Annotated in this window: 50 protein-coding genes and 4 tRNA genes (2 of these 54 cut by a window edge); 7 read left to right on the top strand and 47 right to left on the bottom strand. The window is 61.0% G+C overall.

The features are described from left to right. The 3 genes from rplC to adhE form a co-directional block, all read right to left on the bottom strand. Positions 1–489, bottom strand: the 5' portion of a protein-coding gene (gene rplC, locus OU26_RS01570) for a 50S ribosomal protein L3 (RefSeq protein WP_003808016.1). Its footprint begins 153 nt before the window's first position; 489 of the gene's 642 nt are visible here — the first part of the coding sequence; it begins with the start codon at positions 487–489; its stop codon lies beyond the left edge, outside the window. A gap of 17 nt (positions 490–506) precedes the next feature. Next, the gene (gene rpsJ, locus OU26_RS01565; RefSeq protein ID WP_003808013.1) at positions 507–815 is read right to left on the bottom strand and encodes a 30S ribosomal protein S10; all 309 of its coding nucleotides are present in this window, start codon (positions 813–815) and stop codon (positions 507–509) included. A gap of 498 nt (positions 816–1,313) precedes the next feature. Next, positions 1,314–4,046, bottom strand: coding sequence for a bifunctional acetaldehyde-CoA/alcohol dehydrogenase (gene adhE / locus OU26_RS01560; protein WP_026646509.1), 2,733 nt, complete (start codon positions 4,044–4,046; stop codon positions 1,314–1,316). A 399-nt stretch (positions 4,047–4,445) separates the two neighbouring features. Between adhE and OU26_RS01555 the strand changes: the two genes are divergently transcribed. Then, on the top strand, positions 4,446–5,582 hold the full coding sequence (locus OU26_RS01555) for an ROK family transcriptional regulator (protein WP_026646510.1): 1,137 nt from the start codon (positions 4,446–4,448) through the stop codon (positions 5,580–5,582). 84 nt (positions 5,583–5,666) lie between these two features. Here OU26_RS01555 and OU26_RS01550 read toward each other — a convergent pair whose 3' ends face one another. The 3 genes from OU26_RS01550 to OU26_RS01540 form a co-directional block, all read right to left on the bottom strand. Next, positions 5,667–6,065, bottom strand: coding sequence for a VOC family protein (locus OU26_RS01550; protein WP_026646511.1), 399 nt, complete (start codon positions 6,063–6,065; stop codon positions 5,667–5,669). A 57-nt stretch (positions 6,066–6,122) separates the two neighbouring features. Next, complete coding sequence (locus tag OU26_RS01545; protein ID WP_026646512.1) at positions 6,123–7,484, bottom strand: MFS transporter; 1,362 nt, start codon at positions 7,482–7,484, stop codon at positions 6,123–6,125. A 216-nt stretch (positions 7,485–7,700) separates the two neighbouring features. After that, positions 7,701–8,705, bottom strand: coding sequence for a zinc-dependent alcohol dehydrogenase family protein (locus OU26_RS01540; RefSeq protein WP_026646513.1), 1,005 nt, complete (start codon positions 8,703–8,705; stop codon positions 7,701–7,703). A 275-nt stretch (positions 8,706–8,980) separates the two neighbouring features. Here OU26_RS01540 and glgX point away from each other — a divergent pair, with 275 nt between their 5' ends. Continuing rightward, positions 8,981–11,428: a glycogen debranching protein GlgX gene (gene glgX, locus OU26_RS01535; protein ID WP_026646514.1), complete on the top strand. Its 2,448-nt coding sequence runs from the start codon at positions 8,981–8,983 to the stop codon at positions 11,426–11,428. A gap of 117 nt (positions 11,429–11,545) precedes the next feature. Here the strand turns inward: glgX and rpsI are convergent, their stop codons facing one another. The 8 genes from rpsI to dinB all read right to left on the bottom strand — a co-directional run bounded on the left by rpsI (position 11,546) and on the right by dinB (position 20,166). After that, positions 11,546–12,037 (bottom strand): 30S ribosomal protein S9, encoded by a 492-nt coding sequence (gene rpsI / locus OU26_RS01530; RefSeq protein WP_026646515.1) that lies wholly within the window; start codon positions 12,035–12,037, stop codon positions 11,546–11,548. Positions 12,038–12,057: 20 nt separating this feature from the next. Then, positions 12,058–12,507, bottom strand: a complete 450-nt coding sequence (rplM, locus tag OU26_RS01525; protein ID WP_026646516.1) for a 50S ribosomal protein L13 — start codon at positions 12,505–12,507, stop codon at positions 12,058–12,060. Positions 12,508–12,776: 269 nt separating this feature from the next. Then, positions 12,777–14,939 (bottom strand): 4-alpha-glucanotransferase, encoded by a 2,163-nt coding sequence (malQ, locus tag OU26_RS01520; protein WP_026646517.1) that lies wholly within the window; start codon positions 14,937–14,939, stop codon positions 12,777–12,779. A gap of 69 nt (positions 14,940–15,008) precedes the next feature. Then, positions 15,009–15,659: a hypothetical protein gene (locus OU26_RS01515; protein ID WP_026646518.1), complete on the bottom strand. Its 651-nt coding sequence runs from the start codon at positions 15,657–15,659 to the stop codon at positions 15,009–15,011. Between the two features lie 33 nt (positions 15,660–15,692). Then, positions 15,693–16,331 (bottom strand): IMPACT family protein, encoded by a 639-nt coding sequence (locus tag OU26_RS01510; RefSeq protein WP_026646519.1) that lies wholly within the window; start codon positions 16,329–16,331, stop codon positions 15,693–15,695. Between the two features lie 60 nt (positions 16,332–16,391). Beyond that, the gene (locus OU26_RS01505) at positions 16,392–17,384 is read right to left on the bottom strand and encodes a D-2-hydroxyacid dehydrogenase family protein (RefSeq protein ID WP_026646520.1); all 993 of its coding nucleotides are present in this window, start codon (positions 17,382–17,384) and stop codon (positions 16,392–16,394) included. Between the two features lie 73 nt (positions 17,385–17,457). Next, a complete protein-coding gene (locus OU26_RS01500) occupies positions 17,458–18,825 on the bottom strand; it encodes a CapA family protein (RefSeq protein ID WP_026646521.1) in 1,368 nt (455 codons plus the stop codon). 60 nt (positions 18,826–18,885) lie between these two features. Next, positions 18,886–20,166 carry a DNA polymerase IV gene (dinB, locus tag OU26_RS01495; protein WP_026646522.1) on the bottom strand — a complete coding sequence of 427 codons (1,281 nt, stop codon included), beginning with the start codon at positions 20,164–20,166 and terminating at the stop codon, positions 18,886–18,888. A 241-nt stretch (positions 20,167–20,407) separates the two neighbouring features. Between dinB and OU26_RS01490 the strand changes: the two genes are divergently transcribed. Then, positions 20,408–20,498: transfer RNA gene (locus OU26_RS01490), tRNA-Ser, on the top strand. Between the two features lie 61 nt (positions 20,499–20,559). Here the strand turns inward: OU26_RS01490 and dapC are convergent. From dapC to OU26_RS01435, 11 genes are all read right to left on the bottom strand, one after another. After that, positions 20,560–21,681 carry a succinyldiaminopimelate transaminase gene (gene dapC / locus OU26_RS01485; RefSeq protein WP_026646523.1) on the bottom strand — a complete coding sequence of 374 codons (1,122 nt, stop codon included), beginning with the start codon at positions 21,679–21,681 and terminating at the stop codon, positions 20,560–20,562. Positions 21,682–21,888: 207 nt separating this feature from the next. Then, positions 21,889–22,209: a ferredoxin gene (gene fdxA / locus OU26_RS01480; RefSeq protein ID WP_026646524.1), complete on the bottom strand. Its 321-nt coding sequence runs from the start codon at positions 22,207–22,209 to the stop codon at positions 21,889–21,891. Positions 22,210–22,242: 33 nt separating this feature from the next. After that, complete coding sequence (locus tag OU26_RS01475) at positions 22,243–23,742, bottom strand: amino acid permease (protein WP_026646525.1); 1,500 nt, start codon at positions 23,740–23,742, stop codon at positions 22,243–22,245. A gap of 122 nt (positions 23,743–23,864) precedes the next feature. Then, positions 23,865–25,061 carry an FAD-binding protein gene (locus tag OU26_RS01470; RefSeq protein ID WP_026646526.1) on the bottom strand — a complete coding sequence of 399 codons (1,197 nt, stop codon included), beginning with the start codon at positions 25,059–25,061 and terminating at the stop codon, positions 23,865–23,867. A 61-nt stretch (positions 25,062–25,122) separates the two neighbouring features. Continuing rightward, positions 25,123–25,293 carry a 50S ribosomal protein L33 gene (gene rpmG, locus OU26_RS01465; protein ID WP_003807891.1) on the bottom strand — a complete coding sequence of 57 codons (171 nt, stop codon included), beginning with the start codon at positions 25,291–25,293 and terminating at the stop codon, positions 25,123–25,125. Positions 25,294–25,344: 51 nt separating this feature from the next. Next, a tRNA-Met gene (locus OU26_RS01460) sits at positions 25,345–25,418 on the bottom strand. Positions 25,419–25,423: 5 nt separating this feature from the next. Further along, a tRNA-Thr gene (locus OU26_RS01455) sits at positions 25,424–25,495 on the bottom strand. A 1-nt stretch (position 25,496) separates the two neighbouring features. Beyond that, positions 25,497–25,578 (bottom strand) — tRNA-Tyr (locus tag OU26_RS01450). 242 nt (positions 25,579–25,820) lie between these two features. Beyond that, positions 25,821–26,114 carry a co-chaperone GroES gene (gene groES / locus OU26_RS01445; protein WP_011742802.1) on the bottom strand — a complete coding sequence of 98 codons (294 nt, stop codon included), beginning with the start codon at positions 26,112–26,114 and terminating at the stop codon, positions 25,821–25,823. Between the two features lie 224 nt (positions 26,115–26,338). Beyond that, a complete protein-coding gene (locus tag OU26_RS01440) occupies positions 26,339–27,514 on the bottom strand; it encodes a hypothetical protein (RefSeq protein WP_026646527.1) in 1,176 nt (391 codons plus the stop codon). 68 nt (positions 27,515–27,582) lie between these two features. Further along, a complete protein-coding gene (locus OU26_RS01435) occupies positions 27,583–28,188 on the bottom strand; it encodes a GNAT family N-acetyltransferase (protein WP_152571284.1) in 606 nt (201 codons plus the stop codon). Between the two features lie 129 nt (positions 28,189–28,317). On the opposite strand from OU26_RS01435, the gene OU26_RS01430 reads away from it, so the two are divergent. The 3 genes from OU26_RS01430 (at position 28,318) to OU26_RS01420 (ending at position 30,123) form a co-directional block, all read left to right on the top strand. Beyond that, positions 28,318–28,965 (top strand): 5-formyltetrahydrofolate cyclo-ligase, encoded by a 648-nt coding sequence (locus tag OU26_RS01430; protein WP_026646529.1) that lies wholly within the window; start codon positions 28,318–28,320, stop codon positions 28,963–28,965. An 82-nt stretch (positions 28,966–29,047) separates the two neighbouring features. Further along, positions 29,048–29,230, top strand: coding sequence for an FmdB family zinc ribbon protein (locus tag OU26_RS01425; protein WP_026646530.1), 183 nt, complete (start codon positions 29,048–29,050; stop codon positions 29,228–29,230). Positions 29,231–29,346: 116 nt separating this feature from the next. After that, positions 29,347–30,123: a flagella basal body P-ring formation protein FlgA gene (locus tag OU26_RS01420; protein ID WP_026646531.1), complete on the top strand. Its 777-nt coding sequence runs from the start codon at positions 29,347–29,349 to the stop codon at positions 30,121–30,123. A gap of 20 nt (positions 30,124–30,143) precedes the next feature. Here OU26_RS01420 and OU26_RS01415 read toward each other — a convergent pair whose 3' ends face one another. From OU26_RS01415 to rplJ, 5 genes are all read right to left on the bottom strand, one after another. Further along, entirely contained in the window at positions 30,144–30,410 is a 267-nt protein-coding gene (locus tag OU26_RS01415) for a hypothetical protein (protein WP_026646532.1), read from the bottom strand. Beyond that, entirely contained in the window at positions 30,407–34,030 is a 3,624-nt protein-coding gene (locus OU26_RS01410) for a helicase (protein WP_026646533.1), read from the bottom strand. The genes OU26_RS01415 and OU26_RS01410 overlap by 4 nt, the downstream gene beginning before the upstream one ends. Before the next feature lie 7 nt (positions 34,031–34,037). Next, complete coding sequence (locus OU26_RS01405; RefSeq protein ID WP_033498808.1) at positions 34,038–35,474, bottom strand: FHA domain-containing protein; 1,437 nt, start codon at positions 35,472–35,474, stop codon at positions 34,038–34,040. A 195-nt stretch (positions 35,475–35,669) separates the two neighbouring features. Then, the gene (rplL, locus tag OU26_RS01400; protein ID WP_026646535.1) at positions 35,670–36,050 is read right to left on the bottom strand and encodes a 50S ribosomal protein L7/L12; all 381 of its coding nucleotides are present in this window, start codon (positions 36,048–36,050) and stop codon (positions 35,670–35,672) included. Positions 36,051–36,159: 109 nt separating this feature from the next. Then, positions 36,160–36,681 (bottom strand): 50S ribosomal protein L10, encoded by a 522-nt coding sequence (rplJ, locus tag OU26_RS01395; RefSeq protein WP_026646536.1) that lies wholly within the window; start codon positions 36,679–36,681, stop codon positions 36,160–36,162. Between the two features lie 429 nt (positions 36,682–37,110). On the opposite strand from rplJ, the gene OU26_RS01390 reads away from it, so the two are divergent. Continuing rightward, the gene (locus OU26_RS01390) at positions 37,111–38,004 is read left to right on the top strand and encodes a metal ABC transporter solute-binding protein, Zn/Mn family (RefSeq protein WP_051592927.1); all 894 of its coding nucleotides are present in this window, start codon (positions 37,111–37,113) and stop codon (positions 38,002–38,004) included. Between the two features lie 149 nt (positions 38,005–38,153). Here the strand turns inward: OU26_RS01390 and OU26_RS01385 are convergent, their stop codons facing one another. The 17 genes from OU26_RS01385 to OU26_RS01305 form a co-directional block, all read right to left on the bottom strand. Next, on the bottom strand, positions 38,154–39,548 hold the full coding sequence (locus OU26_RS01385; RefSeq protein WP_026646538.1) for an NCS2 family permease: 1,395 nt from the start codon (positions 39,546–39,548) through the stop codon (positions 38,154–38,156). A gap of 593 nt (positions 39,549–40,141) precedes the next feature. Then, entirely contained in the window at positions 40,142–40,921 is a 780-nt protein-coding gene (gene pstB / locus OU26_RS01380) for a phosphate ABC transporter ATP-binding protein PstB (protein WP_026646539.1), read from the bottom strand. Between the two features lie 44 nt (positions 40,922–40,965). Beyond that, positions 40,966–41,964, bottom strand: a complete 999-nt coding sequence (gene pstA / locus OU26_RS01375) for a phosphate ABC transporter permease PstA (RefSeq protein ID WP_026646540.1) — start codon at positions 41,962–41,964, stop codon at positions 40,966–40,968. Beyond that, entirely contained in the window at positions 41,961–42,914 is a 954-nt protein-coding gene (gene pstC / locus OU26_RS01370; RefSeq protein ID WP_026646541.1) for a phosphate ABC transporter permease subunit PstC, read from the bottom strand. The genes pstA and pstC overlap by 4 nt, the downstream gene beginning before the upstream one ends. Before the next feature lie 159 nt (positions 42,915–43,073). Next, entirely contained in the window at positions 43,074–44,201 is a 1,128-nt protein-coding gene (gene pstS, locus OU26_RS01365) for a phosphate ABC transporter substrate-binding protein PstS (protein WP_026646542.1), read from the bottom strand. Positions 44,202–44,384: 183 nt separating this feature from the next. After that, positions 44,385–45,089 (bottom strand): response regulator transcription factor, encoded by a 705-nt coding sequence (locus tag OU26_RS01360; protein ID WP_026646543.1) that lies wholly within the window; start codon positions 45,087–45,089, stop codon positions 44,385–44,387. Beyond that, positions 45,089–46,474: a sensor histidine kinase gene (locus OU26_RS01355; RefSeq protein WP_026646544.1), complete on the bottom strand. Its 1,386-nt coding sequence runs from the start codon at positions 46,472–46,474 to the stop codon at positions 45,089–45,091. Before OU26_RS01355 ends, OU26_RS01360 begins: the two co-directional genes overlap by 1 nt. A 239-nt stretch (positions 46,475–46,713) precedes the next feature. Beyond that, complete coding sequence (mtnN, locus tag OU26_RS01350) at positions 46,714–47,421, bottom strand: 5'-methylthioadenosine/S-adenosylhomocysteine nucleosidase (RefSeq protein ID WP_026646545.1); 708 nt, start codon at positions 47,419–47,421, stop codon at positions 46,714–46,716. A gap of 69 nt (positions 47,422–47,490) precedes the next feature. Beyond that, positions 47,491–48,675: a 3-deoxy-7-phosphoheptulonate synthase gene (locus OU26_RS01345; RefSeq protein WP_051592928.1), complete on the bottom strand. Its 1,185-nt coding sequence runs from the start codon at positions 48,673–48,675 to the stop codon at positions 47,491–47,493. Positions 48,676–48,787: 112 nt separating this feature from the next. Next, positions 48,788–49,924 (bottom strand): 3-deoxy-7-phosphoheptulonate synthase, encoded by a 1,137-nt coding sequence (locus OU26_RS01340; protein ID WP_026646547.1) that lies wholly within the window; start codon positions 49,922–49,924, stop codon positions 48,788–48,790. A 290-nt stretch (positions 49,925–50,214) separates the two neighbouring features. Next, positions 50,215–51,555, bottom strand: a complete 1,341-nt coding sequence (locus tag OU26_RS01335; RefSeq protein WP_026646548.1) for a C1 family peptidase — start codon at positions 51,553–51,555, stop codon at positions 50,215–50,217. Beyond that, the gene (locus OU26_RS01330) at positions 51,548–53,002 is read right to left on the bottom strand and encodes a cell division protein (RefSeq protein WP_026646549.1); all 1,455 of its coding nucleotides are present in this window, start codon (positions 53,000–53,002) and stop codon (positions 51,548–51,550) included. Before OU26_RS01330 ends, OU26_RS01335 begins: the two co-directional genes overlap by 8 nt. Positions 53,003–53,192: 190 nt before the next feature. Next, positions 53,193–53,879: a pyroglutamyl-peptidase I gene (locus OU26_RS01325; RefSeq protein ID WP_026646550.1), complete on the bottom strand. Its 687-nt coding sequence runs from the start codon at positions 53,877–53,879 to the stop codon at positions 53,193–53,195. 92 nt (positions 53,880–53,971) lie between these two features. After that, positions 53,972–54,793, bottom strand: a complete 822-nt coding sequence (locus OU26_RS01320; RefSeq protein WP_033498806.1) for an IspD/TarI family cytidylyltransferase — start codon at positions 54,791–54,793, stop codon at positions 53,972–53,974. A 58-nt stretch (positions 54,794–54,851) separates the two neighbouring features. Then, positions 54,852–55,898 (bottom strand): purine nucleoside phosphorylase YfiH/LACC1 family protein, encoded by a 1,047-nt coding sequence (locus OU26_RS01315; RefSeq protein ID WP_026646552.1) that lies wholly within the window; start codon positions 55,896–55,898, stop codon positions 54,852–54,854. An 81-nt stretch (positions 55,899–55,979) separates the two neighbouring features. Next, positions 55,980–57,539: a peptidase U32 family protein gene (locus OU26_RS01310; RefSeq protein ID WP_026646553.1), complete on the bottom strand. Its 1,560-nt coding sequence runs from the start codon at positions 57,537–57,539 to the stop codon at positions 55,980–55,982. A gap of 79 nt (positions 57,540–57,618) precedes the next feature. Continuing rightward, positions 57,619–57,671: the final stretch of an aminotransferase-like domain-containing protein gene (locus OU26_RS01305; RefSeq protein ID WP_026646554.1), read on the bottom strand. The gene runs 1,468 nt beyond the window's last position; the window shows 53 of its 1,521 coding nt (coding positions 1,469–1,521); its start codon lies off the right edge, out of view; its stop codon occupies positions 57,619–57,621.

The raw sequence follows: 57,671 nt of genomic DNA, 5'->3' as shown, positions 1-57,671 counted from the left end.
ACGCTTGCCCTTGAGGATGCGGCTCGGAGTGGCGCATGCGCCGACAGAGCCAGGACGACGCTCGTTCTTGTGAGAGCCGTGGGTACGACGATAGGACTTGAAGCCCCAACGCTTGATGGTGCCCGCGAAGCCCTTGCCCTTGGTGGTACCGGTCACGTCGACCAGGGTGCCCTCCGGGAACAGCTCAGCGGTCAGCTCCTGACCCGGCTCGAACTCTTCGGCGTTATCGGTGCGAACCTCAGCGAGGTGACGACGCGGGGTGACGCCAGCCTTGGCGAAGTGGCCGGCAAGCGGCTTGGTCACCTTGGTCGGGTCAACCTGGCCGTAGCCAAGCTGAACAGCCTTGTAGCCGTCGGATTCCTCGGACTTGACGGCGGTCACCACGTTGGTGGACACGTCAACGAGGGTCACGGGAACGAAGAAACCGTTCTCGTCCCAGACCTGAGACATGCCGAGCTTCTTGCCCAGCAGTGCAGTGCGATTAGACATAATGGTTTCCTCCTCCCTTACAGCTTGATCTCGATGTTCACGTCTGCGGGCAGATCAATGTGCATGAGGGAGTCCACGGCCTTCGGGGTCGGGTCCACAATGTCGATGAGACGCTTATGAGTACGCATCTCGAAATGCTCGCGAGAATCCTTGTACTTGTGAGGAGAACGGATAACGACGAACACGTTCTTCTCGGTCGGGAGCGGAACCGGGCCAACCACAGTTGCACCCGCGTTCGTCACCGTTTCGACGATCTTCTTCGCCGATTGGTCGATGACCTCATGGTCATAGGACTTAAGCCTGATGCGGATTTTCTGTCCCGCCATTGCCTTCCGCCCTTTCTAGCGATTCGTTAGTTACTGTTTACCAGCCTGCTTCCAAGGGCACCGGCGCAGAAAGACCCCCGGAACCATGGAGTCCCGTGGCCATACCACATCAGTGCGCGGCCATGCAGTTCATCACCGGAGTGATTCGCTGTGCCACGCTCGCTTTTTGAATTACAATTTGCGAGCCCTAAAATCAGGCAACTTCTTTATCTAAGCATCAGGGGTGAACAACTGAAATCCGCGCGTGTCGCGCATTTTCCAACGGTTTCGGCCATGCCCGTCCATATGCGAATCACCCTATCCGCATCCGCCTGATCCGCATCGAAAGAAGCCTGCAAAACGCATGTCAAGAACACCTCGCCGCGCCCTTCATGTCTCGAAAAATCATGCCTCGAAAAAAGAAAGGAGTCCGGCGGTTTCCCGTCGGACTCCTTTTCACGATTCCTTATACATGTCCTATATATAAGGAGTCACACCGATATGGCGATGATATGGCGATCAGACGCGCTCGGAGGCTTCCTCCGTGGCGGCTTCGCCCTGGCGCTGGACGCGCAGCTGGTGGCCTTCCTTCTGGCTGACGCCATAGTAGGCGGCGATGGCGATGTCCTTCATATCCTCGATCTGCGGGATACGCGGGTTCGCCGGAGCGCACTGATCCTCGTAGGCGCGCATGCCGATTTGGTCGATGATGGACCAGTAGTAGTCCTCATCCACACCGCACTCCTGGAAGCTCTTGTTCATACCGAGCTTGTTGTCACGGTAATCCTCGACCGCCTTCGCCAGGTTCTCGACACCTTCCTCGGGAGTCTTGCCCGGGTTGACACCAAGGTTCTTGGCGATCTCCTGGTAGCGCTCCGGAGCGATGTACTTGCTGTACTTCGGCCAGCTGGTCGGCTCCTCCGGAACGGATCCGTTGTAGCGGATCACGTACGGCAGCAGGATGGAGTTGGTACGGCCGTGGGCCACGTGGCACAGAGCGCCGATGGTGTGGGCCATGCCATGGCACATGCCGAGGAAGGCGGAACCGAATGCCATGCCGGCCATGGTGGCGGCGTTGTGCATCTTCTCCTGGGCGCGAGTCTTCTCCTCACCCGGCTCGCCGTTGACGGACTCGGCGAGATTGTCCCAGACCAGCTTGGCCGCGTGCAGAGCCATGGCGTCGGTGAAGTCGTTGGCGTACACGGACACGTAAGCCTCGAAGGCGTGGGTCAGGGCGTCAAAGCCGGCGTCGGAGGCCAGCTTGCGCGGCTGGGTGCGGGCCAGCACCGGATCGACGATGGCGACGGACGGGGTCAACGCGTAATCGGTGATCGGGTACTTGTAGCCGGTCTTGTGGTCGGTGATCACAGCGAACGGCGTGACCTCGGAACCGGTGCCGGAGGAGGTCGGGATGCACACCAGCTTGGCCTTCTTGCCCAGCGGCGGGATCTTGAACGCGCGCTTGCGGATATCGAAGAACTTCTCACGCACATCGGAGAAGGAGATCTCCGGGTGCTCGTACAGCAGCCACATGATCTTGGAGGCGTCCATCGGGGAGCCACCGCCGACGGCGATGATGGTATCCGGCTCGAACTCGTCACGCATCATGGCGGCGCCGCGCTCGACGGTCTCGACGCTCGGCTCCGGCTCGACGTAGTCGATGATGCGGAAGGTCACGCGGTTGGAACGGGCGCGCAGCTGGTCGATGATCTTGTCGACGATGCCGAGCTGCTCCATGACCTTGTCGCACACGATGACGGCCTTTTCGATGCCGTACATGTCGCGCAGGTACTTGATGGCGTTCGGCTCGAAGTAGGTCTTGGCCGGAATCTTGAACCACTGCATGTTGTTGTTCCTCCGAGCAATGCGCTTGATGTTGAGAAGGTTGACCGCCTGGACGTTGCCGGACACGGAGTTGCCGCCGTAGGAGCCGCAGCCCAGGGTCAGGGACGGGGCGATGGCGTTGTAGATGTCACCCACGCCGCCGAGGGAGCTCGGGGAGTTCCAGATGATGCGGCAGGCATGCATGCGCTGGCCGTATTCGCGGACCAGATCCTGGTTGTTGGTGTGGATGGCGGCGGTGTGGCCGGCGCCATGCTTCAGCATGGCCTCGCACATCTCGAAGCCCTGTTCCTTGTTGTCGGACTTCAGCACGGCCTGGACCGGAGCGAGCTTCTCCATGGTCAGCGGCTCGTTCTCGCCGACTTCCTTGCACTCGGCGGCGAGGATGGTGGCGTCTTCCGGAATCTCGAAGCCGGCAGCCTTGGCGATGTACTGCGGGGACTTGCCCGGCACCACGGAGTTGAGCTTCGGGGTCTGTCCGGAATAGGCGGTGCAGCCGAACATGTACTGCTCGAGCTTGGCCTTCTCCTCGTCGTTCACGAAGTAGGCCTTGCGGCGCTTGAGTTCCTTGACGAGCGGATCGTAGATGTCCTTGTCGGCGATGATGGCCTGCTCGGTGGCGCAGATCATGCCGTAATCGAAGTGCTTGGACAGGATCAGGTCGTTGGCGGCGCGCACGACATCGACGTTCTTGTCGACGTACGCCGGAGCGTTGCCAGCGCCGACGCCCAAAGCGGGCTTGCCGGAGGAGTACGCGGCCTTGACCATGCCCGGACCGCCGGTGGCGAGGATGGTGGCAACGCCGTCATGCTTCATCAGCGCGCCGGTCGCCTCGATGGACGGATGCTCGATCCACTGGATGCAGTTCTCAGGAGCGCCAGCCTCGATAGCGGCGTCGCGCACGATCTTGGCGGCCGCGACGGAGCAGTTCTGGGCGCCCGGGTGGAAACCGAAGATGATCGGACAACGGGTCTTCAACGCGATCAGGGACTTGAAGATGGCGGTGGAGGTCGGGTTGGTGACCGGGGTCACGCCGGCGACGACGCCGACCGGCTCGGCGATTTCGTCGATGCCCAGCACGTCGTCCTCACGGATGATGCCGACGGTCTTCTGTCCGGCCAGATAGTTGGTGACGTGCTCGCAGGCGAAGATGTTCTTGGTAGCCTTGTCCTCGACCAGGCCACGATGGGTTTCCTCGACAGCCATCTTGGCGAGCACCAAGTGCTTGTTCAGAGCCGCGACGGAAGCCTTGGCCACGATGTGGTCGACCTGCTTCTGATCGAGCTTTTCGAATTCGTCAAGAGCCTTCAGACCCTTCTTGACCAGGGCGTCGACCTCAGCTTCGGCTGCGGCGAGCTTCTCTTCCGGAGTCGGCTTGACCGGTTCTTCCTTCTTCTTTGCGTCTGCCACTTGAAGTCCTCCTCGATTCTTTGGGGAATTGCAAAGGTTTTTCAGTTATCTCCGCCCGTCCATATGACGGACGGCACGTTGCTGATCATGTTGTGACCTGAGTCACAATATACTCGACAATAATGGCGTTACATATTCTTCGTCGTGTCGTGTAATTCATGTTCGCTTCTTATCTTTTTTTGTTCTTTTTATCGATTTTTCCGAACATTTACCATGCAACAGACTCTCTTTTGACGCGTTTTGTTCACTTTACGTCCACTTATCGAACACTATTTTCACCATTTCCTAAAGAGCTTTTTTTAAAGTTTTTATTTTTCTTACGATTGACGGCACACTTCATAAAAATACTTTTGTAAAGGTATAATCGACAGAAGCAACATATCCCGTTAAGGAGCAGACATGAAAGCCGTTCCCACCATGGCAGTGAAGGAGCTCAACAAACGAGCTCTGACCAGATACCTGTATACGAATGGCCCAGCCACCAAACAGGTTCTGGAACGGGAACTTGGCCTCAGCCTGCCGACCATCACCCAGAACCTGCGCGCGCTAGAACAGGAGGGGCTCGTCGGCAAGGGCGAGCAATTGGAATCCACCGGCGGCAGAAAAGCGCAGACCTTCGTGTTCGAATCGCGGTGCAAGGCGGCCATCGGCGTGGCCATGCGAGCCAACAGGCTGAACCTGTGCGCGATCGATCTGCACGGTCATGTCATCGCGCGGCATCACGCCGCGCTCCCCTACCGCAACACCGACGCGTACTACCAGAAAATAGGCGGCATCATCAACGACTTCGCCGCAAAAGTCGAACGCGGCGGCAGCGGCATCCTGGGAGTCGCGTTCGCCATCCAAGGCATCGTGTCGGCAGATGGCACGACCATCAGCTTCGGCAGCATCATGGGCAACACGGGCGTTAAACTGGGCACCATCGCACAGAACGTACGCTATCCGAGCATCATGATCCATGATTCCGACGCTTCGGCCATGACCGAGCTCTGGCTCGACCACGCGCTCAGCGATGCGGTCTGCGTGTACCTCGAGATGCGGCCCGGCGGCGCGGTGATCATTGACGGTCAGCTGCATCAAGGTCCCAATCTGCGCAACGGCGTCATCGAACACATGACACTCGTTCCCGGCGGCAACAAATGCTATTGCGGTCAGTATGGTTGCATGGACACCTACTGTTCACCGGAAACCCTGCTGGAGGATGGCGAAAGCCTGTCCGGATTCTTCAGCGTGCTCAGACAGGGCGAGCACGGGCATAGGCAGCGCTTCGACCATTGGCTGGCCAACGTGGCGCAGGCCGTAAGCAACGTCCGCGCGCTGCTCGCCGGAGACATCATCATCGGCGGCGAGGCGGCACGATATCTCGATTCGGATGATATCGACCATCTCAAGGCGCTGGTCGAGGAGAAAAGCGCGTTCCACGACACACACTTCGTTCTGCGCAAAAGCCTGTGTATGGAGGATCAGAACATCATCGGCGCTGCATTGCGATTCGTGCAATCCTATGTGGCCGACATCTGCAACACGGAAATCTGACGCGTTCCGCGTATATGAAAAAAACGACAGGGGCGTGTCCCGACTTCGATAGTCGGGACACGCCCCTGTCGTAGTTCCGTCGTCTCAGACGATCTGGCAGAACTCGATGGTCTCGCCATTGGGACCGTACACGTTGAAGTAACGGATGCCGTGATCCCAGAAGCTGTCGATGTGCTGGATCTCGGTGTCCTTGAACTTCAGTCCGAGCTCCTTGGCGTTCTCGAAGGCGGCTTCGATATCCGGAGTGTCGAACGCCCAGTGGTTGATGGCGCCGGTGGTCATCGGGGCAGGCTCGCCCTCCCAGGTCTCGATGGTCAGATGGCCGTAGCGCAGGAAGGCGCAACGGTTCTCGCCGTTATGGAAGATGCCCGCCACTTCGAAGCCGAGCTTCTTGGTGTAGAACTCAATGGTCTCGTCCAGATCCTTGGCAATCATGCCGGAATGCTGGAAATCGGTGGTGAATGCGGTCATGGGCTTGCTCATGATGGTTCTCCTTTGCGATGGATATTGATCGGATATTGTGTTATCGATTATGACGTCTCAGTGCGCCGCCTCGGACGATTCCACGGCAACCGGCGCTTCCGACGCGGTCTGGGACGCGACTTCAGCCGACTGCTCGCTCTTCTTGGCCGACTTGACACGAAGGCCATGCTCATCGAATCCAGGCTGCTTCGGGCGGATGAACAGCGTGAGAACGAACGCCAGCACGTATAGCGCGGCGTAGGTCCAGCACACACCGCCATAGCCAATGACCGGCAACAGAATCGTGGCGATGCCGGGGCCGGCGAACGTGGTCAGGCCGGCGGCGAGGTTGTATGCGGATAGCGCGGCTCCCTGCTTGCCTTCGCCTGCGTACAGCGTCATGATGGTCGGCAGCGACGAGAAGGCACAGGTGCCGATGCCGACAATAATAGAGGCGATGATCATCATCAGTGCGTTTGCGCCGAACCACTGCGGAATGTAGTAGAACGCCACCGAGCCGACGGCGAGCACCGCGCAGCCGAACCAGCGCATCGGCCATACCCAGCCGAAGCGGTCCATGAACCAGCCCCAGAAGGTGTTGAAGATCAGGGTGACGACGAACACGAAGCCCCAGATGCGCATCCACTCCTCGGTCTTGAAGATGTTGATGCCGCCGTTATGCGTGGTGCACAGGTACAACGGCATGATGACGGGGAAGCCGTACAGCAGCAGGTTGTTGATGATGCGGATGATGGCGCAGATGAGGATCTTGCGATTGGTGAACAGGATGGTGGCGCCTTCGGTCAGCTCCTTGAGCTGTTCCTTGCGGCTGAGTCCCTCGCCCTTGACGACTTTGTTCTTCGGCACGAAGAAGAAGCACATGAGCGTACCGACGATGGAGAAGGGCAATGCGAACCAGAACGTCTTGTATTCGCCGAACACGGGCATGATGAAGCTTGGCAGATACGCGCCGAACACGCCGATGCCCAACGAGAAGCAGGTCCAGAAGAAGCCGGTGGCCGAAGCGAGTCTGGACGGGGAGATGTACTGCGCCATCAGCACCACGAAGCTGTAGATGAACAGCGGATAGCCGATGCCACGGATGGCGTACAGGCCCAGGATCAACGGATAGATATGGCTTGGAATGGCCACGCCGAGGAACAGCAGATGCACGCCGATCCACCAGCACGCGCCGAACATCATGACCTTGCGCGCGCCGAACATCTCGGCAAGCACGCCGGCGGACCAGCCGCCGAACGCCGCGAACAGACCATATACGGTGACCAGCAGCGAGGCCTGGGACGAGGTGAATCCCTGATCCACCATGAATTTCGACAGGAACGTCAGTTCAAAACCATCGCCGGTCATGAAGATCGCGACGGCGAGGAAGCCGAGCATCAGCGTACGCGGAACGCCGAGCCGTTCAAGAAGCTTAATCATGCGAGCATCCTTACCCGTTATCCTTCTCAACTATGAGAAAACATACAAACCAATATAGGTCTTCAATGGACGGGTGCCATGGCCACCCTGCCATGGCCACCCTGCCATGGCCACCCTGCCATGGCACCCGATGCGAATTGAACGATGGCCGCCGCAAGAGAGGTAACACGCGGCGGCCACGATTTCATCGGAACGATCGCGGAACCGTCCGCGACGTCACTTGCCGACCTTGACGACGGCCTTGGAAACGCCGGTGATCTTGCCGTCGAGGAAGTCCTGAACCTCTTCGAGCTTGAGCTCGTGGCTGATAAGGCCGCCGATGTTCATCTTGCCGGAGGAGACCAGCGAGATGGCGTCGCGGAAGGTCAGCGGGTTGATGAAGGAGCCCTGGATGGTGAGCTGCTTCTTGTAGATGTCGTAGGTATTCATCTCGAAGTGGGCCTCCTGCGGGCCGACGCCGAACATCAGCACCTGCGCGCCCTTCTTGGCCGCGGCGACCGCCTGGGCCTGGGTGGCCGGCAGACCGACTGCCTCGACGATGACGTCGTAGGCGTCCGTCGGAACCGGCTCCTTCGTGGTGTTGAAGGTCTCGGTCACACCGAACTGCTCCTTGTTGCGCTGCAGCTTCTCGTCGAAGATGCCGGCCAGATCCACCTGGTGCACACCATAGGCCTGCAGCAGTTGGGCGAAGATCTGTCCCATGAAGCCGTCGCCGATGACCAGGGCCTTCTGGTAGGGGCGCAGCTTGAGCAGGTCGAGGCCGTGCACGGCGCAGGACACCGGTTCGATGGCGGCGGCGTCGCGCAGGGAGACGTTGTCCGGCAGCTTGTAGACCACGGTGGCCGGGGCGGTGAACTGCTCGGCCAAGCCGCCGTCACGGGTGACGCCGACGGCGCTTAGGTGGTCGCACAGCTCCGGACGCTGGGTCAGGCAGTACTCGCACTGGCCGCAGTAGATGTTCGGATCGACGGCCACACGGTCGCCCACCTTGACGTTGGTGACCTCGGAGCCGATGGCGGCGACGACGCCGGAGTTCTCATGGCCGAGCACGATCGGCGGAACAGCCGGCGCGGAGCCCGGACGTCCGGCATACAGATCATGGTCAGTGCCGCACACACCGGCGTATGCGGTGTTGATCAGCACTTCATTCGGCTGAATCTCAGAGGTAGCCAGTTCCTGAATCTCAAACTGCTTGATGCCAGTCAAAACCAAAGCCTTCATGATAATTCCTTCCTCACTGAAAGATATTTTGTTTCCCGCATTCTCTGCGTGATGAATCACACTATACGCTTTTTTAAATAGTTTTGCAAATTGATTTTCTTAAAGTGTCTTATAAAGCGTGTCGCCAATATTCCCAACGACTCCGTCGGCATGTGCCGGCGGCGACAGGCCGGAATCGCCAAGCAAAAATAAAAAAGAGACCTGCTCATGCGTCATGCCGCGCCACGCCCCCGCACGTCGAACGATTGACTGCTTCCGGCGTCTACAATATAGATATGAAGAATCCTCCCCTACATCGCTACGCCACACGTCCCGGACTGTATTTCACCGACGATGGTGGAGCGGACGCCGTCGTCCGTTCCGAAAGCGCCACACAAGCATGGTTCTGCGTGCTCGAGCCTCTTGACCAACCAAGTCTCTTCTACGCCGACGCCACCCGCCTGTTCGACGAGCCGGATGTCACCTTCATCGATCAGGCGAAGGAACTCAACATCTGCACGAGACGGATACCGTCGCTCAACCTTCGGGAGACGCTGTTCCGCATGGACGGGCCGAACTACGGTCTGTGGTATGTGCACGTGCCCAAAGCCTGGGACGGCATGCAATACGGATACCGCGTCAACGGCCCATGGGACCCGAACCACGGCGTAAGCTTCAATCCCTACAAACTGCTGCTCGACCCCTATGCCAAAGGCATCGAAGGCCAGATGGAGCTCGATCCGGGCGCGTTCGCCTACGAGTGCGAGATCAAAAACGGCAAGGTGTCGGGATCTCCGTTCGGTCCAATGAGCACCGTGGATTCCCTTGGCCACATGCCCGTCTCCGTGGCCATCGACGATCGCGCGACCGACAAACATGCGGGAGAACCGTCCCATCCGCACGTGGCCTGGAGCAAGACCATCATCTACGAACTGCACGTGAAAGGCTTCACCGCGAACGCCCCCTGGCTTCCCAAGGAACTCCGCGGCACCTACGCGGGCCTCGCCCATCCGTCGACACTCTCCTATCTGCAGGACCTTGGCGTCACATCCATCGAGCTTCTCCCCATTCAGGCCAAACAGCCCGAACTGTTCCTGCAGGAACGCAATCGCACGAACTACTGGGGCTATTCCACCCTCGGATACTTCGCCCCCGAACCCTCATACGCCACCAAGCAGGCACAGGAAGCCGGCGCCGCGGCCGTGCGGCAGGAAGTCATCGACATGGTTCGCGCGATGCACGAAGCCGGCTTCGAAGTGATCATGGACGTGGTCTACAACCACACCTGCGAATCTGGCCCCGAAGGCCCCACGATCTGCTGGAGAGGCCTCGACAACCTCACCTACTATCGGCGCACCAAAGACGAGGTCAGCAGGCTCTACGACACCACGGGCTGCGGCAATTCGCTGGATTTCACCAATACGCACGTCACCACGTTCGCCGTGGATTCGCTGCGATACTGGGCCAAACGAATCGGCATCGACGGATTCCGCTTCGACCTTGCCGCGACATTGGCCCGGCTCGACGGCGAATTCACCCGATACCACCCGTTCCTGTACGCGCTACGCTCCGATATGCTGCTTGGCAACCTCAAAATGATCATGGAGCCTTGGGATTGCGGTCCAGGCGGCTGGCGAACCGGCCAATTCGGCATTCCCTTCGCGGAATGGAACGACCGTTTCCGCGACTGCACACGCAAATTCTGGCTAACGGACGTGGAACGCGCGCGCGGCGGCGAGCCCGGGGAGACGACCATGCAATCGCTGGCCACGCGTCTGTGCGGTTCGGCCGACCTGTTCGCCACGGATCCCGGACGCGGATCGACGGCTTCCGTGAATTTCGTGGCCTGCCACGACGGCTTCACCACCGCCGATCTGACCCGCTACAGCCATAAGCACAACGAAGCCAACGGCGAGAACAACCAGGATGGCAGCAACGACAACCATTCCGTCAACTTCGGGCACGAGAGCCCATGCGACGATCCGATCATCACACAGCAACGCGAACGCGCCACCATGAACCTGCTGGGCACGCTGCTGCTGTCCCTGGGCACTCCGATGCTGCTCGCCGGCGATGAATTCGGCAATTCCCAGAACGGCAACAACAACGCCTACACGCAAGACAACGAGACCGCATGGCTCGACTGGGACTGGCTGTACAGCACCGAGCAGACGACGGAGCTCAAACTGTTCAACCTCACGTCGAGGCTGATCGCCCTGCGGAAATCACGCGACCTGTACAACCATGAGGACTTCTTCACCCGACTGAGCCGGATCGGCCTGCTGAAGAAGTCCGACCGTGTGCACTGGTTCATGCCGAACGGCAAGGCGCCACACGACGCCGATTGGACCAATCCGTCCGTCCGCTCGTTCGCCATGCAGCTGCTCTCCCCCGACGAGCCCAGTCTGCTGATTCTGGTCAACGGTTCCGATGAGAACATCCGCTTCCATCTGCCAAGCGACATCGAATGGCAGATGCTCTGGTCCTCGGCGGAGATCGCCGGCGAATACCCCGGACAGGGCACGCGAATCGAGAAGCTGGCCGAATTCGACGAGGAGTCGGACGACAAACCGGCCGGACGTTTCCGCGAACATCTTCAGCGGCTCAACACGATGTACTGGCATCTGGAGGATGAGGCCACCGACAATCTGAAATCAGTGGATGACGGACTGTCCGAGGATGATCCCACACTATGGACGTTGCCGTCTTTGAGCATCAGCGTTCTGAAGCAGATGTCCGACTGAGGCGTCCGGCTGGCATGACCAGCCGACGCGCAAAACGGCTGAAATAATAGTCCGAAAACGAGAAAACCCCTCGGAGACCGAATGGTTTCCGAGGGGTTTCGTAAAGCTTGATAAGCTTTAGCGCTTCGAGAACTGCGGAGCGCGACGTGCCTTGTGCAGACCGGCCTTCTTGCGTTCCACGACGCGGGCGTCGCGGGTCAGGAAGCCAGCCTTCTTCAGGGTGGCGCGGTTCGCATCGCGATCGATGGCGTTCAGAGCGCGGGCAACGCCCAGGCGGATTGCGCCAGCCTGGCCGGTGGTGCCGCCACCGTCGACGAGGACGATAGCGTCGAACTTGCCTTCGAGCTTGAGCAACACGATCGGGGAGTTGACCTCACGCTGCAGCAGCTTGGCCGGGAAGTACTCTTCCAGGGTGCGACCATTAATGGTCCACTTGCCGGTGCCCGGAACCAGGCGGACACGAGCGACGGCTTCCTTACGACGACCGGTGCCATAGCCCGGAGCGATGGTGGAAGTACCGGTGCCAGCGCCAGCGTTGGTCTCGGTGGTGTACGAGGTGAGCTCCTCTTCGGTCTCGAGAACCGCGGAGTTGTTGGTGTTTTCAGCCATGTTTCTTATCTCCCTTCGGTTCACTTAGCCTGCTGCGAGACCTGGGCGATCTCGAAAACCTGCGGCTTCATGCCAGCGTACGGATGCTCGGCACCGCGAACGATGTGGAGACGATCCAGCTGAACCTTGGCCAGACGGTTCTTCGGCAGCATGCCCTTGATGGCAGACTTGATGATGCGCTCGGGGTTGGTCTTGAGCAGCTGAGCGTAGCTATCGCGACGCAGGCCACCCGGACGACCGGAGTGCATGTACAGTTCCTTGCTCAACTTGTTGCCGGTCAGAGCGATCTTGTCGGCATTGAGGATGATCACGTGGTTGCCGGAATCGGCGTGCGGAGCGTAGGTCGGCTTGTTCTTGCCACGCAGCAGAATCGCTGCCTGGGAAGCGAGACGGCCGAGCACCACGTCGGTGGCGTCGATGACGTACCAGTCGTGAGTCAGATCAGCTGGCTTCGGAGTGAAAGTTTTCACGATGTACCTTTTCTATATATTGTGTTCCGGACCATCCATCAGCATCATGCACGTTGGTTAGGCGCGGAATAATGCCGTTTTCAGGTCTCATTATCCGTGGGCTCCCTGAAAGTCCTCGATGGCGAGTGGGAAAAGCGCTTTGAAGGACCCCGTAGGGAAACACAACAATCTACTAGTGTATCGTCCGCCTTGACATTCGGCAACACGAAAAACAAGGGTGTCCACGGACGACTTGCCCGTGGACACCCTGCCGCATGTCTTCGGAACGATCAGCCACGCATGATGGCGGTGATCTCCTGCAGGCGGGGCTCGTCGAAGAGCTTCTCAAGCGGCACCACGTTGCCTTCGCCGTCAGCCAGCGGAATGCGCCAGTTCGGATATTCGTTGTTGGTGCCCGGCTGGTTCTGCGTGCGCTTCTCACCGACCGCATCCACGATGGAGGCCGCCATGAGCTTGCACGGGGAACCCTTCAGTCCGCGGTACAAAGCGTCGATAATCTCATTCTCGTTGGCGGCTTCGTCCTCCAACGCGGCCTGGTCGAGATAGCCTTCCTCAACCAGCATGCGCAGCATGGCGTTGTGCTCGGCCGTCGCGGACTTCTGGAATTCCTCCACCGGTCCGGACAGCAGCCCGAGCTCCTCGCGCAGTTTGACATGGCCGTACTCGAGATAGCCGGCCGCCGGCGGCATGTCGTGCGTGTTGACGGAGGCCAACGCGTACGGACGCCAATCCTTCGGCGCGCGGAACACGCCATCGTTCTGCTCGAACCATTCCACGGCGCAACCAAGAATGCCATGCTCGGACAGCGACTTGGATACGTAGGCCGGTACCACGCCAAGGTCCTCGCCCACCACGACGCCGCCTGCGCGGGACGCCTCCAGAGCCAGGATGCCCAGCATGATATCGGAATCGTAATGCACGTATGTGCCGTCGGTGGCCGGCTTGCCTTCCGGAATCCACCACAGGCGGAACAGGCCGAGGATATGGTCGATGCGCACCGCGCCAGCGTTGGCAAACATGCCATGCACCATGTCGCGGTAGACCTGGAAACCGGTCTGCTCCAAGGCGATCGGGTTCAGCGGCGGCTGGCTCCAATCCTGCCCCTGCTGGTTGAACATGTCAGGCGGAGCGCCGACCGTGGCGCCCTTGGCGAACCGTTCCGGATTCCACCACACATCGGAGCCCGCGGGATGCACGCCGACGGCCATGTCCGCGACGATGCCGATCTTCATGCCGACCCTGCGGGCGGCCTGCTGCGCGGAGTGGAGCTGCTCAGTGGCGACCCATTCCAGCCAGCGGTAGAACTCCAGGGTGTCCGGGTACTTCTCGCGCAGATGCGCGACTTCCTCGGAATCGCGATTGTATTTGCGGACCCAATTGTCGGCGTCGTCGGCGGGAGCGCCCCACTTGTCGTAGCACAGGCACCACGTCGCATAGGATTCGATCTCGTCGCCGCAATCGGCGAGGTAACGATCGAAATCCGCCTGACGAGCCTTGGTACGACCGGCCTTGTAAATGATCCACAGCGCGTGTTTCTTGACACGCCACATGGCGTCCCTGTCAATGAGGTTCGCATCGTCGTTCAGCGATTCGACCTGCTCGTGCAGCGCGTCGACCTCGGCCCTGTCCTCATGGGAGAGCGTGAGGTATTCCGGCATGGATTCCGGACGGATATAGCTGAAATTAATGAAGCGACGGGAGATCGGCAGATACGGCGACGGCGTCAACGGAGGCACGGGTTCCGCGGCGTGCATCGGGTTGATGAGCATGAAGTCGGCGCCGGTCTTCTTCTTGGATTCGACCAGCATGGTCTTCAGATCCTCGAAGTCTCCCACGCCCCAGGATCCCTTGGAACGGATGGAGTACAGCTGGCTCATCCAGCCCCACAAGGAGCCCTGCTTCATATCGTCGAGCAGATCGATTTTCTCCGGCGCGCTGATAACGGTTGCAGTCGCCTTTCGATCGCCGACGGCGACGGTAAGGGTGTGGTACCCCTCGGGAAGGTCGGCTGGCAGCACCAGATACGACGTGCAGAAGAAATCTCCGCCGACGCTGCTGGCCGCCTTCTCGCCACCCTCATGGGCGATGGCGCCGGTGAACCGTTCGCCGTTCTCCAGCGTGATGGTGGCTTCCGGCACGTCGAACACGCCGCCGTGGACCTCCACCTTGCTTTCCTTGCCGACGATATGCAGCACCGTCGGAGCCACGACGCGCGTCTCGCGCTCGGACTTGATGGATGTGATGGACTGGTTGATCGCCTCGTCGTTGGAAGCGTCAATACCAAGCGCCTTGAGCACCGCCACTAGAACATCGTCTTCGATTTCGTGGTAATCATGGCTCATACCGACGTAGCTGGTGGCGACACCCACCAGCTTTGCCAGACGAATGAGCGGACGGGCGAGACGCGTTGCGTTTTCGGTCTGTTCTGTCATGCCTCCCAGTGTAGGCATAAAACAAGCGCACCACGCGCGAAAATCTCATAAAAATGACAACGTATGCAACTATTTTTCCGCAAGGTGGCGTTCGGCCGCCTTCCGCACATCGCCAGCATCGTCCTGCGCCAGCTGTTGGAGCATCCGATCGGAGACGTTCGGGTTCAGCGCCACGGCCCTACGCACCATGGTGGCGAGTACCACCGGGGCATCCGGCTCGATCTGCGTGCCCAGCGCGCCGAGGAAGTCCAGCGTGTCGGCATCCATGCTCGGATCCTCGGCGCCTTCAAGACGCATCTTCCACGACGTGCGCTTGTTGCGCAACGCGGTCGCGCGCACTTCGGGGGATTCGTCCTTGGTCAGCCTGCCGACCAGCCAATTCTTGTCATCGGAATTTCCAGCGACGGCCTTGCGCACCTCAGGTGATTCGTCGGTGGACAGTTTGACCAGGATGTTCGGGAACGGCATGGTCTCGGCTAGGAACACGCGATCCTCCAGCGGCGTGTGGGCGTTTCCCGCGACCGCCTCCAGCAGTGCGGTGGCCCGGGAAAACGCAGCCTGATCGGAACGGTCCGGCAACGGACGTCTCGCGAATTCACTCAAGGCGGCGGAATCATCGGAATGCCGCAACCGTTCATACGTGGCGGTCAGCGGCTCGAAATCCGCGGTTCCATCGGTTTTCTGATTGTCATCGTTCGGGTTGTTCCCAGCCTCACTCATAGTGCTCACCTCACGCTTTCATCATTTTCGGCTTCATAGCCTGACCGGCCGGTTGGACGTGCCCACGGGCTGCGGCGAAACCGTGGCGTTGAACGTCTCCGTGACCCGCGCCTCGAAGACGCCCGCATGCTCCATCGGCACCACCACGGACAATACGACCCGGTCGGTGTACTGCGCGTCAGCCTGCTCGCCCTCCACCGACGCCAATAGGTTCTGGAAACCGCCGAGCTGCGGATAGTCGAGCTTCACCCGATATTCACGGCATGGCACGATCCTCGCTTTGGACGCGGCCTTGACGGCGATCGAGGCGCCCGTCGAATAGGCGCGGATCAATCCGCCCGATCCAAGCAGGATGCCGCCGAAATACCGCGTGACCGCGACCACGCAATCGGTCATCTCGTTGGCGCGCAGCACATCGAGGATAGGCTTGCCCGCGGTGCCGGAAGGCTCGCCGTCATCGCTCATACGCTCCGCAAGACGGCCGCCGGAGCCTCCGCACACCGCCGCGTAGGCGACATGGCGGGCCTTTGGATGCAGGTCGCGAATCGTCTGGACGAACGCAAGGGCGTCATCCAGCGATTCGATATGGCAGGCGTCACCGATGAATTCCGACTTCTTTTCGATGAAGGCGTCGTGCGCCGGCCGATCGACGGAATCAAGTATGGTCTGCATGCCATCCAACCTATCCAACCGCGCCGACCAGCCGCATAAGCTCCGGCGCAGGATTCCAGATCAGACGACGACGTTGAAATCCTCGCCCTTGAAGAAGGCCGTGATGGACTGCACGACCTGCTTGGTCAGACCGATGTATGCGCCATCGGTGCGCCATGCGATATGCGGGGTGAGCACGATGCCGGGGATCTTGCACAGCGGGTCGTCGGCGGTCAGCGGCTCATGCTCGAACACGTCGAGCGCCGCCGGAATGTCTCCACGCTGGAGCCTTGCCAGCAGGGCGCCAGGTTCGATCACTTCGGCACGCGCGGTGTTGACGAACAAGGTTCCCGGGCGCAGCGCCTCGAGGTTCTCCGCGGCGATGATGCCACGGGTGGAATCAAGCAGCGGCATATGCACGGAGACCACATCGGAACCGGCAATCAGCTCGTTCATATCGTCCACAGGGGTGACGCCCAGATCGGCGAACACCTGCGCCGGCACATGGGAGTTCCATGCGGACACCTTCATGCCGAATGCCTTGGCGATGCCAGCCACGGTCTGCCCGATGCCGCCGAGGCCGATGATGCCGAGCCTCTTGCCGAACAGTTCGAAGCCGTCGGCGCCATCCCAATCCCCCTGCTTGACCTGCGCGTCGAGCGCGCCGGCATGCCTGGTCAGCTCCATAAGCAGCGCCATCGTATGCTCCGCGACGGCATGGTCGCCATAGTGCAGCACATTGCAGACGCGGATGCCGCGTTCCTTCGACTTGTCCAGGTTGATGTAGCTGGCCACGCCGGTGCCGCCGAACGCGTAGCATTTGACGTTCGGAAGGCGGTCGAGGATGGCGTCGGTGCAGTGGAATCCGATGACCATGACGGCGTCCGCATCCTTGCACCGTTCCACAATGGTGTCCTCGTCGAGTGTGAAATCCTCATACATGCGTACGCGGGCCACGTTCTCCAGCATCGCGAAGTTCTTCTTGAACGGTTCGATCATCGAAGCGATGACCACCGGCATGACCACCAGCGGCAGATCGGTCCGTTCGGGTTGGGTCTCGAAGATTCCATCCATGTCTTTCACCTCACAGCGCGCGGAACCGCGCATACCATTGCAGCTTCTACATGGCACATTGTGCCACGAAACGCTATTTCCCGGACGAATTCGTCTGCTCCGCGGTGATATTCCACTCGCGAACCACCTGCTGATCGGCCCCCATGGAGTAAATCACGTTCCAGATACGTTGCCGCTGGTTGGCGTCTTCGGTCTCGTTCCAACAGGCTCCGTCCGGATGATCGCTGGATATCGGACACCACTGGTACCGTCCTTGGCGCATGTTCGCGGTCGGCACCCAGTCGATGCGGCTGACCCTCCACGATCCGGCCACGCCCTTTTTACCGGCGAACTGCACGCGAGCCGTCACACCTTGGTTGTTGACCAGGGTGTCCGGCGTGTTGGCCGACTCGGTCACCGCATTGCCCAAACCGTAGATGATCCACGTGCCGTTGTAGTTCTCGATGGGCTGAGCGCAATGGCATCCGGCGCCGTAAATCACGTCGAACGCGCCCGTATCGGCCAATTCGTGGGCTTCGGACTGCTGCCAGGAATCGGCATAGTCGAGGTATTCCTGCACGGAATGCATGGCGATGGCCACCACATCGGCTCCCTGTTTGCGGGCCTCCTTGGCTTTGGCCACGGCTCTGTCGATGTCGGATTGGTGGTTCGGATCGCCGCTTTCACGCAGACGATCCACACGCCAGTCGTAGTCAGGAGTCTGCGCGTTCAGCGAGACGGTTCCCGCGACCAGACCCAGCTTGCCGCCTCCAGTCGGTGAATCGATGACCAACGGTTTGGTGGAATCCTCCTCGGTCTTATACGAACCCGTCTGAGCGATGCCATCCTGTTCAAGGGTGTCCCACAGACGAGCGATGCCATCCGCGCCCTGATCCCACGAATGGTTCGACGCGTGCGTACAGGCGCGGTATCCGACTTTTGCCGCCGCGTCGGCGACTTCGGAGGGGATGTTGAAAACCGGATATCCGGCGTACGGACCTCCACGGGGCGCAATCGGCGTCTCGAATTCGCAGACCGCGATGTCGGAGGCGTCGATGTATTTGCGCATCGGCTCGAACAGGCTGGTGAAGTCATAGGCCGTTCCATCAGTCGCGGTGGTATCGGCTCCGGCGAAATTGTCCCACAATCCCGGATGGAACAGCAGATCGCCATTGACCATCATGGCGATGCAGTCGGTATCCGGACAATCAGGGGAATTACCGTGATGCTCCTTCGGCTCGCCTTCCTTCACGCTCGGCTTCTTTTGCTTGACCGTATCCGCCCGCGTTGCGGATTGCGTTTCCGCAGCATGCCGTGTTACGACGAAATGCCTTGTCAGGAACCATCCACCCACCGCAAGCGCCGCGACGAGCACGACCACGCAGATGATGGCCAGCCTGCGACGCCCCGCGGTCAGCACTTCCGGATTGCGGGCATACACCGCATTCTTCCGGTATTTCATAACATCCCCTTTTCTATCTCTTTCTCTCTCGATATCCAAGATTATCCGATGCGCCGCCCGTCATATCCCCAAATGGGCAACGCCGTTGCCATATTTGAGCCGCACCGCGTCCAACGCGGCCTCGGCGCCGCGCATCCGCTCCGATTGAGCCACCGAACCAGTCGATTCATGGCCCCGATCATCGAACATGTCATCGAAGGAAGGCTGCATCACCGCATCCTCCGCCTTGACCAGTCCACCCGCGCTCATGCCGGCGAGACGCACAGGCCTTGCCAAGGACACCGCGCCGGCGGAATCCTCAGGCATGTCCATCATGGACAGCAGCAGAGATACGCACTGCGGATAGAGCACGCCAGCCACATCCGTCGGACTTTCCAGCGTGCGCCCCTTCGTGGCATAGCTCAGATCGGGAAAACGCAGCTTCACCATGACCTTTCGCGCCACGAAACCCTTCCGCCGCAATGCGCTTGCCACGTCATCGCAGCATCTGCGGAGCATGGACGTCACCTTGCGCATATCCTGGGTGTCCGTGTCGAACGTACGCTCCGCGCCAACGGATTTCTCCGGGGCACGCGGCGCGACGGGACGATCGTCCATTCCACGCGCCGCCATGTACAGCCCGCGAGCGCCGACGGCCGACCCTGTGACGCGTTCAAGCGATTCGACACTCATTTTCGCCAGATCGGCCACGGAATCGACGCCCCACGCGTTCAGACGTTTCTCCAGGGATGGTCCGATGCCCGGAATGCCTCGCAACGGCATCATCTGCACGAATTCGGCGTGCCGAGCCAAAGGAATCATGAGCATGCCGTCCGGTTTGGCGTTGGTGGACGCCATTTTGGCGACCAGTTTGTTTCCCGCGATGCCGACCGAGCATGTGATGCGGTATCTGGCCGCGACCCTCTCACGGATCCAGGCGCCGATGGCGCGCGGGCTTTTCCACTTCAGCAGCGCGCCGGACACGTCCATGTAGCATTCGTCCACGGAAACCTGTTCGATGCGGTCGGTGACTTGAGAGAACACCTCGGTGAAGATGCGCCTGGACATCTCACGGTAGTAGCGTATGTCCACCGGCAGGAAGACGCCGTCGGGGCATAGTCTTCGTGCCCGAGAACTCGCCATGGCCGAGTTGATGCCGTATCTGCGAGCTTCGTAATTCGCCGCCGACACCACGGATCGGTTGCCAATGCCGATGATCACCGGCCTGCCCGCATACTCAGGATGTCTGGCCACTTCAAGGGACGCGAAGAAGGCGTCCATGTCGATGTGCAGCACCGTGCATCCGGTCTCATCGTGACCCCAGTCACGTTTGGCCGCTGCTATTCTCGGTGCCGTGCTCATGGTTCCATGATATACGACATTCCATCATTTTTGGAACAAATGTTCGAACACTCTGGAATGAGCGAACATGACGGCGTGTCACATCCGGGCATTCCGCAAGGAGCGCCAAAGAAGGCTCGAGGGTTCGAATCCCTCCGGCTCCGCCCGAGCTCTTTTCCACATTTTTCCCGAATATGGTGTTTTGCGCGGAGAATAGGTGCTATAGTCATATGCTGTTGCGTCATGTATTGGCGTATACAGTGGAGTCATGCCTGAGTGGCCGATAGGGGCACCCTGCTAAGGTGTTAGTCGTGTTTAGCGGCTCGAGGGTTCGAATCCCTCTGACTCCGCCACAAAAAAGGACCTCCGATCGTTCGGAGGTCCTTTTCGTTTTCCACCGTCTTTCGGCCGACGTCACCGGGCCAGTCTTTCGGCAGCGGCCGCGATCGCCTCATCGCTGGCGGTGGCGGAGAACCGCAGATATTCCGGAGCTCCATAAAACTCACCGGGACTGGCGATGATGCCGATTTCGGCAAGCTGTCGCATATCCTCCCAGCAATCGCCGGATTTGGCCTTCACCCACACATACAACGCGCCTTGGGGCATGTCCGTGCAATAGCCGTACGCGCGCAAAGCGCCCACCAATGTGCCGAGACGCTCCTCGTAACGCGCGTGCTGCGTCCGGACGGCGTCCATGTCACGCAGTCCGGCGGCCATCGCGGCCTGCACCGGACCGGGAATGATCTGTCCGATCTGCTTGCGATAAGCCGTCATCGGCTCAACCAACGACCGGTCTCCGGCGATGAACGCCGTACGATATCCGGCCATATTGCTCTGCTTGCTCAACGAATACAGCACCAGCACGCCTTCGGCGGAGCCGCCGCACACGTCAGCCTGCAACGCGCACGGCGCCGCGCCCTCGGCTCCCCATCGCATCAGCGCATAGCATTCATCCGACAGCACGACGGCGCCAATCGAGCGCGCGGCATGGACGATGCCGGACATCCGTTCCGCGGACAGCACCTCGCCGGTCGGATTGCATGGCGAATTGACCCATACGGCCTTGACGCCGGGCACGTCCTTCCAAGAATCGACGTCGGACACGTCGTCGACCTTCAATGTTCGCGCACCCGCCAGCTGCGTGCCGATCTCGTAGGTCGGATACGACACTTTCGGCTGCACCACGACATCGCCCTCGCCGAAATGTAACAGCGACGCCATCAACGCGACGCCTTCCTTGGAACCGACCGTTGGCACCACGTCGGCGTCCAACGCATGCAGGTCGACGCCGCGATTGGAGGAGAACCATTCATGGATGGCGTCGCGCAAATCGGCGGTGCCGGCCGTGACGGGATAACCGTACGCGTTCGGATCGTTCGACGAGATGGCGAGCGCCTTGCGCACCGAATCGGGCACGGGGTCGACGGGAGATCCGACGGACAGGTCGATCATGCCGCCGAACGCGGCCTTCGCCGTGCGCTTGTAGGATGCGATGCGCGACCAATCGTACGGTGACGAGAACTCATGAAAGCCCATCCGTAAGTCTCCTTTTCCAACGGGAATCTCAAACCATGCTCCAGCATACGGCAATCGGCCCGACGGCATGGTCGTCCGTCCATACGAAAAACCGGTTCGCCTTCGGCGCATGGAAACGTCGAAGTCGAACCGGTCCAGAAAACGAATCGGCCGTCCAAATCCGCTCGACGAGCAAAATGGACGGCACGACGGTTCAACAAGCCATGGTCACTGGTTCTGCGGAGGAAGCGCGGCGACCTGCTCCGGGTCCTTGCCGATCGGGCCAGCGGCGGAAGCGCCGCCCAGATCGCCCACTTCGGCGAAGAAGCTGACGGCGGCATCCTTGTACCAAGCCCACTCCTCCGGCAGGTCATCCTCGTAGAAGATGGCCTCGGTCGGGCACACCGGCTCGCAGGCGCCGCAATCGACGCATTCGTTCGGATTGATGTACAAGGAACGGGAGCCCTCGTAGATGCAATCGACCGGACATTCGTCCACACAGGCCTTGTCCTTGACATCCACACACGGCTGAGCGACGACATATGGCATGGTTACCTCCTCAACAACACGTACCGTTCCAGATTACTCTTGCTTGGCAACTTCGAGTTCGCCGGTGCCGAGCCGGGCGTGGCGGTAGCCGTAGCCGAAGTAGATGGCGAAGCCGACGATGAGCCAGACCACGAAGCGGATCCAAGTGAGCACGCTCAGATTGACCATCAGCCACAGGTTGGCGATCGCGATCAGAATCGGCACCCACGGATTGCCTGGGATCTTGAAGGAGCGTTCCAGATCGGGGCGCTTCTTGCGCATGATCGGGATGGAGATGGCGACGAGCGTGAACGCCGAAAGCGTGCCGATGTTCACCATGTCGGACAGGATGCCGACGTTGCAGCAGGCCGCGATCAACGCCATGACCACGCCGACGATGATCTGCAGGCGCACCGGAGTGCCATGCTTGCCGGTATGGCTCAGACCGCGAGGCAGCAGACCGTCACGGCTCATGGCGAACACCACTCGCGTCAGACCCAGCAGCAGCACCATGACCACGGTGGCCATGCCGATGACGATGCCGAGGCTGATGATCTTCGCGGCCCAGTCGGCGCCGACCATCTTGAACGCGACGGCCAACGACGGATCCTTCTGCTTGGCGAGGTCCTTGTAGGAGACCATGCCGGTAGTGACGACGGCCACGAGGGTGTACAGCACAATGATCAGTCCCATGCCCACGCCGATGCCCAGCGGAACGTTCTTCTTGGGGTTGATGGTTTCTTCGGAGGCGGTGGCCACGACGTCGAAGCCGAGGAACGCGAAGAACACCAGGGCGGCGCCGGAGATGATGCCCGTCACGCCGTAGATGCTGGGCGCCATGCCGGTGGCCCACTGCCACAGCGGCTGCTCCATGACGGCGGAAAAGCCGGAGCCGTCGGTGGAGGCGGCCGGTTCGCTCGGCGGGATGAATGGGGTGAAATTCTCGGCTTTGACGTAGAAGAAGCCAACAACCACGATGAACACCACGATGGCGATTTTCAGGATGGTGAGCGCGCCGTCCACGCGCGCGCCGATTTTGGTGCCGAGCACCAGCAGCGTGGTGAAGAAGGCGACGATGACGATCGGAGCCAGGTCGAAGTTGAACGAGCCGATGGAGATATTGGTGTTGATGTTCCAGCCGATCAGTTCGAAGAACTGGTTCAGGTACACGCCCCAGTATTTGGAGACGACCGAGCCGGCCATGAGCATCTCAAGAATCAGATCCCAGCCGATCACCCATGCCACGATCTCGCCGACGGTGGTGTAGGTGAAGGTGTATGCGGAGCCGGCCACCGGAATCATGGAGGCGAATTCGGCGTAGCACATCACGGCCGCGCCGCACACCACGCCAGCGATCAGGAAGCTCAGCACCACCGCCGGTCCGGCATAGAATGCGGCCGCCTGCGCGCCGATGGAGAAGATGCCTGCTCCCACGGCCACCGCCACGCCCATGATGGCGAGATCCCACCAGGTCAGGTCGCGCTTGAGCGCATGGCCGGACTCCCCTGTCTCCGCCAGGGTCTGTTCGACGGATTTCTTACGGAACACGTTCATATGTCGTCCTTCGTTCTCTGCCTATTCCACGCTTCAATCGTCACATTCTCGTGGAACAAGGGGCAAGTATAGGACGCGAATGTCACATCATGCGTGTTTCGTACGCCACCTGAGATATCGGTTCAGCGAAGATCCATGCCGATGACGACGGGCTCCGGCACCAGCCGGATGCCGTAGGCTTTTTCGACGCCGTCCTGGATGGCGCGGGCGAGACGCGCGACGTCCTTCGAACCGGCGCCACCGCGATTGGTCAACGCCAAGGTGTGCAACGTGGACAGTCCGGCTGGCGCGGCCTCGTTGATCTTGAATCCCTTGTGAAATCCGGCATGGTCGATGAGCCATGCGGCGGAGGTCTTGACGCCCGGACGGCCGTCCGGCAGCACGGCGTCGAAGCGCGGCGCGTCCTTGGGGAGCGTTTCGGACTGTTCCGCGGTCAGAATCGGGTTCATGAAAAAGCTTCCGCAACTATGCCGATTGGGATCCACGCCATCGACGCCGCCTTTGGCTTGCACTTCGAGCGCGATGTCGACCAGACGCGGCTTCTTGGTGCCCTGCATGGCCGGTTCCGCATAGCGATGCGCATCCTCCAGCATGCCTTTCGCGGCGCGCACTTTGAGTACCGCGTTGCGGATATCCGCGGTTTCCATGCGATCGCCCACTTCGACGCCCAACGCCTTGGCGAGCTGTCCATAGCCGACCACGCCGGTCGCGCTACGACGCAACGCGAAGGTAACCGACAGCACCACATAACGCGGCGTCGGGAAGAACTCCCCCGCCGGAGTGGCTGGAGCGCTGTACATGCTGGCCTTGAGGGCGCTCATGCGGTATCCGAACGCAAGCTGATCCTTGCGCAGCTGCGCAATCGTATGCTCCTTGCGATCCCATACCTCCACGTTTTCGACGCTGGAGGCGACCTCCTGGCCGTACGCGCCGATGTTCTGCACCACGGACGCGCCGACGGTGCCGGGGATGCCGGACAGTCCTTCCACGCCCTCCAGACCGAGACCTATGCAATAATCGACGAAATCATCCCAATTGCAGCCCGCCTCGGCGTTGACACGCACGACACGCCCATCTTCCTCCGAAGAAGACGTTCCATCCAGCACGTTGATGGAACGTCGTGCGTCGCGAACCACCACTCCGTCGAAGGGAGCGTCGTCCACGAGCATGTTGGATCCGCCGCCGATCACGCACAGCGGCTTGCCTTTGGAATACGCGTCCTCGACGGCTTCGATGACGCCGTCGCGTGTGGTTGGTTCCAGGAGAACGGCGATATGTCCGCCGACGCCGATGGTGGTGAGATCTGCAAAACTTGTCATAGCGCTCCAGAGTAACAAAAAACCCGACCAAATTGGTCGGGTTTCGAAAGTTTGTTTCCGTTCAGCGGGTTTCGCGATGCACGGTCTGCTTGCCGCAGCGGGAGCAGAACTTCTTGAGCTCAAGACGATCCGGCGTGTTACGGCGGTTCTTCGTCGTGATGTAGTTACGCTCCTTGCACTCGGTGCATGCCAGCGTGATGCCCGGACGAATGTCGGCGCTCTTGCTTGCCATCTAGTTCACCTCTTGTGGTTCGTTGCTATACCGACATGCCGTCGGCCTTTGTAGCGAGAAAGAGACTCGAACTCTTGACCTTACGATTATGAGTCGTACGCTCTAGCCAGCTGAGCTATCCCGCCATGAGAGCCTCGAGTGAGAATCGGACTCACGACCTCTTCCTTACCAAGGAAGTGCTCTACCACTGAGCTATCGAGGCGTGGCGGATAGTGGATTCGAACCACTGAAGCACGAGGCGACTGATTTACAGTCAGTTCCCTTTGACCGCTTGGGAAATCCGCCGTGCTGCCTGTTTGGTTGAACCCCAACCGGCAACCCGTTTAGTATGCCACAGACCGGTCGATTTACGCAAATACGGCGTGTCGCGACGCTCGAAATCATCGCAAATCGTTGAAATTCCAACGATTTACGCCAATCGACGCCATACGACGCAAATCGGAGCCGCAAAACGAAGAAACCCCGCCTCCCACATCTTGCGAATCGCAATATGCGGGAAACGGGGTTTCGACGGCTACGCGCAGCTCTCAGCCGAGGATGGCCAGGATGTCGCGGGCGGAAACGATGAGGTAGTCCTCACCCTGATAGTGCACCTCGGTGCCGCCGTACTTGGAGTACAGGACCTTGTCGCCGACCTTGACGTCGACCGGAATACGCTCGCCGGCATCGTTACGACGACCCGGGCCGACAGCCAGGACTTCACCCTGCTGCGGCTTCTCCTTGGCGTTGTCCGGAATGAACAGACCAGATGCGGTCTGGGTCTCGGCTTCCGCCTGCTTGACGATGATCTTGTCTTCCAACGGTGTGAGTGAGATCGACACTGTGGACCTCCTCTTTCTTAAGAGAAATCGATACTTACCGCGCCGGGACCCGCTAGCAAGAGGCTGACGATCACTTACGGCGTCGTCCTTTTCGCGCTGAGCCTTATCCTAGCGCGATTATTAGCACTCTGCCAACTCGAGTGCTAACGCTGTGAGAGAAATTATGAAAAAATCCTGGAACCAATAAGGTTCCAGGCTTCGCGAACAATCGTCCAAGCGTTTCGTCAGGCGCTGCGACGGGCCAGAATCGCCTCGAGACCGGTTCCCAAGGAATCGGAGGTGGCATCCGGAGCGTCCACGTCGGCGCGGACTTCGGCATCATGGAATCCCGAGACATCCACCGCCTTGAGATGCACGCCTTCCTCCACACGGACGGCGGCCTCATCGGAATCCATGGCGCTGATCGCGCCGCTCGGCACGATCAGCGGCTCGTCGCCAGTCCCGCCATCCGAAACGGGCACGGCCTTGGCGACCTGTTTGGTGGATTTGATCTCCATGCTTTCCGGAGCGTCCTCGGCAATGTCGTTTCCGTCACGCGGCGACCCCAGCGAGAAGGAAATCAGATCCTGGGGCGCATTGGTGCGGGCAACCGCGGAAGTCTCATCCGAATCCTCGCGTTCATCATGGATGGACAGCCCCGCTTCCCTGTCCGTGGCCGGTGAAGCCTCTTCCGCAGGAACGCGGTGCGCTTCGACCTTGGAAGCAGCATTCTCCCTGCGTTTCAGCACCGCGGCATCACGATCGGCCTTGCCTTGATCAATCGCCTGGCGAATCTCACCGGCGGGCACCACGTCGGTCTTGGTCTGCTCGTCATCGACGCTTCGACGGTCTTCGGATGGCTCCCGTCCGTCGAGCTTGGCGCGCTCCGCCTGCTCCTTCTGCGCGCGGACACGCTCCGCCGCGGCACGCTTCCTCATTCTGGAACGGTATCGGGAAACCTTCCGCTCCCATGCGACAGCCTGCTTGGACGCCCTGATGCCCAATGCCAGCACCACCGCCAGCAACGCCGCGGGAATCAATGCGAACAGCGGACTGAAATGCAACGCAAGCGCGCACACCAGCACGACGACCGTAATCGCCAGCAAAGAAAGCACAATCATCCGCCTACGACGAATGGCGGCGCGTCGAAGAGACCGGACCTGCGCGATCCGTTCCTCGGACATTCCACCCGCATGCGCCTGCGTGGACTGCATCAAAACCCCTTTCGCTTTCGCGACGGTATCATCGGAAAACCGTGTCCCGCTATCGGCATCAACCAGATGCAGCGACGGCGAAAAGCGATCCTCGCGATGTTCAATCACCCTCTTCATGCCCTTGACTGTCCGTCTCGGAAGCCATACGGCCATAAGGATGACAACGATCGCAAGCACGACCACCGTGCTTAACGATTCATAACCCATATGTCACAAGAATAAGTGACATTCCGACAATCTCGGCGACGAGCCACCGGCGTGTCGGATTCTGAATGTTAGCTGAATGAGATGGAGGACATCAGACGCGCTGTGAAGCCGTTGGGCGCGTCCTCCGCCATCAGCACATAGCTTTCATGATCCCGCCACCGTCCATTGACGTACATATACGCGCGACGTCTCCCCTCGTATGTCGCCCCGAGCTTGATCGCAACGTTCCGGGAACGCTCGTTCTCAGGCAACATGTCGATTTCCATGCGATGCAGTCGGGGGCCCGTCGCATCGAACATCGCCCAATCCGCCATCAACGCGACCGCCATCGGCGCGTAATTCCGCCCCGCGCACCGCTCGTCCACCCAATAGCCGACCACACCGGAACGCATGGCGCCATAGCAGATCGCGCCCAACGACACCTGTCCGACAATCCGGCCATGATGCTCGATGGCGAACACGGCCCCGCTGCCGTCGCGCTCGTTGCGACGCAGCCTGCGCATCCATTCCTTATACGAAATGGACTCGCCATGCATCGGATCATTCGATTCCCAAGGCTTGAGCCAGGCGTCGTTGCGCCATCGGACCTCGTTCCATTCGTCATAATCAGCCGACGTCAACGGACGCAGACTCACCGGAACACGCATGCTGTGAGATTGGATGAATTCCGGCATCTCAAAGTCATCTGTCCCCGGATGATGCAGCATACCGTTTAAGGATTGAAAGAACGTCACCCCTCCATTGTGCCCCACCCACGCCCCATCACCATTCCCATGCAACAGACGCGTGATACAACAAGGGTCATGGACATGCACGGAAGAACCAACGAGACCGAAGATGCGGAGGCACAACGCGCGCTGAAGCAGCAATGGCGCAAGGACGCCCTGGCAAAACGCAAAAAGACAACCATCGTACAACGGCAGGAGGCGGGCCGACTGCTCGCCATACGCGCGCGGGAAACGGCATTGGTCCGACCCGGGTCGACGGTCGCAGCCTTCGTCTCCATGGGCAGCGAAATTCCGATGACGCCCCTGCTGGAAACGTTGTTCGATATGGACTGCCGTGTGCTGGTGCCACGTCTGGGTGCCGGCATGGAAATCGGCTGGAGCGAATTGGACGGCATCGACGGCCTGCGGGATCAGCACAACGTGGACGGCTCCGTCAACACTCACCGCCCGCAGGAACCGGACAATGCCGCCGATGGCCCCGAGGCGCTCGCGGAGGCCGAGCTGGTCATCGTGCCCGCGTTCGCCGTGGACGAACATGGTTTTCGACTGGGACGCGGCGGCGGATGGTACGACCGCGCCCTGTTGCGCCGCAGCGCGACGGCCCGCGTCATCGCCGTATGCTGGCCTTGGGAGACAACGGATACGACGGTGCCGCACGAGCCGCACGACATCCCCGTCGACGGCACGCTCACTCCGGACGGCTACCACGCCGTCCGCGGATAGGACGGTTGCGGGACGGTCTCAGGGAACGTACTAGGATATGTCCCGTTAAGAAATTTGGGATTGCGCGCAAAGCGAGGACATCATGCCTACTTATCATTACCGTTGCAAGAGCTGCGATTACGATTTCACCAAGCAGCAGTCGTTCACCGACGATCCGATCACCGTATGCCCGGAATGCGGCAAGGAACAGGTCCGCAAGGTCTATTCCGCGGTTCCGATCGAGTTCAAGGGTTCGGGCTTCTACCACACCGACAAGTCCAAGTGATCCGGCCGGCGCGGAACCGGAAGCGACACGCCGGAGCCTGTGGATAACCCGCATTCTCCGACCACAACCCCGAATCCGGCTTGCGCCCTTTGCGAACATCAGGTCATCATCAGCGCATGATGACCTTTTTTCATACCTTGATGGAACGGCCGCGACGAAACATCGGCGGCGCGGAACGGGCACGAAGTCGCTCCACACGGGAAACGGAGCCGAACAGGAGCCGCCGAACCGCACGGAAAGCCGATGCGACACCCAGCAACAGACGACGTGACGCGCGACTGCATCGCATCCTAGCCTCGGTCTGCGCCGGATTGGCGGTGTTCGCCGCATTGCAAAGCGTGCGCCTGTCCTTCGCCACGCAACCCGTCGTGGTCGCGACGCAGGCCATCGCCAAAGGAGACACCATCGCACGTGGAATGGTGGAGTTGCGCGACATCCCGTTCGACGAATCGCTGCGTGGTGCCATCCATACCATCGATGACGCCGTCGGAGCAATCGCTCAAGTGGATATCGGGAAAAACAATGCAGTGATGGCATCGATGGCACGCGCCTCGCCCACCGTGCCTCAGGGGCATACCAGTGTGGAAGTGCGTCTGGCGAGCGCCGCCGATGGTCTGCTGCCAGGCGATAGGGTGACGCTTTCCGGCGCCGTGGCGACCGGTTCGGGCGCGCCGGACGGTTCGGGCATGCCGGATGCTGTCGACGCGGACGGGAATCCGCCGGCAACGAGATTGAGCACGCTCAGCTCCGACGCGCTGCTGACAACCAAGCCATCGAAGGATGCCCAAGGCAATGCCGTCGCGGTGTTCGCGATGCCTCCTGAGGAGGCGGCGATCGTACTGCATGCTCAGGAATACAGCGCCGTCATAGCGACCGTCAATCGGCGTCCATGACGGAATTCAGCATGAGGAATTCAGCGACCGCGTTCAGAGAAGATGGCCCAATGCGGCGGAAGCTCGCCGAGGATGCGCTTGTCGTCATCCGCTTCGCGCTGGCGTTCCGTAAGCGTGTCCGAAGGCTCGAGCTTGACGCCATCGGCGTCGAATAGCTCCGTGCCCCGGCGTACCACGCGCCTATGCACGCGCGCGGTACGTCGCGTGGACGAATAGCCGGGCTGCCCGGAAGCGGCGGGTTCCGACGCTTCGGATCCGGTCTCACAGGAAACGGACTGGACGCTCACTTGTCCTCCTGATACAGATCACCCAAGCGGGCCACGATGCGGTCGACCTCCCTGTCGGGATTCACGAACGCGCCGACGCTCCATACCGTCATCACCGACCAGCCCAATGATTCGATGTCCTGCAACAGCACGCGATGGCGTTCCCTGGTGGACTGCAATCCCATGAACTGCGCCTCATCGGTCAGCACAGCCAATGCGAACGGCTTGCCCTTCAAGCCGACCACCAACGGCAGTTTGATGCCATTGTCGAAGCCATAATCGACGGCCACGTCCAGACCGCGCTCACGAATCCGCTGGGCGAGATCGTTGAACAGCACGTTTTCGCCGGATTCCTTGACCGCGGGGCGGACCACCGCATTGGCGTCAAGCTGCTCGGCCCAGCGCAGCACGGTCTTGAGCATCTTCGGCCCGTCCTGATGCAGACGGCTGTCGTCCATGTCTTCGGACGTGAACGCGGACACGATGTCCAGATGACGATCGGGCACGGCCAAGGCGTCAAGCAGCATGCCACGGCCGCCGTCGGATTCCAACGCGCCGAACTGCTGCAGCAGCCTGCCATGCGTGGTTTTGGCGTAGCACATAGCAAGAATGGCGTCTGTGGCGTGGGCGCCGGCCACATCGTCGATGTCCATGATGCGCACATGGCGCAGGAACATGCCCATGGCCTTGTCCTTGTTGGCAAGCGACTTGAGCTCGGCTCCCAACCGCATACGGAACGTATGGGTCAGCGCGACCACGGTGAGCACGTACGATGCGGGAACGATGGTGAATCCGGCCGCACGCTGGCCGATGATCCTCACCACCTCGTCGATCTCCTGCTGGCTCGATTCCACCAGACCGGAATTGATGACCGGAACGCCGTTGGCATCCGGCACGAAATGGTACAGCACCTCGCCCTGGGAGCCCTCGCGGGCCACATCGCACGTCACGCTGCCGTATCCTTCCGATTCAAGGAAGGCATTGAGCTTCGGCGCGCGGCGAACCGGACGGTCTTCTATCTTCACGCTCGGCAGCAACGAAATCAGCCTTCGCATGCCATCGGATGTGACGGTCTGGCGATGCGCGACCACCACGACCTGCTTGGCCCTACTGATGATGCTGAGCAGCTCGATGGATGGGATATGCGCTGCCGCGTCGATGATGACGACGTCGGCGAGCGGAGCCACATCGGTGACGGCGGCGAGCGTGGCCGGAGTCGCCACCAGAATCGGCTTCGCCGCGGACAGAATCTGCGGATGCTCCCTGCGCAATCTGTTCAACGGCACATTGCGGGAGCCCGCAAGCATGGTATGCAGCAGATTGGCCTCCTGGGTGCGGGAGAACAACATGTCGCACAAACGGCGCACGGATTCCTGGGAGATCATCGGGCCGACGGAACGCACATGCTCCACATCCACCTGCGTAAAGCGGTCGGCCGCCGCCTGCAAGGCGGAGCCGTCCTGATTGGAGATGATGGCGGAGGATTTCACGATGTCCTCGAACGCGGTGGTCCACCACGCCAGCTGCAGCTCTCCGCCGACGGCCTCATTTGGCACGCCGCGGTTGTTGAGGTCAGCCACGAGCTCGTCCAGACCGGCCGAATGGAACTCACGTTCCAGACGAGCGCGTTCCGGCAGGGTGTCCAGCGCCTGCTTGTCGTCGTACAGCGCCTTGAGACGTTCCTCGACCTGGTTGAAATCGACGGTTTCCAGATTCCCGCCCTGCGGAGTGGTCGCCAGCACCATGTCCAGCGAGGTCATGTCGTTGGACAGCCTGTCCTGGGTGTCGATGATGTCGTCGAGCTTGGCGGGCAGCACCGGCCAGCCGCCGTGCGGCACGAACATGTGCCACTGCTCGGCCTGCTTGGCGACCACGAGCAGCGCCTCGTGCAGGTTCTCCACCTGCGCTCCGACGCGGAGCATCGCCTTGGCTTCCTTGATATGCCGGCGACGGTCCCAGAATCCCATGGAACTGCCTTCGGCCTTGCGCTGGGCCTTCGGCTTGGTGGCCTCAATCATGGAATCGATGTCCCGTTCGAAGATCTCCGGTTGGAACACGTCAAGCACGCGACGCAGGTTCTTAAGCACCATGACCTGCCGTCCCCATTCCTGCGCGGTCGTGGGGATGGGGAAACCGCAGGTCTGCACGGTGCTGGCCACCTGCTCGCGTGTGGCGGGCAGTACCTTGCGCAGCAGCTCGACCACGCGCTGGTACGCGCTGACCGCCTCGTCCTCGGAATACAGCGACGCCTTGTACCAGGCGGTGTCCTGCTCACCAATGGTGTATTCGCCGAGTTCGCCCGCACGATACAGCTTCTGCGCCCACTCCTCCATCTTGTCCGCGATGGAATGGGCCGCCTTCTTGTCGAGGCGCACATGCGTGGTCGGATGCGTGGGCAGCACCGCGATCTGGGCAAGGTTCTGGATGGTCTGGTAGGCGGATACACCCCATTCCTGGTTGACGCCGTGGAGGTCACCCAGGTATCTGGCCAGGCGGGAGCGCACGCCGACCAGCTCATCCGCGATCTGGTCGAAACGCGAGGTCGCGACGCCCGACTGGAAGCCGACGGCCGTAATCAGCTGCCTGTCGATTGCGGCATTGACACCGTCATCGGCGATGTCCAGCAGCTGTCCGCTCATTTCGTTCGCAGCGATCGTTTGCATGAAACGACGCTTCTGATCGGTGACGCATGGCACGTACAGCACGGAATGGCCCGCCATCACGCAACGGGAGGCGATCGCGGCTGACTGCTCGGCGGTGTTGTTGCAGGCCGCGCTGTCGACGAAGACCGAATGGCCGTCGGCGGCAAGCTGTGCCGCATAGCGGACGGTGTTGTCGACATCGCCGATCTCATACTCGCCGTGCGGATCGGCGTCGAAAGGACTGTACGGCGGAATCTGGGTTCCCTCCAGCGATTCCATCGCCGGCTTGTCTCCGGCGAGCGCGTCCAGCACGGTGTTGCCGGTCGGCCCCTGCGCCAGCTCGTCGATAATCTGCTGGCTTTCCACCAGCATCTGCGACGAGGGGTCCATGAAGCAGCCGAGTATGATGTGCCGTTCGATTTCGAAATCGGGGAACACCGTGGACGCTCGCGCCGTGATGGTGGAGAACACCGCCGAGGTCTCCGGCGTGCCGCTTTCGTAGTTCGAACCGTCGAACAGCTTGCTCTCGTCCAGCACCACGTTGTTCTCGCGCATCGCTGCGACGAAGGCGGCATTCAGACGCACCCGTCCGGTGAACGCTATGACGGTGCCGTCCTCGACGGTGCGTCCTTCCTTGCGCACCTCGACCGGATACATGAGCACCGGCATCTGATTGCCCTTCCACAGGGCGACTCCGACCACCATCGAAAGCTCGCCGACACCGCTGATACGGTTCTTCGTCTCCTGGTCGTCGAGCACGCGCTCCACGCGTCTGCCGGCGGCACGCAGCATGCCGTTGTCACGGAACAACGAATCCAGCGTGACGTGGCCGCTGGCGAACAGCTGCGCGATTCCCGAGGGATGCGCATGCGTCAGGTCAAGCTGGGCTCCCAGCTGGGTCACGTCCTCGAGCGGGGATGGCGAAAGTCCGAGACGGTATTCCTCGCGCCATCCGCGGATACGATCCAATGCGGTGGTCGTCTCTTTGGTTTCGCTCATTGCAAACTCACTTCCCTACTGCCTTACGATATTCCTCATATCCCGGATTATGCGACAGCGCCGCGTCGATGTCCTGGTTACCCAAAGCGCCCAGCCAGGCGTACAAATCGTCGTACAGGGACGGATTCATGGCCAGGAACGGCAGCAGCTCCGGATGCCGCGCCATTTGGAATTGCACGGTGAAATCATCGGTGTGCTTGGCGTCATCGGAGGTCAGTCCGTCGACCTCAATGGTCTGTTCCTGCTTGGCAAGCCCGCCTTTGGAGACGCGGTCGAACACTGAACCGGGTTCGAAGATGGGCTTGAACGCCGTGGTCTCGTCCGGCGCGGGCTGGGATCGCGCGACCTGCGGACGGAATCGTTCGTCATCGTCGGGCCGTGTTTCCGTGGCCTCGGCAGGAACGGCGTTCGCCGGTTCCTGCGATTGCGCGGCCGCCTGTCGCGCGGCGTCGTCGGATGGCTTGGTTTCCGGCGCACGCGACTGGTCTTCGGCGGATTCGTCCGGCTTCCGTTCCTCTCCATCCGTATCTGGTCTGGTCGGCAACGCGACCGCCACCGGGGTCTTCGGACGGGCTCCAAACAGCCTGTCCACGGGAATCGTGTCATGTTCGGCGTTGTTACTGGAGACGTTGTCCGGAAGCGCCGGAGACTTGCCTTCGTTCTTGTTCGCGTCTTCGGCTGAAGCCGATTCCGCCGCGGCCGCCTGTGCCGCCGCGTCGGCGAACAAATCGCGCGGCTTGTCCTCGATCGGAGCGTTCTCCTGCACCAGGGAGACCGAGGGGAAATCGTCGACAGACTGAGGCTTGTCATCTTGCGCGGGCGTGAACTCCTGCCGCTCGGCCTGGCGCATGGCGACGGCGCGGTCGGTGATGTTGCGGGCGTGGAAGAACGCAGTCGGCTCGCCGGCGCGCAGGTTGAGGATGTCATCCACGGACATGTCGGCCGCATCCGGCTCCTGAGGGATATCGTCCGAAACCGCATACTCGAACAGGTTCGAAACCGCTTCATGCGCGCCATTCGCGTCGTCGGAAGCGGAATCGTCCTTCGTGTCCTCACGGCCGGCTTCGAACCTGAGACGGACGTCGCCGAACTGCAGGGTGACCGACGTGGAATGCAACGGAATGGCCTCATCCACCGGCAGACGCATCAGCTGTCCGCCATCAGTCACGACGAACGATCCGTTGGTGGAATGCAGGTCGCGTATCGAGCCGTTTCCTTGTTCGTCGACAGAGAAGACGGCATGCCTTTTCGACATGGATTTGTTTGGATCCTGGATGTCAAGTCGGGAGAATCCATCCTCAGGCAATGGGCGTAGCGGTTTGCGTCCGATTTCAACACTTTCGCCGTTATGAAGCACCTTCAAATCGTTTCCGTCAACACTGACGATCCATTGCCGCGCCATTCGTTGATCCTCGCCCACCGTGTCGGCCTTCCTTTCACACATTGCACTATCTGCCATTGTGTCATGATTCATCGAGAAAGTAAGGATTATGCATTGATAAATCGACAACTTCCGCCCATTTTACCCATTTCGGAGCGGATCGGGAAAATGCGCCCGTATAAACGGGAAACCCCGCCGCCGAATGGCGGAACGGGGTTTCCACTACAGCTTGGTGATCGCGGCTTCAAGCTGCGAGAATCACTTGAGCTCGACGGTGGCGCCGGCTTCCTCGAGCTGGGACTTGGCCTTCTCGGCGTCTTCCTTCTTGGCCTTCTCCAGAACGGCCTTCGGAGCGCCGTCGACCAGAGCCTTGGCCTCGGCCAGACCCAGGGAGGTGATGGCGCGGACGGCCTTGATGACCTGGATCTTCTTGTCGCCAACGGCGGAGAGGATGACGTCGAACTCGTCCTTCTCTTCCTCAGCAGCAGCGCCAGCAGCCGGAGCAGCGGCAACAGCGGCGACCGGAGCGGCAGCCTCGACGTCGAACTTGTCCTCGAAAGCCTTGACGAACTCGGAGAGCTCAACCAGGGTCATCTCACCGAAAGCTTCGAGCAGCTCATCGTTGGTGTACTTAGCCATAATGGCTTCCTTTCATTCTTGGTGACGGGTTGATTGAAGAGGTATCCGTCACCTAAAACAATTTTTTACTTTATTGGTTGCGTCATTCATGCGGCGAGCCGCAATGAAATCAGGCAGCCTTTTCCTGCTTCTCGCGGAGCGCATCGATCGTACGCACGGCCTTGGTAGGCAGAGCGTTGAACAGGTACGCGGCCTTGGACATCGTAGCCTTGATGTCGCCGGCGAATTCGGCGAGCAGCTGCGGGCGAGACTTGAGGTCTGCCAGCTTCTTGGCGCCTTCGGCATCGTAGACGGTGCCATCAGCGAAGCCGCCCTTGATGATCAGTGCCTTGTTGGTCTTGGCGAAGTCACGCAGGGTCTTCGCAGCTTCGATGAAGTCACCCTTCACGAAGGTCACAGCGGTCGGACCGGCGAGAAGTTCATCAAGACCTTCGACGCCAGCTTCCTTGGCTGCGATGCGAATGAGCGTGTTCTTTGCCACAGTGTAGGAAGTATCGCGGCCTAGCTTTTCGCGCAGCTCAGAGATCTGCGGAACGGTAAGCCCGCGGTACTCGGTCAGGTAGATAGCATCAGCGTCACGGAACTTATCCGTAAGCTGAGCGACCACCGCTTCCTTTTCGGGCCTCTTCATGGCGTTCCTTCCTTAGTCAACCGTCGACTGCGAAATCCGGAACACCTAGCAGGGCAATAAAAAAGCCCTGCACGCAGGCAGAGCAACATTCGACCGCTAAGCGGAAAGCCCTTGGTGGGCGTATGTTCTTCAACCTGCGCTGGCTTGGCAATCCAAACTTCGTGAGCGCTTGCACGCTCCAACCAACGGTCTGTGGTTTACAAGATGTTCAATGTACGGATTGGGGTGGACTGGTGCCTGTTCGGCGTGTCGCACAATGAAACCATATCCGCTCCATACCGACCCATGCCGTGCCGTCAATGCCTGAATCGCAACATCACATCGCATTATTGATAACGGTTCTCATTTGTGCTATGGTGGATCGCATCGAGAAATCCGACCCAACGCCGGCATCGCCCGGCATCACGCGCATCATGTAAGGAAAATCCCTTGTCCCGTATATGGAACATCATCAGCGCCACCGTTTGCGCGGCGCTTCTGCTGGCGAGCGGCGCCTGCGGCGCCACGAACAACTCCGCACGCGGCGCACAGGACGGAACCATCGCCGTCACCGCCTCCATCAACCAATGGGGCACGCTCGCCAAGGAGCTGGGCGGCGATCTCGTCAAGGTGAACAGCATCATCAATTCCACCAATGCGGAGGCGCACGACTACGAACCGACCACCGCCGACGTGAAACGCCTGTGCACCGCGACCGTCGCCATCGTCAACGGAGCCGACTACGACTCGTGGGCGCTCAAAGCCGCGACGAACGGCAAAGGCACCATAGTGAACGCCGCGCAAGCCGGCGGCAAGAAGGCCGGCGACAACCCCCACGTATGGTTCTCCGCCAAGGTCCGCACCAAAACAGCCGACGCGATCACCGCCGCATACCGCAAGGCGATGCCCGGCAAAGCCGACGAATTCGAAAAACTCAACCGCGACTGGCATGCCAGGGAAGCAGAACTTGAGGAACGCATCGCCAAAACCAAGGAAGCGACCAAAGGCATGAGCTACGGCGCGACCGAATCCGTGGCACGCTACCTTGCCGACGACCTCGGCATGGTCGACCGCACGCCGACCGGATACACGCGGGCCGTCGCGAACGACAGCGAGCCGACGCCAGGCGACATCACGCAATTCGTCAAGGCGCTGAAGACCAAACGAATCACCATGCTCATCCTCAATCCGCAGGAAGCCAACGACATGACCAAACAGCTCACCGACACCGCGAAACAGGCCGACGTGCCGGTAGTCGACATCAGCGAGCAGATGCCCGGCGAGTACGACAGCCTGCTGGACTGGATGAGCGCCCTCGTCAACGCCATAGGCCATACCAGCTGACAGCCGACGTTCCGTCCGGCGTCCCATCGACGCGTGCAACTGCAAGAAGCGCCCGACTCCCCTTCAAGGGAATCGGGCGCTTCTCATGTCAGGCTGCCTGACCGCAGCAATCGCAGCACATGCGATTGCTGCGGTCAGGCCATGACGGATCACAGAATGGCGGTCACGATGAAGTCCAGAATGAACAGGATCGCCACAACCCAGATCACCGGATGGACCTCCTTGGCCTTCTTCTTGCAGGTCATCACGATGCAGTACGTGATGAAACCGCCGGCGATGCCGTAGGAGATGGAGTAGCTGAACGCCATGAACACGGAGGCGAAGAACGCCGGAATGGCCTCGGAGATGTCGCCCCACTCGATCTCCTTGAGCGAGGACGCCATCATGCAGCCGACCACAACCAGCACGCCGGCGGTAGCGGCGGACGGCACTGCGGAGATGACCGGGGACAGGAACGCGGACAGTGCGAAGCAGATCGCCACGACCACGGAGGTCAGGCCGGTACGGCCACCAGCGGCAATGCCAGCGGAGGACTCCACGTAGGTGGTGGTGTTGGACGTGCCGCAGATAGCGCCGATGGAGGTGGCAATGGAATCGGCGAACAGGGCCTTATCCATCTTGGAGGAGAAGCCGGAACCGTTCTCCAGGGCCTTCTCGTCCTCTTCGGAGAAGATGCCAGTACGACGGCCGGTACCGATGAAGGTGCCGATGGTGTCGAAGGTGTCGGACATGGAGAACGCGAAGATGGTCAGCAGGATGATCGGCAGCTTCGACACGTCGGAGAACAGCGCCGGGAAGCCATCCTTGGTGAAGATCACGCCGAAGGTCTGCGGCAGCTGGGCGAAGGTGTCGGCGATGGACACGGAGTTGGCCATAGTGGTCTGGCCCATCGGAATGCCGACAATCGCGGTGACGGCGATGGCGATCAGCATGCCGCCGCGCACCTTGAGCACGGTGAGCACGATGGCCAGCACCAGGCCGATGATGAACAGCCAGATGGTCGGATTGTTCATCACGGCCAGGCCCGGGGTCGCGGCCGTGGCAAGGCCCTTGCCAGCGGCCTTGGCGTCCTTGGTGGTGAAGGTGAAAAAGCCGACGTTCAGGAAGCCGACATAGGCCACGAACAGACCGATGCCGCCGCCGATGGCGTTCTGCAGCAGCTCGGGGATGGCCTTGATGATCATCTTACGGATCTTGGTGACGGTGATGATGATGTTGATCAGACCGCACAGGAACACCATGCACAGGGTCTGCTGCCACGAGAAGCCGAGGCCGAAGCAGACGGTGTAGGTGAAGAACGCGTTCAGGCCCATACCGGCGGCCTGGGCGTACGGCACATTGGCGAACAGGCCCATGACGAGTGTGCCGATGATGGCCGCAATGATAGTGGCCAGGAACACGCCGCCCCACGGCATACCCGTCTGGGACAGGATCTGCGGGTTGACGATGATGATGTAGGACATGGCGAAGAACGTGGTCAGGCCGGCCATGACCTCAGTGGACGCGGTGGTGCCGTTCTCCTTCAGATGGAAAAACTTTTCCATTATCTCTTCTCTGCTTATGGTTCTTGGGTTGATAGGAACGCGCACGTTCAGCACGCGCTCCGGCGAGAATCGCGACTCGCCATGGAACGTAAGTTCCGAACGCGCTTACCCTAGCACCGCCACGGGTCATCGGGATTACGAGTGCATCGCCCTACCCCAGCCTGAGGTCGGAGAAATCCGTGCGGCTAACGCCACACCATGCGCCCCAAAACACCCACCGGCTGGATAAAAATGGCCACTGGCAAGCCACTCAGACAACCAAACCATCCACCGACTGGGAGAAACGGATGCTGGGAGGAATTTCAGACACCCAAAACATCCAGCCACTGGATGGCAATGACTAACGGGGCAATGTTCAGCGATCAAAACATCCAGCCAATGGGAGAATCCGCCCGCCGAACATGACCCAGCGGGCGGATTCCTCCAGTCAGTAAGACCATGTGCCGATCAGCCGCACGAGCGATTACGGAACTGCGCTGCGTGCAATTGCTTATCCGCCGCCCGTCGCTGCTGCATCGAGACGAATGAGCGGACAGCCCACTGGACTGTCCGCTCATTCGAGTCGCCACGTTTTGGCGGACCGGCGGTACCGATCAGCCGAAACGTCCCGATACGTATCGCTCGGCTTCTTCGTTCTGGGGGTTGTTGAACATGGTAGTGGTGTCGGTGAAGTACTCGAGGTGGCCCGGCTGTCCCACGGCCTTCAGATTGAAGAAGGCGGTGTAGTCGGCGATTCGGGCGGCCTGCTGCATGTTGTGCGTCACGATCACGATGGTGTAGTCGTTCTTCAGCTCGTTGATCAGGTCCTCCACGGCCAGCGTCGAGATCGGGTCGAGCGCGGAGCACGGTTCGTCCATGAGCAGCACCTGCGGATGCACGGCCACGGCGCGCGCGATGCACAGCCTCTGCTGCTGGCCACCGGACAGGCCGATGCCCGGATTGTCCAGACGATCCTTGACCTCGTTCCACAGGTTGGCGCCGCGCAGGGCCCATTCGACCAGATCGTCCGCGTCGGACTTCGAGATCTTGCGGTTGTTGAGCTTCACGCCGGCAAGCACGTTCTCGCGGATGGACATGGTCGGGAACGGGTTCGGACGCTGGAACACCATGCCGACGTCACGTCGGACGGCGACCGGATCCACATCCTTGTCGTACAGGTTCTTGCCTTCCAGCAACACCTCGCCCTTGCAGTGGGCGCCCGGAATGATCTCATGCATGCGGTCGAGCGTGCGCAGCACGGTGGACTTGCCACAGCCGGAGGGGCCGATGAACGCGGTGACCTTGTTGGCTTCGATGTTGATGTTCACATCCTCCACGGCCAGGAAGTCGCCGTAGTAGATGTTCAGATGGTTGACATCGATACGTTGTCCCATTTGATTTCCTTAATTTGTGTGTGTTCGACTATGTGCGGCCGCGCTCAGCGTTCCGATTTAACGGCGAAGACCTTCGCCACGAGACGTCCGATGAGGTTGAGGATCAGCACGATGAGAATCAGGACCAGAGCCGCAGCCCAGGCGCGTTCCATCGGGATGGTGGTGACGCATGCTGCGCTGGCGTTGGCCGGGCAGTTCGCGTTGAGCTTCGAATACTCCTGGTAGACGTACACCGGCAGGGTGGTCATCTGGCCGGAGAACAGATTGAAGTTCGTGGAAGCGATGTAGCCGGCGGTCATCAGCAGCGGCGCGGTCTCGCCGATCACACGCGCGACGGCGAGAATCGCACCCGAAACGATGCCGGGCAGCGCGGTGCGCAGCACGATCTTCGTGATCGTGCGCTGCTTCGTGACGCCCAACGCGTAGGAGGCCTCACGCAGGTCGTGCGGCACAATCTTCAGCATCTCTTCGGACGACTTGACCACGGTCGGCAGCATCAGCAGCGACAGCGCGACGGAGCCTTCGAAGCCGTTGATGGTGCCCGGGCCGATCAGAATCGTGAACATCGAAAAAGCGAACAAACCAGCGACAATGGACGGAATGCCGCTCATCACGTCGACCAGCAGGGTGATGACCCTGGCGAGCCTGCCGCGGTTGGAGTATTCCACGAGATACACGGCGCACATCAAACCGATCGGAATGGAGATGAGCATGGCGCCGAAGGTTATTTCCAGAGTGCCGATGATGGCGTGCAGGATACCGCCATAGCCGCCGGACGGAGTCGGATTGCCTCCGACCACGCCGGTCATGTTGTAGCTCAGGAAATTGAGGTTCAGCCTCTTGACACCGTTGATAATGGTGGTGATCAGCACCGAGAACAGCGGAATCAGCGCCACGATGAACGCCACCGCGATGAGCGCGCGCATGGCGAGGTCCTTGCGTTTGCGGGCCGCGATGAAGGAACGGGTCGGCTTGAACTTGTCGAAGTCGATGACGGGAGCGCCGTCCATCGGCGAAGCGTCGTTATTTGCGGCGGTCATCATGCACTCGCTTTCTCGGTGAGCTTACGGGCGACGAAATTCACCACGAAGGTGATCAGGAACAGGACCAGACCGGTGCCGATCAGCACGGAAACGCCCAGATCGTTGGCTTCCGGATACTGGGATGCGATGTTCGCGGCGATCGTCTGGTTCTGCGAGGCCTGCAGCAGCTTGACGGAGTAGTTGAGACCCGGGGACAGGATCATGAGCACGGCCATCGTCTCGCCGAGCGCACGTCCCAGGCCGAGCATGGAGGCGGACACGACGCCGGACTTGCCGAACGGCAGCACCGCGAGCTTGACCATTTCCCATTTCGTGGCGCCGAGGGCCAGTGCAGCCTCCTCCTGAAGACGCGGGGTCTGCAGGAAGATGTCGCGCGACATCGAGGTGATGATCGGCAGGATCATCACAGCCAACACCACAGACACCGTGGCTACGGTACGGGAAGGATTGGCGGCGGGACCGGCGAAGATCGGAATCCAGCCGAGGTACTTGGCCACCCAGTTCCAGAACGGATAAATGGCGGGAACCAGCACCAGGCCGCCCCACAGACCATAGATCACGGAGGGGATGGCGGCAAGCAGATCCACCACGTAGCTCAGAATCGTGGCGAGCTTCTTCGGCGCGTAATGCGAGATGAACAACGCGATGCCGACGGACACGAAGAAGGAAATCAGCAGCGCCAGCGTGGAAATCAGCACGGTGCCGAACAGCAACGGGCCGACATAGCTCCAGAAGCTGGTCGCCTTGCCGCCGGTGAAATTGCTGATGGTGTCGCTGTTGGCCTTCTGGTCGCCGCCAATCAACGGCCACGCGCGGAACAGCAGGAACAGCGCGACCGCGGCAAGTACGACGAGGATCAGGATGCCGCAGGCGTAGGCCACGCCTTTGAACACCTTGTCCGCGTTCTTGCCGCTCACCGGCTGTTGCGCCGTTTTGCTTTGCGAACTCACGGGTTCTCCTTTGACTTGCTTGCGACCGCTTACGATCGGACGGCTTTGTTTCCGCCGTAGGCACCAGTTCAGGCCACAGCCGTCATTGCAACGCGGCTGCGGCCTGAAACCTACGATCAGTCGCCGTTCACCGAAAGCGATCCACCCACTTCGATGGGCTTACTTGGTCTCGATGGCGTCGATGGACTTGGCGATCTTCTGACGCATGGTGTCGGACATCGGGGCGGAACCGGCCGCGGAGGCGGCGGTCTGCTGGCCTTCGTCGCTGGTCACGTAGGACAGCCAGGACTTGACGAACTTGGCGGTGTTGGCGTCCTTATATGCCGGGCAGGCGATGTCGTAGGAGACCAGCACGATCGGGTAGGCACCCTTTTCGGTGGTGTTGTGGTCAAGCTTGACGACCACGCGGTTGTCGCCCTTGGCGGAATCGTCCAGCGGCGAGGAATCCACGACCTTGGCCGCAGCTTCGGCGGAGAACGGGACGTAGCCGTCGCCGACCTTCACCGCCACGGTGCCGAGGTTGCCAGCCTGGGAGGCGTCGGCGTAGCCGATGGTGCCATCGGCCTGCTGGACGGTGGAGATCACGCCGGAAGTTCCCTTGGCGCCCTGTCCGACCTCGTTCGGCCAGTTCTCACCGAGGTCATAGCTCCAGGCGTCACCGGCGGCGTCCTTGACATAGCTCAGGAAGTTCTTGGTGGTGCCGGACTTATCGGAACGATGCACCACGGTGATGTCGAGATCCGGAAGATCCACCTTCGGATTCTGGCTCTTGATGGCGTTGTCATTCCACTTGGTGATCTTGCCGTCGAAGATCTTGGCGATGGTCTCGGCGTCCATGTTCAGGGTCTTGCCCTTGCCGGACACGCCCTGGAGGTTGAACACCACGGCGATCGGGGAGATGTAGACCGGAATGTCGAAGGCGTTTCCGGAGGCGCACACCTTCTTGGACTGCTCGACCTCATCGTCGGACAGGGCCGCATCGGAACCTGCCCACGCGGTGGCGCCGGTCAAGAAGGTGGAGACGCCGGCGCCGGAACCGGACGGATTGTAAGCGACCTTGGCATCCGGATTGGTGCCCTGGAAGCCTGCGATCCAGGCTTCGACAGCGGCCTGCTGGGAGGAAGCGCCGGCGCCGCTGAAGCTGCCGGAGACGGCTTCGGTCTTGGTGTCGGACTTGGCTGAAGCATCAGTGGAAGCGGTGGTGTTGTCACCGCAGGCCGCGACGGAAGCCAGCATCACGATGCCGGACACGGCGGCGATGGAGCGCACGAGAATGGAGTTACGCATTATCTTTCCCTCTGTCAACATTCGGATGGCGTGTGTTTCTGGTATGTCGTTTTCTGTTGTCGCCATCGTTCTTCATGACAGTTCCAGCCTATTGGGCGTTTCGGGTGCCAAAAACCAAAAACGGTGAACGGAAGATGAACAGTCTTCGACACCTTCGTCGTTCCCGGTTTTTCGATCGTTCGATCATTCGGCAGGCGCATCGATTTTGTAGCCGAGTCCGCGCACGGTGGTCAGGTACTTGGGATGGCCCGGATCCTCCTCGATTTTGGCGCGCACACGCTTGACGTGCACGTCCAAGGTTTTGGTGTCACCGACATAATCGGATCCCCAGATGCGGTCGATCAACTGATGACGGGTCATCACGCGTCCCTTGTTCTGCATGAGGTATTCCAATAGCTCGAATTCCTTCAATGGGAAGAACACGTTCTCTCCACGGACCGTCACCTCATGCTGGCCGACTTTCATGGAGATGTCGCCGCACACCAGCGGAATGTCGTCATCGGCGGTCTCGCCGGTCTCGGCGATCATCTGGTTGCGGCGCAACACCGCGCGAATTCGGGCCAGCAGCTCACGGAAGGAATATGGCTTGGTGATGTAATCGTCCGCACCGATCTCAAGACCGACGACTTTGTCGATTTCCGCACTTTTCGCGGTCAGCATGATGATCGGCACACGGCTTTGCTCGCGGATCCTACGACACAGCGCGGTGCCGTCGAGCCCTGGCAGCATCAGATCGAGCAGCACCAAGTCGATGCCGCCTTTGGTGAACAGCTCCAGCCCCTCCTCGCCGGTGGCGGCGGCGGACACGTCATACCCCTCACGGGTCAGCTGGTAGACCAGCGGCTCTCGGTACGACTCCTCGTCCTCGACGATCAGAATCCGTGTCATCAGTGGTTCTCCTCTGTATTCTCTGTGGTATTGGATCTATCGGGCCGCGCCTCGTCGGATTGCGGATCAGGCTGTGAATCGGGCGCCTGCGGCAAGGTGATGGTGAAGGTGGATCCCTCCCCCTCACGCGACCACACGGCGATGGTGCCGCCACAATCCTCGACGCAATGCTTGGTGATGGCCAAACCCAGACCGGTGCCTCCGGTCTCGCGCGAACGCGCCGGATCGACGCGGTAGAATCGCTCGAAAATCCTGCTCAACGAAGCCGCGGGAATGCCAATGCCCTGATCCACGACGCGAATGGCCACCTTGCCGTTCTCGACGCCGATGCCAACGGCCACCGTAGTGCGTTCCGGCGAATAATTGATGGCGTTCTCCACCAGATTCTTCACCGCCGTTTTGATGGTTTCGCGATCGGCCACCACGAACACATCCAACACCTGTCCGGATTCCGCGGCCAATTCCCCGGCATCCGCATGCGCCGGCACCTGCCGTCCGTTCACGGACAGGGCCAGTCCGATATGCTTCGATTCGGCCTTCACCTGGTTTTCGGCGAGCGCCTCTCGTGCGACGGACAGCACTGACAGTCGTTCGGCGTTGAGCATCGCCGCTGCGCTTTGCGCTTTCTGCAGGTCGATCAGACGATGCACCAGTTCCGTCAATCGTTCGGATTCCTTGGCGATGCGTCCGGAGAAATATTTCACCGCATCCGGATCGTCCGCCGCGTCGCCGATCGTCTCGGCGAGCAACGAAATCGCTCCGGCCGGGGTTTTGAGCTCGTGCGACACGTTGGTGACGAAATCTCGGCGCATGGCTTCGAAACGGCGCTGCTCGCTCATATCGGAAATGAAAACCGCGAACAGGCCGTCGGCGATCTGCCCGACACGGACGTGCAGATAGAGCGTGTCCTCCGGCAACGGCTTGCCGGCTTCGACGCCCCTGCCGCGCGTATCCGGCACTCCCGCATGCGCGCGGCCATGCAGGGGAATCGTCAGCTCGCGTTCGCGCACCATGCCGTCCGCGGACACCAGTTTCACGATGTCGCGGAGCTCCGCGAACGTCATCACCTGATCGTGGATGATGCCGAAACGGCGCGCTTCGGATGACGCGTACCGGACCGTGGCCAGCGAATCGACGACGATCAAGGCTTCGGGCATGACGGCCACCAGCTGGCGTTCCGTGGACTGCACCGGCACGTGGGAGCCGAACAGCGACGTGTTCTTCGACGCTCCGAACAGGCTCGGATCGTTCGGGTCGACACCGTCCTCAGCTGACCGGACGCCCCGCGCGCGGCCGATGGCGTACGCCACGACGAACACGACCACGGCGACGGCCACCAGCACGGCGACCACTTGCGGCGTCGTCAGCATCTGGCCCAACGTCATGAATTCACCTTCCGATCATCCTGCATTCTCCATCCAGACTAGCGGGTTCGCATGGCTTTCGCGCATGTGATTCCCTCACGCCATCGGAAGTTTCCCCGCCGTTCACTTTTCAGGACGTGTTCGGCATGCGTTCGGGACGCGTTCAGGACGCATTCGGAATGCGTCGTGCCGGAATACGGAACGTCCCATCCTCCGATGCCACGGAAGGATGGGACGTCAACGGATCCGCATACGGCTGGCTACATGCGCTTGACGATGTCCACTGTCAGCTTCGCCGCGGTGTCCGCGTATTCGGAGATGTCGAATTCCTTGAAATCCTCGTAATCGGTGTCCGCGTTGTCGCTCAGCGCGCGGATCACCAGCGCGGGAATGTCGTTGCGCGCCGCGACATGCGCCACGGCGGCGCCTTCCATCTCCACCGCGTCGGCGCCGGTCTCGCGGATCACCTGCTCGACCTTCTTCGGATCGTCGACGAAATAGTTGCCGGTGGCGATGATGCCGACGATATGGTGGATGCCCATGTCGTCAAGCGCCTGGTCGGCAAGCCCGATCAGACGATCGTCGCTATGGTATTCCTCGACCGGATGGTCTGCGGTGCCGGGCTTGAACTGCCCCACCAGCCGCATGTCGGTGTCGAGGTAGCGCAGTGTGCCGCCGAGCACCACATCGTTGACATGCAGATTCGTGTTGAGGTTGCCTGCGATACCGGAGAAGATCACGGCGTCGGGCCGGTCCGTGTCGATGAGATGCTGCGTGGTGGCGGCGATGTTGACGGTGCCCATGCCTCCGACCGTGGCGACGACGCCTATGGAGGCGCCCCTGTTGGTTTCGATGGTGCCGCGCGTCACCTTGATGCCGGCCTCCTCGGTGACGGTGACGCCGTCCAGCGCCGCCGCGATATGGGCGATTTCCTCATCCATGGCGCCGATGATGGCGATTGCGGTCATACGTTCCCCTTTTATCTTGGTTTGTCTTGGTCTTTTTCTGCGATTGTCCTGCGATCGTCTCCGATGGCGTCACTTCCAGCGACGCTCGCCCACGGCATGGGCGAGCTCGCGCAGCAGTTGCTCGGTGGTCGGCCAGCTCAGGCATTTGTCGGTGATGGATTTGCCGTAGACGAGTTTGTCGAGCGTCGCCGCTGGCTGGTTGCCGCCTTCGATGAAGCTTTCCATCATGATGCCGGTGATCCCCTGCTCCCCTGCCGCGATGCGTCCGGCGATGTCACGCACCACTTCGGCCTGGCGATGATCGTCCTTGCCGGAGTTGCCATGGGAACAATCCACGATCAGACCGTGCGCCGCGGCGGAATCGGTCGGCATTTCCGCACGGATGGTGTCCATGGCTTTGGCGATGGAATCCGCATCGTAGTTGGGGCCGTGCGAGGAGCCGCGCAGCACCACGTGGCAGTCGGGATTGCCGAGCGTCTTGACCACGGCGGCGCGGCCAAGATGGTCGATGCCGAAGAACGTGTGCTGCTGGGCGGACGCGAAACATGAATCGGTCGGGGCTTTGATGGAGCCGTCGGTGGCATTCTTGAAGCCGATTGGCATGGACAGGCCGGACGCGAGCTGCCGGTGCACTTGGCTTTCGGTGTTGCGCGCGCCGATCGCGCCCCAGCTGACCGCATCGGAAATGTACTGCGGACTGGTCGGTTCCAAAAATTCCGTGGCCGCGGGCAATCCCTCGTCAAGCACGCCGAGCAGTGTGCGACGGGCCAAAAGCAGGCCTTTTTTGATGTTGCAGCTGCCGTCGATGTCGGGATCGTTGATCAGACCCTTCCAACCGACCGTGGTGCGCGGCTTCTCGAAATACACGCGCATGACGATGAGCAATTCGCCGTCCAGCTCTTTTTTCAGCGCGGCCAGCCGACGCGCGTAATCGAGCGCGGCCTTCGGATCATGGACGGAACAAGGACCGACGATCACCAGCAGCCGGTCGTCCTGGCCATACAGGCAGGCGCGAATCTCATCACGCGAGTAGGCGACGAGATCACGGGCATCGGCGCTCAAAGGCAGATCGCCCAGCACTTGGGCGGGAGTGGGCAGCACTTCGAATTCCAGCACACGGCGGTTCACGATGCGGCTGATGCCGACCTGATCCTCCCAACGCGGCACATCGGTCTCCACCAGCGGATTCTTGCCCTCGTCCATGGCCTGTTTGATCGCGCGAAGATCCTCAGGCGTGTTCAGCTGCTGCTGCATGGTCTTGCTCTCCTTGGTCCGTATTCCATCCCAAGGATAGCAATGGCGGTGCAGAACCTCCGTATTCCCGGCTTTCCGGCGTTCGAAATATCCCTACCGCCGAAAAATCGAATCAGGCGGCGAGACGGCGACGCGCATCGACCGCGTCGGCAAGCGTGTGCAGCAATTGCTCGGTGCGATCCCACGGCACGCAGGCGTCCGTGATGGATTTGCCGTATTCGAGCTGGTCGAGCGGAGCCGGCTTCTGGTTGCCCGCCTTGAGGAAGCTTTCCATCATGACGCCGAGGATTCCCGGCTCGCCGGCTGCTATGCGCGCGGCGATCTCCTCGACCACTTCGGCCTCACGTACCTCGTTCTTGCCGCAATTGCCGTGTGCCGCATCGATGATCAGACCATGTTCGCTCGGCCCAGACGCCTTGGATACCTTGAGATCGGCCAGCGCCTGCGCCACGGAGGCGGCATCGCAATTCGGACCGTGCGAGGAGCCGCGCAGCACCAGATGGCAGTCGGGATTGCCCTTGGTTTCCGCGGAGATCACGCGTCCGTCGAGATTGATGGACAGGAAATGATGCTCGAAGGCGGCCGCATAGCATGAATCGGCGGCCGGCTTGATGGAACCGTCGGTGGCGTTCTTGAAGCCGATCGGCATGGACATGCCGGACGCCAGCTCGCGATGCACCTGGCTTTCGGTGTTGCGCGCGCCGATCGCGCCCCAGCTGATCAGATCGCAGATGTACTGCGGGGTGATCGGATCAAGCCATTCCGTGGCCGCGGGCAGGCCGAGCCCCAACACGTCGGTGAGCACCTTGCGTGCCAGGAACATGCCCTTGCGGATGTTGAACTGGCCGTCGAGATCCGGATCGTTGATCAGACCCTTCCAGCCGATGGTGGTGCGCGGCTTCTCGAAATACACGCGCATGACGATGACCAGACGATCCTCAAGCTCGTTCTTGACGTCGGCCAGCTTCTCGGCGTACTCGTGCGCCGCCTTGGGATCGTGGATCGAGCATGGGCCGACGATGGCCAGCAGACGATCGTCGCGGCCGTGCAGCACGTCGCGGATCTCCTGACGGGACTTCAGAACCAGATCGCTCATCTCGTCGGTGAGCGGAAGCTCCTTAAGGAAATATCGGGGCGCGGGAATCGGGTCTAGCTGCCGGATATTGACATCCACGGTCTCCGGAAACACGGCGCGCTCATCCAACAACTGCGCATCCTTCGAACTATCCGGACCGCGAAGACCTGCCATCGCTTCCATTCCTCCCCTGCCATTGCACCCAGTAAGGCATCGAACATTACCGAAGTTACCTTAATGGATGTGACCGGAATATGGAAAACGCCGACTGCATGGTGGAATCGATTCCAGTGTGTAGTCGGCGTTGTTTTTGGATTGTTATTAGCGTTTTGGCAATGAGCGACGCCAAAACAACGGGGCCTTGCGGACCCAGGAAACGCCTCACGGCGTTTCCCCTCGCTACGAGAGCCCACCGGGCTCCCGCTTAACGCTCGGCGCGTATTGGCCAGCGCGCGCTTCGCGCGCTATTTGGCCAATGCGCCCATCGGATCCCATGCTGGGAGCATTTGGGCGGGGGATTCTAGGGCTTTGAGGCATTCGTCGGGGAGGAGGGCCTTCGGGACAGCGACCTCGTAGACGTATTCGGTGAACCAGTCGTCGCTCATAGTGAAATAGCCCTTGTCGGCGATCTTGTCGCCCCAAGAGTTCTCCACACGCCAACGACGGGTGGTGTGGCCGTCATCCGCCACATCCACGCCGACGAAAGCCATCGCGTGGTTCATCGCGGAATCGCCGAAACGTACGCGACCTTCCTTGTCCAGATCGAAATCGACATCGTACACGCGGCCATATTCGAACAGGTCGGTGGCCCACGCGCCGTTCACGCGGTCCATCATCGGATGGCAATCGGCGCCGAACCACACCGGAATGCCCTGCTCCTCGAGAATGCGGCGCGCGCAATCCTTCATGAGCTGGTTCGGTACGTTGAGGTATTCGGTCGGGTCGCCGCCCGCCACATTGCCCAGGTGCTCGATGCCGATCTTCCTGCCCTTGGCATGCTCGCGGCGCGGATCGTCCACGAGGCACACATAGCTTTCCAAATCGGCGGAACCGACGTACTTCTTCCAGAACTCGACCGGCGTGATCTCGCCGTCGCGGTGGAATTCACCATCCTTGTCGGTCCACTCCCAGTCGAAGCTCTTCGGCGGCTCGCCCAAGTGGATCGTCAGAATGCGATGGCCGGCGGCGGTGGCTTCGGCGATGATGCCGTCAATCGAGGACGGATCGGCGTACATATGCGCCACGGCGGTGCGCAGCATGCGGCGCAGCTGCGTGTTCATCTCGCCGGTGTTCTTGGACGACTCGGTCTCCGGATACAGATCCTTCGGCACCGCGCCGTACTTCTTGTAGACGTTCATGGCCATGGTCCACTGGCCGCCGTCGCCCATCACGTCGGCGAGCAGATGCTGCATCAGACGCGAATCGGACGGCTCGCCCGCGCGCACCAGCGCGGCCACATCCTTCAGGAAGTAGTTGACGCGCTCAAGCTTGTCATAATACATGGCGTAGTTCTGGGAGAACTCGAACTCCTTGAGACCCATGTTCCGCTTGGCCACGAAACGAGCCACGTTCAGCGAGCTGAACAGCCAGCAGCGGCCGGAACGGTCCTGATGGGTGACGGTGCCATTATCCACGACGGTGGAGAAGCGGCGCTGCATCAGACGCGCGCGGTCGTAGTTGCGCGCCACCTTGTCGATGCCGGCCGCCGTGACGGCGTTCATGGCCATGCGATTATGCTCGCTCGCCTCGAAATCATCGACGAGCTTGTTCAATTCATCACCGCTCAATGGCGTGATGTCAGTCATTATCAGATTCCTCCTGGTTGTCATCATCTGAAACGAACTGTTCGTCCACGGACGAATCCACCGTCGTGTCCGCGGCGTCGAAGTCCACAGCGTCCGCATCCGCAGCCACATCCTGCGACTGCCCATCCTCGTTCTGCGCCTCGTCGGCGGACTGCACGTCTTCGGACGCGGCGCCCTCGTCGACGGCATTGACCACAGACAGGCCATTTGCGCCGAAGCCGGAGAAGGCGTTGGCGAACATGGCGCGCAGCTCGGTGACGCGCTGCGTGATCTGCGATTCTCGAGCCTGCAGGTCGGCGATGCGCTTCTGGATGCCTTCCATCTCTTTCTTGGCGGCCTCGCGACGCTCATTGATCTGCTCGTCGGCGTCCTCGGTGGCCTGCTTAAGGATGCTCGCCGCGTTCGTGTCGGCCTCCTCGCGCTTGCTCTTGGCGTACGTCTCGGCCTCGTCACGGATGGTCTGGGCCTTGGACGTCAGCTCGTCGGCCTGCTTCTTGGCGGCCTCACGACGCTCGTTCAGATCGGTGAGCAGCTCGTTGACCTTCTTCGTGGCCTCGTCCTGCTGGTTCGAGATGTCGGCGCGGATCTGCTCCACCTCGGCATTGACCTGGCTCATGGTCTGGGTGCGGTGCACTTCGGCCTCGTCGGTGATCTCCTGCGCCTTCGACTTGGCGGCATCGGTGATCTCGGCGGCACGACGCTGCGCGTCGGTCATCATCTTGGACACCTGCTCGCGCACGTCTGCCAGCTTCTTGTTGGCTTCCGCAAGCGCGGATTCGATCTGGTCGTTGGTTTCGCTCTTCAGACGGGAGATCTCCTCATTGGCGCTCTTGCGCTGTTCGGCGATCTTGCTGGTCGCCTCGGCGCGCATGTCGGAGATCTCACGCTCCTGCTTGGCGCGTTCGGCGGCGAGACGCTTATTGTGCTCCTCACGGGAATTGGTCAGTTCCAAATCCACGGTCTGACGCTGGGCGACCACGGCCTTCTGCGTCTCGCTGCGCATCTGCTCCACCTCATGCTGGGCGCTGGCACGCAGCTTGTCCGATTCCTCCTTGGCCTTGCCGAGAATGTCGGCGGATTTGGCTTTGGCGTCGTCCATCATGCGCTTGGAATCGATTTTGGCGTTGTTCAGCAGCGTTTCGGCCTGCAGCTGCACCGTGGCGCGCGCAGCGGTGGCGTCCTTCTTGGCGCGTTCAAGCAGTTCGGCGCTGGTCTGTTCGGCGCTGGCGAGCATCTGCTGAGCGTTGGCGCCGAGGGAGGCGAAGGACTTCGGTGAGGACTTCTTGTTCTTCTCCTCCTGCAGCTGCGCCTGCAGCTCAAGGATGGTCTGGTCGTCGGCCTTGACCTGCTCACGCAGGCGGTTCACCGTCTCCTGCGCCGAGGCGAACGCCTCGTCGACCCTGTCCTTGTCATACCCCCTCAACACGATTGGGAACTGCTCAACCATGCCCTTTTCCTTTCACGAATTCCCTTGTCTCGCGCATTTGGCCGCGCATACTCGCTCTGTACTTTAACTCAGTCTATGCACGCCACGCAGACAGAACGCATTATTCTCACAGAGAGTACAGAAAACGTTCGAAAAGGGGGCAGGGAAAGGATGGGCCGCCATGTCCGTCGGCACGGCATGCCGCAACCACTCAGCCGAGCAGGATATCCCCCGATGACGGCTGCAGGAAATATCGCACGGATTCGCGCAGCACGTCGTCGACCGCGGCCGTCTGCTGTTCGACCGACAGACCGCGCTCATGCGGACGTTCGTTGACGATCGGCAGGCTAACGAAACCCGACAGAATACGCTTCGGTTGCGATGCCGACCAATCCAGCAAATGGTAGAACAGCGAATTGCAGACGAATGTGCCGGCGTCGGAGCTCAACGTCGCGGGAATCTCATGCTTGGCGAAATCGCGCAGAATCGACCGCAACGGCAGACGCGTCCAATACGCGGCCGGCCCGTTCGGATCGATGGGGCGCCGCTCCGGAATCACATTGTCCGCGTCCGGCCTGGCCGCGTCCATAAGATTCGTGGCGCATCGTTCCAGCAGGATGCCTCGGGACGTGCGTTTGAGCCCGGTGGCGATGACGATGTCCGGCTTGGTCTGTTCGATGGCCTTCAGCAGGGTGGGCCACGCGTTGGCGAAGCTCACCGGCAGCGTGACATTGGTGACGGCGATGGAAACGTCCTGCAGCAGGTCTTCCGATACGGCCTGCGACATCGCCGGATCCGCCCATTGCCTGGCGACCGCCGCCGGCACGAGCACGGCCGGATTGACGTCGACGCCTTCATATGGCGCGAAACCGGAGATGACGATGTTGATCTGCTGCATGTTTTCCAGTGTACGTGGCGGTACGTGATGCCGCATGGCGGACGCGCCGCGCAGCACGCCACCAGACGAGTCAGTACGATTCAGTAACCGGTTCAGCGACCGAATCCGTGGCCGTGCATCTGCGAGAACGCCTCGGCGAACACCTCGTGCATGCGCGCCTTGGCAGCCTCCTTGACGTGTTCGGGGTCGAGGCTGTTCGCGATACCTTCTGCTATCGGCATATCGGACGGCGTGGTGATCTTGAGGTTCGTTTCGGAGCCTTCCACGATGGCCACCGGCTCGTCCGGCAGATAGTCCACCACCACGCGCGTGTCGTCGGTCGGATGGAAATCAGGGTCGGCCGAGGCCAGTTCGTACGCTTTGACGATGGTGCCGAAACGGAAGGCCTGCGGGGTCTGCGCGCGGTAGGCGTCCAGACGGTCAGGCACGGATCCGACCACCTTGCGGTCGCCCAGATCCTTCGTGAGCAGAATCGTGTCAGTGGACGCGAACGCCACGGTGGCCGCGTTGAACCGATCCAGCGCGTCGATACAGCCGTCGATGGAACGCTGCTCGACGAACGGCCGCACGCCGTCGTGGATAAGCACCTTCGCATCGGACGGGATGCCGGATTGCCTGAGCAGGTCCAGTGCCGCAAGCGTGCTGTCCACGCGTTCGGCGCCGCCGGGGACGATGGCGCGCACCTTGGCGTAGCCGGCCTGGTCGATGAGCTCGCTCACCGTCTCCTCCACACGGTCGTTGACCACGACGATGATGTCGCTGACCCGGTCGTTGTTCTCGAACGCCTCGATGCTCCAGCAGACGATCGGCTTGCCGCCCAACGACACCAGCTGCTTGGGATTGTCCTCGTCGAATCGCGTGCCGAATCCCGCGGCCAGTACCACGGCCACGACCGGCATTCTCTGTTCCTGCATCACTCCGCCCCTTCGGTTTTTCCGTTTTCGATGTTTGTTCGATGATTGCGATATTCGATTATTCGCGCACGATCAGCGCCAGCATGCGCCCTTCGTGTGTTTTCCCGGCAAGCGAAGCACGGCGATGCGAGAACCACAGCGGATTCTCGTACGTGCACAGGCTGCGGCGGATCTTGTTAAAACGTTCGGCGAGTTGCGCATCGCCCTCACCATCGGCGGCGCAGATGCCGGCCAGTTCCTCATCCTCCGACAGATACTGCGTGGCCGCGTTGACGCGAGGACGCGAGGATACGACGTTGTCGGCCGGCACGCCCGCCTTGGCGAGCTCCTGCAGCGCGGCGGCGGCGATATCGATGCCCGGCTGGCCGAAGCGGCTCAGCGTGAAGGTTCCCGGGAACTGCGCATCGAATTCGTCCGCGATGTCTCCGCCCACCTCGTAGCAATCGCCGCAAATGCGCGGACCGAGCGTGGCGACGATGCGTTCCGTCTTGGCTCCTTTGGCTACCATCTTCTCGACGGTGGCGCCGATCACGCCTTTCTGCAGGCCGCGACGTCCGCAATGCGCGGCGCCGATGATGCCGGCTTCAGGGTCGGCCATGAGCACCGGCAGGCAATCGGCGGCGAACATGCCGAGCGCCACATGCCTGCGGGATGTCACCTGGCCGTCGGCTTCGATGACGGTCGGCTCGGTCTCATCCTCGGAACCGTCGGCAGGCGCGTCGTCCGCGTCCTCCGCACCGGATTCCGCTCCGCTCTTCGTGCCGGACACGTCGAATCCGAACGGCTTGTTAATGGTGAACGATTCGTCCACGTCCACCGCGTCGCCGGAATGCACCTGGCTGATGAGGCTGATCTTCGCACCGAGCACGCCGGCGAGCGCCACACGGTTGGCGAGCACATGCTCCGGATCATCGCCGGACTTGCCACCGAGGTTGAAATGCGCGAAATCGCCTTCGCTGGTGCCGCCGAGACGGGTGGTGTACACCACTTTGATGCCCGGTGCCAGCATGATCGGGATGGTCACCGGAATCGGGTTGCCATGCTTGTCGGTGGGGTCGATGGCGTTGGAATCGAGAATCGCGTCATCGTATTGTGTGCTGCTCATGTCTTGCTTTCCTTGGTTTTTCTGCGGTTTGAAGGATTTTCGGCGATTGGCGGGCCGTCAGCCCCGATTTCGTCCGTCCGCTCATTCGGCTTTCATCGTCGGCTTCTTCGTGCGCGACCGGATAGCTGCGTTGACCGGCACCTCGCGCGGGCATGGCATGGAGAAGACGTGCGCCGGGTTGTTGATGGCCTCCACCCAGTGTCCATCGGCGTCGCGGAAGCCGCCCGCCGGAACGGTGTAGGAGAAGGGCGCGGCGCCGGGCAGCACGAATTCGACCTCCTGTCCGGCTTCGATCTTGTTGCGGCTCATGATGGTCATGCGGCCGCCGTCCTCCGGGCTCCAGGACAGCACTTCGCCGACTACGAGCCATGCACGGAAGTAGGCGGAGCGGTCGGTGCTCTGCTTCACCTTGTGCTCCGGATAGTAGAAGCCGGTGGAGTAGTCGCGGTGCGCCACCTTGTCGGGTTCCTCAAGCAGCCAGTCGGGCAGCTTGACGTGCGGTGCCGGGCGCACGCCCGCATGATGCCAGCCTTCAGGCAGGATCTCGGCCGCGGTGTTCGACTTGCGACGGGTGCTGCGCGCATGGTAGCTCAGGTTGTCCGGCTCTCCGATGGCGATGTTGCCGGACGAGGCGCCGCCGACGGGCATAGCGTCGAGGTCGGGTTTGCCGGCGAACGCCCCATCGGCGTTGGCCATGATCGCGTCCTCGGTTTCCGGCTTGCCGTAGTCTGGGTCGCCGGGGCGGATCACGCGGTCATGGAAGGGCTTCAGCTCGTTGCCGTCGGCGTCCTCGAAGCCGCGCTGGATCATGTACTCGTTGACGGCCGTCTTGTAGGCGTTGGTCATGGCCGCGATGTAGTAGGCGCTCTTGGAACGGCCTTCGATTTTGAGGCTCGTCGCGCCCGAATCGATGAGGTCGTCGATGTGGGCGAGCATGTTCATGTCCTGCGAATTGAACAGGTACGCGCCTTCCGCGGTCTGTTCGATCGGAAAATACCGACCGGGGCGTTTCTCCTCCACGATGGAATACTTCCAGCGGCACGGCTGCGCGCATTCGCCATGGTTGCCGTCGCGTCCGGTCAGATAGTTGGAGAACAGGCAGCGTCCGGAGAAGGCCATACACATGGCGCCGTGGACGAAACATTCGATGTCGAGGTCGTCGGGGATGCGCGCGCGGACGTCTCGCACGGCTTGCAAATCCATTTCACGGGCCAGCACCACGCGGCGCGCGCCCAACTCGTAGAACGCGTTGGCGGCCTGGTAGTTGGTGACGCCGGCCTGCGTGCTCACGTGCAGTTCGAGGTTCGGAGCCACCTGCTTGGCCATGAGCATCACGCCGATGTCGGAGACGATCAGCGCGTCCACACCGGTGTCCTTCAATTTGCCGAGATATTCGCGCATGGCTTCCACCTCGTTGTTGCGCGGCAGCACGTTGAAGGTGACGTACACACGGGCGCCGCGCTCGTGCGCATACCGGCTGCCCTCCTCGAAATCCTCGAGGCTCAGGTTCTTCGGCGCGCTGCGCATGCCGAATGCCTTGCCGCCGCAATAGACGGCGTCCGCGCCGTAGTCGACCGCGGTTTTAAGGCCCCTCAGATTACCTGCGGGGGCCAGTACTTCAGGCTTGTTTCTTCTTTGCACGGATGTTCCTCTTACTCGTAAAAGACCATCAGATATTGTCGTAGATTCACGGGACAGGCGGATGCGCCCGGATCCCGGGTCACATGCCACACGCGATGTCGGCGAGCGTACCCACTGCGTCGGCGAACTCCT

The sequence above is a fragment of the Bifidobacterium ruminantium DSM 6489 genome, assembly GCF_000770925.1.
GTDB classification, from domain to species: domain Bacteria; phylum Actinomycetota; class Actinomycetes; order Actinomycetales; family Bifidobacteriaceae; genus Bifidobacterium; species Bifidobacterium ruminantium.
This window is presented reverse-complemented; position numbering and strand designations above follow the sequence as displayed.

What these genes read in the sequence shown, in the direction of transcription:
- pstS (WP_026646542.1), bottom strand. Translation starts at nt 44,201, where the DNA reads ATGCGTAACTCCATTCTCGTGCGCTCCATCGCCGCCGTGTCCGGCATC.
- rpmG (WP_003807891.1), bottom strand. Translation starts at nt 25,293, where the DNA reads ATGGCAAGCAAGAGCGCCGACATTCGTCCGGGCATCACGCTGGCATGC.
- OU26_RS01505 (WP_026646520.1), bottom strand. Translation starts at nt 17,384, where the DNA reads ATGGATGGAATCTTCGAGACCCAACCCGAACGGACCGATCTGCCGCTG.
- OU26_RS01355 (WP_026646544.1), bottom strand. Translation starts at nt 46,474, where the DNA reads ATGACGTTGGGCCAGATGCTGACGACGCCGCAAGTGGTCGCCGTGCTG.
- OU26_RS01470 (WP_026646526.1), bottom strand. Translation starts at nt 25,061, where the DNA reads ATGACAAGTTTTGCAGATCTCACCACCATCGGCGTCGGCGGACATATC.
- OU26_RS01515 (WP_026646518.1), bottom strand. Translation starts at nt 15,659, where the DNA reads ATGAGTGAGGCTGGGAACAACCCGAACGATGACAATCAGAAAACCGAT.
- OU26_RS01340 (WP_026646547.1), bottom strand. Translation starts at nt 49,924, where the DNA reads ATGGCAGGTCTTCGCGGTCCGGATAGTTCGAAGGATGCGCAGTTGTTG.
- OU26_RS01475 (WP_026646525.1), bottom strand. Translation starts at nt 23,742, where the DNA reads ATGAACGTGTTCCGTAAGAAATCCGTCGAACAGACCCTGGCGGAGACA.
- OU26_RS01555 (WP_026646510.1), top strand. Translation starts at nt 4,446, where the DNA reads ATGAAAGCCGTTCCCACCATGGCAGTGAAGGAGCTCAACAAACGAGCT.
- malQ (WP_026646517.1), bottom strand. Translation starts at nt 14,939, where the DNA reads ATGACAGAACAGACCGAAAACGCAACGCGTCTCGCCCGTCCGCTCATT.
- rplL (WP_026646535.1), bottom strand. Translation starts at nt 36,050, where the DNA reads ATGGCTAAGTACACCAACGATGAGCTGCTCGAAGCTTTCGGTGAGATG.
- OU26_RS01325 (WP_026646550.1), bottom strand. Translation starts at nt 53,879, where the DNA reads ATGCAGCAGATCAACATCGTCATCTCCGGTTTCGCGCCATATGAAGGC.
- OU26_RS01320 (WP_033498806.1), bottom strand. Translation starts at nt 54,793, where the DNA reads ATGCAGGAACAGAGAATGCCGGTCGTGGCCGTGGTACTGGCCGCGGGA.
- dinB (WP_026646522.1), bottom strand. Translation starts at nt 20,166, where the DNA reads ATGAGCACGGCACCGAGAATAGCAGCGGCCAAACGTGACTGGGGTCAC.
- dapC (WP_026646523.1), bottom strand. Translation starts at nt 21,681, where the DNA reads ATGGGCTTTCATGAGTTCTCGTCACCGTACGATTGGTCGCGCATCGCA.
- glgX (WP_026646514.1), top strand. Translation starts at nt 8,981, where the DNA reads ATGAAGAATCCTCCCCTACATCGCTACGCCACACGTCCCGGACTGTAT.
- OU26_RS01540 (WP_026646513.1), bottom strand. Translation starts at nt 8,705, where the DNA reads ATGAAGGCTTTGGTTTTGACTGGCATCAAGCAGTTTGAGATTCAGGAA.
- fdxA (WP_026646524.1), bottom strand. Translation starts at nt 22,209, where the DNA reads ATGCCATATGTCGTCGCTCAGCCGTGTGTGGATGTCAAGGACAAGGCC.
- OU26_RS01335 (WP_026646548.1), bottom strand. Translation starts at nt 51,555, where the DNA reads ATGACTGACATCACGCCATTGAGCGGTGATGAATTGAACAAGCTCGTC.
- OU26_RS01315 (WP_026646552.1), bottom strand. Translation starts at nt 55,898, where the DNA reads ATGAGCAGCACACAATACGATGACGCGATTCTCGATTCCAACGCCATC.
- OU26_RS01545 (WP_026646512.1), bottom strand. Translation starts at nt 7,484, where the DNA reads ATGATTAAGCTTCTTGAACGGCTCGGCGTTCCGCGTACGCTGATGCTC.
- OU26_RS01550 (WP_026646511.1), bottom strand. Translation starts at nt 6,065, where the DNA reads ATGAGCAAGCCCATGACCGCATTCACCACCGATTTCCAGCATTCCGGC.
- pstB (WP_026646539.1), bottom strand. Translation starts at nt 40,921, where the DNA reads ATGGGACAACGTATCGATGTCAACCATCTGAACATCTACTACGGCGAC.
- OU26_RS01420 (WP_026646531.1), top strand. Translation starts at nt 29,347, where the DNA reads ATGATGACCTTTTTTCATACCTTGATGGAACGGCCGCGACGAAACATC.
- OU26_RS01440 (WP_026646527.1), bottom strand. Translation starts at nt 27,514, where the DNA reads ATGGGTTATGAATCGTTAAGCACGGTGGTCGTGCTTGCGATCGTTGTC.
- OU26_RS01385 (WP_026646538.1), bottom strand. Translation starts at nt 39,548, where the DNA reads ATGGAAAAGTTTTTCCATCTGAAGGAGAACGGCACCACCGCGTCCACT.
- OU26_RS01330 (WP_026646549.1), bottom strand. Translation starts at nt 53,002, where the DNA reads ATGGTTGAGCAGTTCCCAATCGTGTTGAGGGGGTATGACAAGGACAGG.
- pstA (WP_026646540.1), bottom strand. Translation starts at nt 41,964, where the DNA reads ATGATGACCGCCGCAAATAACGACGCTTCGCCGATGGACGGCGCTCCC.
- OU26_RS01345 (WP_051592928.1), bottom strand. Translation starts at nt 48,675, where the DNA reads ATGCAGCAGCAGCTGAACACGCCTGAGGATCTTCGCGCGATCAAACAG.
- OU26_RS01405 (WP_033498808.1), bottom strand. Translation starts at nt 35,474, where the DNA reads ATGTGTGAAAGGAAGGCCGACACGGTGGGCGAGGATCAACGAATGGCG.
- rpsJ (WP_003808013.1), bottom strand. Translation starts at nt 815, where the DNA reads ATGGCGGGACAGAAAATCCGCATCAGGCTTAAGTCCTATGACCATGAG.
- OU26_RS01500 (WP_026646521.1), bottom strand. Translation starts at nt 18,825, where the DNA reads ATGAAATACCGGAAGAATGCGGTGTATGCCCGCAATCCGGAAGTGCTG.
- OU26_RS01425 (WP_026646530.1), top strand. Translation starts at nt 29,048, where the DNA reads ATGCCTACTTATCATTACCGTTGCAAGAGCTGCGATTACGATTTCACC.
- OU26_RS01360 (WP_026646543.1), bottom strand. Translation starts at nt 45,089, where the DNA reads ATGACACGGATTCTGATCGTCGAGGACGAGGAGTCGTACCGAGAGCCG.
- rplJ (WP_026646536.1), bottom strand. Translation starts at nt 36,681, where the DNA reads ATGAAGAGGCCCGAAAAGGAAGCGGTGGTCGCTCAGCTTACGGATAAG.
- OU26_RS01410 (WP_026646533.1), bottom strand. Translation starts at nt 34,030, where the DNA reads ATGAGCGAAACCAAAGAGACGACCACCGCATTGGATCGTATCCGCGGA.
- OU26_RS01510 (WP_026646519.1), bottom strand. Translation starts at nt 16,331, where the DNA reads ATGCAGACCATACTTGATTCCGTCGATCGGCCGGCGCACGACGCCTTC.
- OU26_RS01430 (WP_026646529.1), top strand. Translation starts at nt 28,318, where the DNA reads ATGGACATGCACGGAAGAACCAACGAGACCGAAGATGCGGAGGCACAA.
- mtnN (WP_026646545.1), bottom strand. Translation starts at nt 47,421, where the DNA reads ATGACCGCAATCGCCATCATCGGCGCCATGGATGAGGAAATCGCCCAT.
- OU26_RS01435 (WP_152571284.1), bottom strand. Translation starts at nt 28,188, where the DNA reads ATGCCGGAATTCATCCAATCTCACAGCATGCGTGTTCCGGTGAGTCTG.
- rpsI (WP_026646515.1), bottom strand. Translation starts at nt 12,037, where the DNA reads ATGGCTGAAAACACCAACAACTCCGCGGTTCTCGAGACCGAAGAGGAG.